Raw genomic sequence first — 45,953 nt, 5'->3', positions numbered from 1 at the left:
CCCCCCCCTCCCCCCGCCCCCCCCCCCCCCCCCCCCCCCCCCCCCCCCCCCCCCCCCCCCCCCCCCCCCCCCCCCCCCCCCCCCCCCCCCCCCCCCCCCCCCCCCCCCCCACTACAGGGCCTTCCCGCCAAGCCCCCGCAGGGCAGGGTTCAGTGTTACAGGAAGCCTTGCTCCGCTTCCCGTAAAATGGGCGCATGGATGTCTCCCACTTGCTCGACGGGCTGAACGCAGCCCAGCGCGAGGCCGTTTCCGCGCCTCTTGGTCACCACCTGATTCTTGCCGGCGCCGGTTCCGGCAAGACGCGCGTGCTTATCCATCGCATCGCCTGGCTCACCGAAGTCTGCGGCGTGCCTGCGCATGGCATTTTCGCGGTCACCTTCACCAACAAGGCGGCCGGCGAAATGCGCCACCGCATCGACCTGCAGCTGAGCAAGGGCAGCCGCGGCATGTGGATCGGCACCTTCCACGGTCTGGCCCATCGCCTGCTGCGCCTGCACTGGGGCGATGCGAAGTTGCCCGAAGCCTTCCAGGTGATGGATTCGGACGACCAGCTGCGCATGATCAAGCGCGTGGTGCAGCAGCTGGAGCTGGATGACAGCAAGTACCCGCCCAAGCAGGTGATGTGGTGGATCAACACGCAGAAGGATGAAGGCCGCCGCCCGCAGCACATCCAGCCCGAACCGCATGACCAGTGGGGCGAAACCCTGCGCCAGGCCTATGCGGCCTACCAGGAGCGCTGTGACCGTGCCGGTCTGGTCGACTTCGCCGAGCTGCTGCTGCGCGCGCACGAACTGCTGCGCGACAATCCGGCGCTGCTTTCGCATTACCGGGCCCGCTTCCGCGAGATCCTGGTTGACGAGTTCCAGGACACCAACGCCATCCAGTACGCCTTCGTGCGCGTGCTGGCCGGCGATAGCGCGCATGTATTCGTGGTCGGTGACGATGACCAGGCCATCTACGGCTGGCGCGGTGCCAAGGTCGAGAACGTGCAGCGCTTCCTCAAGGATTTCCCGGGCGCGCAGACCATCCGCCTGGAGCAGAACTACCGCTCCACCGCCAATATCCTCGGTGCCGCCAATGCGGTGATCGCGCACAACCCGGACCGCATCGGCAAGGAGTTGTGGACCGATAGCGGCGACGGCGATCCGATTGATCTGTTTGCCGCGTACAACGAAATGGACGAGGCGCGTTACCTGGTCGAGCGTGCGCGGCAGTGGGTGCGTGATGGCGGCAGCTATGGCGACGTCGCCGTGCTCTACCGCAGCAACGCGCAGTCGCGTGCCTTCGAAGAAGCCCTGCTCAGCGAGCAGGTGCCGTACCGCGTATACGGCGGCATGCGCTTCTTCGAACGTGCTGAAATCAAGGACGCGCTGGCCTACCTGCGTTTGATGACCAATCGTAATGACGATGCAGCATTCGAGCGCGCGGTGAATACGCCGACGCGTGGCATCGGCGAGCGTACCCTGGACGAAGTGCGGCGCATTGCGCGGCAGCAGGCCATCCCGTTGTGGGAAGCCTCGATGCTGGCCACGCAGGGCACCGATCTGACCTCGCGTGCAAAGAATGCATTGACCGGCTTCATCAATTTGGTGAGCCAGCTGACCGGCGAAACCGGCGAGATGGATCTGTCCGAGCGCATCGATCACGTGCTGTCGCGTTCGGCACTGCGCGAGCATTGGGGCAAGGAAAGCCGCAACGCGCTGGATTCGGAATCGCGCACCGACAACCTCGACGAATTGATCTCGGTGGCCTCACGCTTCGTGCGTCGCGAAGACGATATCGAAGAAGGCGCCGAGGATATGAGCGAGCTGGTCGCCTTCCTGTCCTACGCCTCGCTGGAGGCCGGCGAAGGCCAGGCACAGGCGGGAGAGGAGGGCGTGCAGCTGATGACGCTGCACTCGGCCAAGGGTCTGGAATTCCCGCTGGTATTTCTGGCCGGCATGGAAGAAGGCTTGTTCCCGAGCGCGCGTTCGCTGGAGGAAAGTGGTCGGCTGGAAGAGGAGCGTCGTCTGGCCTACGTTGGTATCACCCGTGCCCGCCAGAAGCTGGTGCTGGGCTATGCCGAATCGCGCCGCATCCATGGCCAGGACAACTACAGCCTGCCTTCACGCTTCCTGCGCGAGATCCCGCGCGAGCTGCTCAACGAAGTTCGCCCCAAGGTACAGGTCTCGCGCCCGGCCTCGCTTGGTGCCAGCCGGTCGATGGGTGGCCATGCCAACATCGAAAAGCCGCCGATCAAGCTCGGTGCATTGGTCAATCATCCGAAGTTCGGCGAAGGCATGGTCACCGATTACGAGGGCAACGGCCAACACGCGCGCGTGCAGGTCGAGTTCGCTGACGCAGGTAGCAAGTGGCTGGTGATGGCGTATGCGAATTTGACGGTGATTTGATTTCATGGTGATGCATGGATGCTCCGATTCAAGTTGCAGCTGAATCATGCAGGCACTCCATCTCATATGAGATGGAGCGCTTGCATAGAATAAGATGCTCAAGCCGAACCTGAGTGGGGATGCAGGGAATGCTTCAGATTGTCGAAGGAACGATCAGTGAATGCAGGCGCTACGATGAGACGCTTGATGTTTCCAGTGCGACCGGGCTAGAGCAATTGCGGCTGATTGCTGCCGCAGATGTGATGATCAGCTTGCAGAATCACGGCATGGCAGCAGCCCTGATCGGAAATGCAATGTCACTGCCGGATAAGGTTGATATCCATTATTGGACCTTCGAGCTTGATGGCCGCGCATTCCGGGCAGCCTTCGATCCTGCACCGGCGTTAGCCAGAAGAGTGCGTGTAATTTCCAGGTTGAGGGCTGATGGCGGTTGGGATGCCTTCGCTGTTCATCTACCGTCGGCACACTGCGTGCTTGTCAATTCCTTCAGTGCGCAGGGGATTGGTGTCGAGTTGGTTTCGATGCTGCGGATCATCCTGATTTTCTCTGCGCTGCCTACTGCGGTTGTCCTCGCGTTGATAATCTGGCCTGAGCCTGAAAACGTCATGTCCTGGTTGCCTGCTTCGGCTGGCTTCTTGGTCGTGGCTTTGCTGATGTCGATCATGCTGACGCTGCTCGCGTGCCGAAGGGAGTGGGGTGCCTTCAGGCTGAATACCGAAGTGTTGCGTACTCTGGGGTTCAAAAACCCGGCGTTCACGTCTCTCGAGAAGGGAATGGTTGCTTGGTTTCGGGTGCGTGGGCGTGCTCGTCCAAAGCTGGATGGTTGTTACTTCAATGATCAGCTGTAGCAGGCCACCAGCAGTAAGCGAACGAGACGAGGTGTGTTTGCTGCTCGGGTGATAGCTCTCGACTGAGTGATGAATTGTTCTGAGTCCATCTGGAGCCGAACTCCTTTGCTCGCTGCGTTTGCGTTGGTCGCCCAGTTTTTTGCGAAGATCTGCCGAGCATGGCTCGGCACTACAGGAAAGGCGGGCTTTTGGTCTGAAAAATTACGGTGCACTCGGAGGGTGCTCTGTGCATTGGCCTTTGTGCGAAAGGCTGCCGAGCATGGCTCGGCACTACAGTTGGGTTGCGTGATTCCTCAGCTGTTCCCAGTCCAGATCGAACTTGGCGAGATACTTGCGCAGGCGATCGGCGTCGTTGGTACTGGCGCGTTGCGTGCGGGATACCGCGAACAATTCGCGGCCGGCGGCTGACAGGGTTTTTGAACGCAGGCAGACGCGCACGACTTCTTCAAGTTGCACGCGGTCGAAACGGTCAAGCTGGTTTGCTGCATCGCCCAGCAATGCCAGCAAGGGCGATGCGTCATTGCCACCGTGCCATTGCGTGCGCAGCCGATTGATTTCCTCATCGACGCCGTCGGTCTGGATGCGGCCGGCATTGGCCAGCGTCGCCATTCGAACCACGCTGGCGCCGAGGTCGCGGAAGTTGCCGCGCCATGCCGCCTCGGTGCTGGTGGCAAAGCTCAGGTAGCGACTGCGTGCCTCGGCGTTGAAGCGCACGCGTTCGTGCTGTTCGCGTGACCAGCGCTCCAGTTCGAATTCCAGGTTGGGTTCGATGTCTTCGCTGCGCTCGGCCAGGCCGGGCAGTTGGTAGGTCCACAGGTTCAGGCGCGCTAGCAGGTCTTCGCGGAAGCGGCCCTGGCGGACGTCGTGCTGCAGATCGCGGTTGGTGCCGGCGATCAGCTGGAAATCACTTTCCACTTCGCGGTCACTGCCGACCGGCAGGAAGCGCTTCTCTTCCAGTGCGCGCAGCAGCATCGCCTGTTCGTCGGCGCCCAGTTCGCCGATCTCATCGAGGAACAGCAGGCCTTGGTGGGCCGAACGCAGCAGGCCGGCACGGTCGCTGCTGGCGCCGGTATACGCCCCCTTGGTGTGGCCGAACAAGGTACTCATCGCGCCATCGCCGCGCAGGGTGGCGCAGTTCACTTCGACGAAACGACCCGGCAGCTGGTGTTTGAGCTTCTTCAGCTCGAATACGCGCTTGGCCAGCTGGCTCTTGCCTGCGCCGGTGGGGCCGGTCAGCAGCATTGGCGCGCGTGAGCGCGTCGCGACTTTCTCGATCTGCTCGATCATTCGGTTGAAGGCCGGGTTGCGGGTGGCGATGCCGCTCTTGAGCAGGTCGCGGTCATGCAGCTGTTGCTGGGCGAAGCGCTGGGCGATGTGGTCGTAGCGCGACAGATCCAGATCGATCACCGCATGGCTACCCGGGTCGCCATTGGCCTGCTTGCGCGGTGGCGAGGTCTGCAGCAGGCGGCCAGGGAAGTGGCGGCTCTCGGTCAGCAGGAACCAGCAGATCTGGGTGACGTGGGTGCCGGTGGTGATGTGGACGTAGTAGTCCTCTTCGTCCGGCTGGAAAGGGTAGGCCGCCAGGAAGTCATGCATGCGGGCGTACACGCCCTCGAACTCCCAAGGATCGATCAGGTAGGTGTCATGCAGGCGCACTTCGGTGGCTGGCGATACCAATGCCAGGTCTTCCTGTACCTGCGTGGCCAGCCGGCTGAAACGGCGCCGGTCCAGCATCAGCTCGATGCGATCGGGCTGGAAGTCCTCGTGCATGCCCAAGGCGACGGTGGGCCGCCATTTCTCCCAGCGACCGGGGCCGCTGCCCAGGTCGAGTTGGGTGCCGAGCATGCCGAAGACTACCTGTCGCTTGGACATATCAATTCCTATAAATAGCGCGCTGAAAGTATACGTAATGTCTAATATTGGGTGCGCGACACTTCCTGTGAAATTGTAAAATATCGTTATTAATCAATAAATTGACTTTATTCTCGAAAAGTTGGCACGGCCATTGCGTTGTATAGGGCCAAGAGAGAGGCGGGCAGTTCCCGCCGAGGAGTACGAAATGGCCAACGCAAACCTGTTCGCATCTTTCCGTGGCGCCCTGCTGCCGAAGGCGACGGTGCGCAACGAAGCAGGTGGATCGGCCTATGCCCGTGACCCGCGTGCGGCCTTGGCCCTGTTCGCTGCCACCGGTTGCTTGAACAGCACCTTCTACGCCAGCGCCGATGGACAGCTGGAGCAGGTGCAGGCGCTGTGCAACGAGGTCGATGCCGGCTTCATCGCCCGCACTGCTGCTTATGCCCACGGCGTGGCGCATATGAAGGACGTGCCGGCGCTGCTGTTGGCGATGCTGAGCGTGCGTGATGGCGAGGCATTTGCCGCTGCCTTCCCGCATGTGATCGACAACGGCCGCATGCTGCGCACCTTCGTGCAGATCATGCGCAGCGGTCGGGTGGGTCGCCGTTCGCTGGGCTCGTTGCCGAAGCGCCTGCTGCGGCAGTGGCTGGAGCAGGCTTCGCCGAAAGCGATCATCCGTGCGGCGATCGGCAACCAGCCCTCGCTGGCCGATGTGATCCGCATGGTCCACCCCAAGCCGCAGGATGCCGCGCGTGAGGCGCTGTATGCCTGGGTGATCGGGCGGCCGTACGACGAGGCGCTGTTGCCGGCAGAACTGCGTGCCTATGAGGCATTCAAGCGCGATCCGCGCGGAATGCTGCCGGACCTGCCATTCCAGTACTACAGCGCGCTGGCATTGGATGCCGCGCAGTGGTCGGTACTGGCACGCAACTCGTCCTGGCAGCAGCTGCGGATGAACTTGAACACCTTTGCCCGTCATGGTGTGTTCGAGGACGAATCCATGGTTGCCGAAGTGGCAGCGAAGCTGCGTGATCCGCAGCAGATCGCCCGTTCGCGGGTGCTGCCTTACCAGTTGCTGATGGCATACCACGCCGGCGCGGCACTGCCGCGTCCGATCCTGGACGCGCTGCAGGACGCGATGGAAGTGGCGACCGCTTCGGTGCCGGCATTGCAGGGCAAGGTGGTGGTTGCGGTGGATGTGTCCGGTTCGATGCAGTGGCCGGTGACCGGTTATCGCAAGGGAGCAAGCTCGGCGGCGCGTTGCGTCGACGTGGCGGCCTTGATCGCGGCCTGCGTGTTGCGCGGTCACCCGCAGGCGCAGGTGTTGCCGTTCGATACCGAGGTGCATCCGCAGCAGTTGAACCCGCGTGACAGCGTGATGACTTTGGCGCGGCAGCTGGCGATCAATGGTGGCGGCACCTCGGTAAGTGCCCCGCTGGCTTACCTCAACAGCAAGCGGGCACAGGTGGATCTGCTGGTGTTGGTGTCCGACAACGAAAGCTGGCGTGACACCCGCGGCAACCGTGAGACCGCAACCATGCGTGAGTGGGCCGCGCTGAAGGCGCGTTGCCCGCAGGCGCAGCTGGCCTGCATCGACCTGCAGCCGGTGTCCAGCAGCCAGACGGTTGAGCGCGAAGACGTGCTGCATATAGGCGGCTTCAGCGACGCGGTGTTCGAGCTGCTGGCCAATGCCAGCCTGCCGCCGGCACAGCGTCCGCGTTGGGTGGAGCGGATTGCGGCAATGGAACTGTAAGGGCGATACGGATATCGCCGATGTGATGCCTGGCCGGCAATGGGGCCGGCCGGGCCTGGAGAATTGTTTTCATGGGAGAAGGCGGATGCCGGCCTGACTACATTGGTTGTTCACTCCGGTTCGAATCCGGAGGGTCAGTCCAACCCTTGCCGTTTGCTCCCACCTCTTATGTCGGCGTGTACGAATGCCGATGGAACTACAGCCTTTCACGCTCCAGGTCGCGGGTTCGATCCCCGCTCGATGCCGCAATGCATCGGTAGCTCAGTGGTTAGAGCAGGATCGCCGCCTTGCCCTCGTGGCAAAGCGGTGAAACGTTCCATCATCCTTGTCGTATAAGCCGGCACCCTATTCGCATTACTTCGTGCTTCGGCATGAAAAAGTTTCAACGTCGGCACGCACGAATGCCGAAGGAACTACAGCCCCTTAAGCTCCGGGTCGCGGGTTCGAATCCCGCCCGCTGTGGAGACGCAGCGGTAGCTCAGTCAGGTAGAGCAGGATGTTCCTTCAAACCTCGTCGTGCAGGCCGACACCTTTTTTAGATGTTTCATGCGGTGAATGCAGGTGGAACTACAAAGGCAGCCCTGCGGGGTCGGGTTCGACTCCCGGCCGCAACGCCAGACAAGGATTTGGCGTCGCGGTCAGTTCCACCACCCTTTGTCACCGCACCTTTAGATTTGAAGATGACAGGAAAGCCATCAATGAACGACACCAATTACAACGTGATCCAGGAGCCGGGTGCGGCACCGATCAAGCTGTGGACGCGCGGCGTGCCACTGGAAGACGAAGCCCGCGAGCAGTTGAAGAACATCGCGCGTCTGCCCTTCATCCATCAATGGGTGGCGGTGATGCCCGACGTGCACCTGGGCAAGGGGGCAACCGTGGGTTCGGTAGTACCAACCATCGGCGCCATCATTCCTGCTGCGGTCGGTGTGGATATCGGCTGCGGTATGATTGCCACCCGTACCACGCTGACCGCCAGCGACCTGCCGGACAATCTGTCCGCCCTGCGCAGCGCGATTGAACGCGCAGTGCCACACGGCCGCAGCGTGACCCGTGGCAGCCGTGACAAGGGCAGCTGGGATACGCCGCCGGAGCTGGCGGTGGAAGGCTGGTCGCAGCTTGCGGCCGACTTCGCCTTGATCTGCGAGCGTCATCCAAAGCTGAAGAACACCAACAACCTCAAGCATCTGGGAACGCTGGGTACCGGCAACCACTTCGTCGAGGTGTGTCTGGATGAAGCGCAGCGCGTGTGGTTCATGCTGCACTCCGGTTCGCGTGGCGTCGGCAACGCCATCGGCACCTACTTCATCGAGCTGGCCAAGCAGGAAATGCGTCGTTGGATGATCAACCTGCCGGACCAGGATCTTGCGTATCTGCCGGAGGGCAGCGCGCACTACGGTGACTACGTGTTCGCGGTGGACTGGGCACAGCGTTTCGCCCGTATCAACCGAGAGGTGATGATGCGCAATGTGGTTGCGGCTGCGCGTACGGTGATCAGCAAGCCGTTCGAGGCCCAGACCGAGGCGGTCAACTGTCACCACAACTACGTCAACCGCGAGCACCACTTCGGCAAGGATGTGCTGGTGACGCGCAAGGGTGCCGTGAGTGCGCGCAAGGGCGAGATGGGCATCATCCCGGGCAGCATGGGCGCCAAGAGCTTCATCGTGCGCGGGCTGGGCAACGAGGACAGCTTCCACAGCTGCAGCCACGGTGCCGGCCGTGTAATGAGCCGCACCAAGGCGCGCAAGCTGATCAGCGTGGATGACCACATCAAGGCCACCGCGCACGTGGAATGCCGCAAGGACGCTGAGGTGGTGGATGAGTCACCGGCCGCCTACAAGTCGATTGAGGCGGTGATGGAGGCGCAGCGCGATCTGGTTGAGATCATGCATACCCTGCGTCAGGTGGTATGTGTGAAGGGATAGGGCAACATGGCGCTCCACTGCGGTGGGGCGCCAAAGGTAGGCAAGACAATGGAAATGATTGAGATAGATGGAACCCAGGGCGGCGGGCAACTGCTGCGCTCTGCGCTGAGCTTGAGCCTGTGCACCGGGATTGGCTTTGCCATGCAGGACATTCGCGCCAGGCGTTCACGGCCGGGACTGATGCGTCAGCATCTGACCGCGGTCAACGCCGCGGCGCGGATCAGCAGTGCTCAAGTAGAGGGCGCAGCCCTGGGCGCGACCACGCTGCGCTTCGTGCCGGGTGCTGTGCAGGCCGGTGATTATCACTTCGCCATCGGCAGTGCAGGTTCGGCGACGCTGGTATTGCAGACGGTGCTGCCTGCTTTATGGCAGGCAGCAGCGCCGTCGCGTGTGCGGCTGGAAGGCGGGACGCATAATCCGATGGCGCCGAGCGCCGACTTCATCAGCAGCTGCTATCTACCGGCATTGGCGCGGATGGGCGTGCAGGCGGAGTTGCAGTTGCATACCCCGGGCTTTCATCCGGCCGGCGGCGGCGTGCTGGAGGCCACGGTGCAAGCCTGTCCGCAGCTGCAGGCACAGGAGTTCAGCGTGCGCGGGCCCTTGCAGGCGCTGGAGGCGCAGGTGCTGGTGTCGGGACTGCCCGCCGCCATCGGCCAGCGTGAGTTGGATGCACTGGCGCGGCGGTTTGGCGTGGACGCGCATCCGCGCCATGTACGGGTGGTGCGGCCGGCCTTGGGTCCGGGCAATGTCGCCTCGATGACGGTGCGGCATGGCAATCACGTCGAGCATTTGGACAGCCACGGCGAGCGCGGGCTGGCTGCGGAGGACGTGGCTGGGCGGTTGGCCGATACCGTACAGGCCTATCTGGATGGCGGTGCCTGCGTGGGCGAGCACCTGTCCGACCAGTTGCTGCTGCCGATGGCCTTGGCCGGTGGCGGAAGCTTCACCACCTCCGCGCTCAGCGACCACCTGCGCAGCAATGCTCGGCTGATCGAGAAGTTCCTGCCGGTGGAATTCGACTGGCAGCAGCGCGGGCCGCACTGGGAGGTGCGGATAAGCGCCTGAACGGGCCGGTTTGATCTTGCGCAAGGCATGGGGGCAACATCGGGTGTGCAATGGTGTCACCACCACCCTTTCCTGCAAGGAGAACTGCCATGTACAAGCGCATCCTGATCGCCACTGATGGTTCCGAGCTTTCCGCCAAGGGCCTGGCCAAGGGGCTGGAACTGGCCGCCCAGCTGGGCGCACATGCCGACATCGTCACCGTTTCCGAGCCGTGGGCGGTGGGCATGTACGACGCCATGGGCTGGAGTGCCGGCTACGAGGCCAGCCCGGAGTACAAGAAGGACCGCGAGGACGCCGCGCAGAAGATCCTGCAGCCGGCGCTGGAGGCGGCCCATGCGGCTGATGTGGCCGACGTGCAGACCCATCATGTGCTGGACCGCTACGCCGCCGACGGCATCATCGACACCGCCAAGGCCTGCAGCAGCGACCTGGTGGTGATGACCTCGCACGGCCGCCGTGGCGTCACCCGGGTACTGCTGGGCAGCCAGACCTCCGAAGTGCTGGCGCGCAGCACAGTCCCGGTGCTGGTGATCCGCTGAGGGCTTTGAGCCCCCTCCCTTTCGCGCAGCGAAGGGGAGGGCTGGGGAGGGGGGCTTCTCGCCGTGGCCCCAAAGAAACCAGAACCCAGAATCAACAAAGCCCTCGAATCGAGGGCTTTGTCTTACCGGGTGAACGGGCGTGTTGGCCTTCGGGCTTGGTCGCCAAAAGCACCCCTCCCCAACCCTCCCCTGCGCTTCGCGCAAGGGAGGGGGTAGAAGATCACCAGCTATACAGCTTCCAATACACTGGCTTGGTGCCGTCCTTGTCGCTGTCCATGCGGCCGTCGCCATCGCGGTCGTACATGTAGAACGGGGCGCCACGGGCCGGGGTCACCTTGACCATGCGCAGGGTGCCGCCGACGCGGTATTCCTCGATGGTGTCACCGTTGTCCATCGCCTTGCGGGTGACATCCGCGCCTTTGACATCTACCGGTGGCGAGCCATCGCCGAGGGTGGCGCAGCCGGCCAGGGCCAGCAGGGGGATCAGCAGCAAGGATTTCATGGTGGTGCTTCCTTCGGTGGGAATGGTCCGATTATGCCTGTCCACATGCGACAACGGCCCGCCGCGTAGAATCAGCGCATGAGCAGATTAGTCCTTATAGACGGTTCCAGTTACCTGTACCGCGCGTTCCACGCGCTCCCGCCACTGACCAACGCCAATGGCGAGCCGACCGGCGCGCTGTTTGGCGTGGTCAACATGCTGCGTTCCACGCTGAAAGAGAAGCCGGAGTACGTCGCCTTCGTGGTCGATGCGCCGGGCAAGACCTTCCGCGACGACATGTATGCCGAGTACAAGGCCAACCGTCCGCCGATGCCCGATGACCTGCGTTCGCAGGTGCAGCCGATGTGCGACATCGTGCAGGCGCTGGGTATCGATATCCTGCGCGTCGATGGCGTGGAAGCCGATGACGTGATCGGCACGCTGGCGCTGGCCGCCGCTGCGGACGGGCTGGATGTCACCATCTCCACCGGCGACAAGGATTTTGCCCAGTTGGTGCGTCCGGGCGTGGCGCTGGTCAATACCATGACTGGCAGCCGCACCGATTCGGACGCGGCGGTGATGGAAAAGTTCGGCGTGCATGCCGAGCAGATCGTCGACTACCTGGCCTTGATGGGCGACACCGTCGACAACGTGCCAGGCGTGGAGAAGTGCGGCCCCAAGACCGCCGCCAAGTGGCTGGCCGAGTACAACGATCTGGATGGCGTGATCGCCGCCGCCCCCACCATGAAGGGCAAGATCGGCGAAAACCTGCGCGCCGCACTGCCGCGCCTGCCCTTGAACCGCGATCTGGTCACCATCCGTACCGACGTGCCGCTGGAACAGGGGCCACGCGACCTGCAACTGCGCGAGCAGGACGTGGAGTCGCTGCGCGGCCTGTACGCGCGTTACGGCTTCACCCAGGCGCTGCGTGAGTTGGGTGGGGTTGCCGCACCGGATGTTGCCAGCGAGACCAAGCCCAGCCTGCGCGGCACCGCTGCCGGCTATGCCAAGGCGGTCGATAGTGAGCCGGTAACCGGCCTTGATCCGGCGATGGCGGAAAAGGGTGAATACGAAACGGTATTCACCGGCGAACAATTGCAGGCCTGGGTGGAACGTCTGCAGGCCGCCGACGAATTTGCCTTCGACACCGAAACCGATGCGCTGGATGCGATGCGTGCCAACCTGGTCGGCATCAGCCTGGCGGTAGAGGTCGGCAAGGGCGCGTATATCCCGGTCGGCCATATCTATCCGGGTGCGCCTGCACAGTTGCCGATGCAGCAGGTGCTGGATGCGCTCAAGCCGCTGCTGGAAGACGCCGGCAAGAAGAAGCTCGGCCAGCACGGCAAGTACGATATCCATGTGCTGCGCCGCCACGGCGTCGACGTGCAGGGCTATGCCGACGACACCATGCTGGAGAGCTTCGTGCTCAATTCCACCGCCACCCGCCACGACATGGACTCGCTGGCGCAGCGTTACCTCGGCTACACCACCACCAAGTTCGAGGAAGTGGCGGGCAAGGGTGCGAAGCAGATTTCGTTCGCCCAGGTCGGCATCGACGAGGCCGGCGCCTACGCCGCCGAAGACGCCGACATCACCCTGCGCCTGCACCGCGTGCTGGGCCCGCAGCTGGCGGCGGTGCCGTCGTTGCAGAGCGTGTATCGCGATATCGAAATGCCGCTGGTGCCGGTGCTTGCGCGCATCGAAGCCAACGGTGTACGCATCGATGCGGCCGAACTGAAGCGGCAGAGCAGTGATCTGTCCGCACGCATGCTGGCCGCACAGCAGAAGGCCACCGAACTGGCCGGGCACACCTTCAATCTCGACTCGCCCAAGCAGCTGCAGGCGGTATTGTTCGACGAGCTGGGCTTGCCGGCGCTGGTGAAGACCCCCAAGGGCCAGCCCAGCACCAACGAAGAGGCGCTGGAGGCGATTGCCGAGCAGCATGAGCTGCCGCGGATAATCCTGGAGTACCGCGGGCTGGCCAAGCTGCGCAGCACCTATACCGACAAGCTGCCGGAGATGGTCAACCCGGACACCGGCCGCGTGCACACCAGCTATCACCAGTCAGGTGCGGCGACCGGGCGCTTGTCCTCGTCCGATCCCAACCTGCAGAACATCCCGGTGCGCACCGACGATGGCCGGCGCATCCGCCAAGCCTTTGTCGCACCGCCGGGGCGCAAGCTGATGGCCTGCGATTACTCGCAGATCGAGCTGCGGATCATGGCGCACCTGTCCGAAGATCCGGGTCTGGTGCGTGCGTTCGAGCAAGGCGCCGACGTGCATCGCGCCACTGCCGCCGAAGTGTTTGGTCGCGCGCTGGACGAAGTGACGCCGAACGAGCGCCGCGCGGCCAAGGCGATCAACTTCGGCCTGATGTACGGCATGAGTGCGTTTGGCCTGGCCAAGAACCTCGGTATCGACCGTGGCCAGGCGCAGGATTATGTGGCGCTGTATTTCAGCCGCTATCCGGCAGTGCGCGATTTCATGGAGCGCATGCGCGTGCAGGCACGTGAGCAGGGCTATGTGGAGACCCTGTTTGGTCGCCGCCTGTACTTGAACGACATCAACGCCCGCAACCAGGGCCTGCGTGCCGGCGCCGAGCGTGCCGCAATCAATGCACCGATGCAGGGCACCGCGGCGGACATCATCAAGCGCGCGATGGTCAGCGTGGACGGCTGGCTGCAGGGGCACAGCGACAAGGCCAAGATGATCCTGCAGGTGCACGATGAACTGGTGTTCGAGGCGGATATCGCATTCATCGATACCTTGCGTGCGGAAGTTGAGCAACGCATGGCAGCTGCCGCGAGCCTGCGTGTGCCCTTGGTGGTTGATACCGGAATCGGGGAAAATTGGGACGAAGCTCATTGATTTTCTAGTTTCTTAACTAGAAAGTTTTAGTAAATGAAACAATGCGTCGCGTTACATCGCATTTATTAAATGCCAGCGTTATTTGGCAGATGAATCTGTCCTTAATTCTTTTGAAACGGCGACAGAATCTTCACGATCCATCAAGGTTGGGAATGCTCATATAGTCCGCGACAGACGCAACGTCTGTCGCGGATCTCTCCCATCCCCTGGAGCAGATCTCGGAGCGGGGATTCCTCCCCAAATGCCCGCTCCCCGGCCCCGTCGACCCCCCCCTGGTCGGCGGGGCTTCTTTTTTGCGGCAAATGAAACTGTCCCGGCAGGCGTTGCCGCCGCCAGGTTTCTCGCAGCATATTTATCCGCGATGGCCGAAGATGGCGTCATCGAGTGATGGAGGGGAATCATGTCTGACCTGTTCGCACTGGCGATGCCGTGGTGGGAATTCATCCTGCGCGCGGTGATTGTCTATGTCGTGGTGCTGGTGATGGTACGGATGGCGGGCAAGCGCACGCTGGGCCAGTTCACCCCGTTCGACATGTTGTTGCTGGTGTTGTTGGGCAATGCCGTGCAGAACGCCTTGCTCGGGCCGGACACGTCATTGGGTGGCGGCCTGTTGCTGGCGCTGACGCTGATTACCTTGAACTATTTCGTGGGTTGGATAACCACGCGTAGCCCGGCTGTGGAGCGGGTGATCGAAGGCGAACCGGTGGTACTGGCGCGGCATGGCCATGTACTGCAAAAAGTGTTGCAGCGCGAACTGGTGAGCAAGGCTGATTTCGCAAAGGCGATGCGCGACGCAGGTTGCGATGAAGTGGATGAAGTAGACCTGGCGCTGCTGGAAACCAACGGCCACATCACCATCATCCTCAAGAAGGACAGGTAGTGCCGAGCCATGCTCGGCATGAGGCTTTACCCGGAATTCAGACTTGTAGGAGCGGCGTCAGCCTCGAAGCTCGTAGTCGATCCGATTGCAGGCATTGCTGCAATTTCATTGCTGTTGGCTTCGCGGCTGACGCCGCTCCCACAATTGTGAGGTTATTGGTAAAGCCCCTGCCGAGCATGGCTCGGCACTACAGGTCAGGCGTCCAGCCAATCTCTTGGGACCAGGTATTCGGCCAGGCGTGCTTCGTCACTTCCGGTGTCGGGCGTGTAGCCGTATTCCCAGCGCACGCGCGGTGGCAGGCTCATCAGGATGCTCTCGCTGCGGCCGCCACTCTGCAGGCCGAACAAGGTGCCGCGGTCGTAAACCAGATTGAACTCGACGTAGCGACCACGACGGTATAGCTGGAACTCGCGCTCGCGTTCGCCATACGGCGTGTCCTTGCGGCGTTCGACGATGGGCAGGTAGGCATCGAGAAAGCCGTCGCCCACTGCCTGCATGTAACTGAAGTCGGTTTCGAAATCGCCATGCAGGTCGTCGAAGAACAGGCCACCAACACCGCGCGTTTCATTGCGGTGCTTGAGGAAGAAATACTCATCGCACCAGCGCTTGTGCGCGGCATAGCGGTCAGCGCCGTAAGGCGCGCACAGATCGCGTGCGACGCCGTGCCACTGCTGCACGTCTTCATCGAAGGGATAGAACGGGGTCAGGTCGAAACCACCGCCGAACCAGGCCGCCACCGTCTTGCCATCCAGTTCGGCCTGGAAGTAGCGCACGTTGGCGTGGGTGGTGGGCAGGTAGGGGTTGCTGGGGTGGAACACCAGCGACACGCCACAAGCGCGCCAGGAGGCTCCTGCGAGCTCCGGGCGATTTGCTGAGGCGGAAGGGGGCAGGCGGGTGCCGGCGACGTCGGAGAAGCCGATGCCGGCCTGCTCGAACACCGCGCCATCGCGCAGGATGCGGGTGCGGCCGCCGCCGCCTTCGGCGCGCTGCCAGCGGTCCTCGTTGAAACGGGCCTGGCCGTCGGCCTGCTCGATGGCGGCGCAGATGCGGTCCTGCAGGCCGGTCAGATAGTCGCGTACGCGGTCGAATTCGTTCATGTGCGTACTGTAGCGCAGGCCGCTGCTGCGGCCTGCGCCCTTTGCCTTACTTGCGTAGCGATTTGCCCTTGCTGGGTGCTGGCGGTGCTTCGGCTTCTTCTTCGTTGTCGAGGTCTTCGGCGGCACGCATCAGCTGTGCGCCCAGGCCCAGCATTGCCCAGTTGCTGGTCTCGTAGACATCGCAGGCCACATGCGTGCCCTTGCCGTCGCGCTTGCAGATCGACAGCAGCTTGCCGGGGATGTCTTCATCACCGGTGTTCTCGTAGACGGTGCGCAGGTTCTCGCAGCCAACGCGAACGCCGGCCTGGCACAGCTTCTGGTAAGCGGGCGCGGCGGCCTGCCAGTCGCCGGCCAGTGAATGGCGGTGGCCGAGGGCGTTGCAGCCCTGCAGCTTGCCGCTGTCGCAGCAGGCTTGTGGGTCATTGCCCAGCGGGCAATCCTGCGGCAGCGGCAGTTCGACGAATACCTTGGGCGCGCTGCATTGCTTGCTGCCACCGGTGCGCTGGTAGACGGCGTAGCGGTTCCATTCGTCGATGCCGAGCAGGCCGCCATTGCGCAGCGGCTTGAACACGAAGTCGCCGCCCTTGTCGTGGCGGATGTGGATGCGGCCATCCTGCAGACGTGCGCGCATTTCACTGCCCATACCTGCAGAGACCAGGCCATCATCACCAAAGCCAAGTTCGTCCATCAGGCCGGTGCTGGCCTTGTAGTCGCCGCAGGGCAGGCTATTGGCGGGGTCGGCATCGATGTCGGCAGGGCTCAGCGCGGCCAGGCTTTGCGCCCGTTTGCAGGTCATCTCGTCGGCGCCAGCCTTGCAGGCCAGCTGCAGGGCTTCGCGTGCAGGCAGATAGCGCTCGGCGTCCCAATGCGCGTCGGCGACCTTGCCGCAGAAGCCGGCGTCCGGGTGACTGCGGCATAGCTGCAACAACTCGTTCAAACGCGGCTCGGGCAGGACCACGGTGTTGCTGCTCAAGGCACCTGCCAGCGCCTTGGCCATGGCGATGCCCAGCACTTCCTTGGCCGCTGCCAGACAGGCCGCTTCGTTGTACTGCGGATTGTCTTCCTTGCAGACTGCAGGTTCTTCCAGATCCGGATCAGGTGCTGCTGCCTGTTGCGCGTCCTGGGCTTCAACGCGGTAGCTGGACAGCAGGCGCTCGCAGGCGAAGGGCAAGTCCTCTTGGCACCACTGGTTCAGCTGCTGCGGCGTTGCCGAGCTGGCGTTCTCGATGCAGCTGTCGATATCGGCACGGCAACTGTTCGCGGCTGGCGTGGGTGCTGTCTTGCAGCTGCTGCTTGAATCAAGCACGTAGTCGCCGAGGCTGCCGGTGATGCGCTTGCCGTCGCGGCTGAGGCTGTATTCGGTGCTGAAGCCATTGGATACGTCGGCGGCGTGCAGGGTGTTGCCCTGCTGGCGGATCACGTACTGGGTGGGGGCCAGGCCTTCATAGCGCATCGACGCCTGGCTGCTGCTTTCGATCACGAAGCGGGCCGAGCCCTCTTCGGCGGTATAGCTGCCACAGCTCAAGGTGGCAGCGGCAGCCGGCAGCGCGCTCAGTGCAAGCAGGGCGCTGGCGAGGGCGGATAGATAACGTGGGACGGACATGCAAACTCCGGGGGACTCAACGAAACAGGGCGCGAACGTCGGGGCGACGCAGCTTGATCACCAGCCAGGCATGCAGCACGGCCAATGCCACTGCTGCTGCACTGCCGGTGATCAGCGAAGTCCACAGGCCGACGCGCAGTTGCACGCGCATTTCCAGGCCTTGTGGTGAATTGAGGAAGTCGGCAGGCACCATCGCCTGCATGCCTTCAAACATGCCGTGGATCAGCGGCAGGAAGGCGAAGTTGGCCAAGGCCACCAGCACCAGAAAGACGATGAAGCCGATCCGGCCCCATTCGCGGTGCTTGAGCAAGGCCCACGATACCGCGAGGAACGCGATCGACAACAGCAGGCCCAGTACGCTCAGCGAGAGCGCGTGTTCACCGAGCCAGAGCATGCCCGGCGTTACCGGCAGGCCTTCGTTCTGCATCACGCTGATGATGTCCAGGCGGCTGATCAGGGTCACCAGCAGCACCTGCAGCAGGCTCCAGACAATGGCCATTGCAGACATCAGCAGTGACAGTTTGGCGGTGACGGCAATGAACGAGGCCGCTGCGGAAGGCGGTGCCGGAGTGGGCGGGAGCTGGGGCGGATTCACGATGGCTCGCTACGGATGTGTGGGTGGGCCAATGCCGAACTCAATCGGCTTTCCCTGCGCGGGAAAGCGCGGCACGCGCTGCAGGCAGAACATGCAGCGCACTCAGTGGTGCCAGCTTCACGCCGTGCGGCGGCTGTAGCGGTATCCACGCCAGTTTGGCAATTTCAGCCTGCACCTGCGGTACGCCGCTGATGCTGACCAGGAAGGATTCGCCCTGCACACGGCGGCCAGGCTCGTTGACCGCGGCGTCCTCGAAGCTGCCCAGCGCTACTGCGGTGCTGCTGTCGATGTGCACGCCGAGTTCTTCGTGCAGCTCACGTGCCAGGGTCTGCAGTGCGTCCTCGCCGGGCTCGCGTTTGCCACCGGGCTGGATGAAGGTATCCGAGCCGTGTTTGCGCACGACCAGCACGCGTTGTTGCGGATCGAGGATGACGGCGGTGACGATGCGGATGGGGTTTTCGGCAGTGGACATGTGCTTCCAGCGGGTAGGGCTCCGTGTGGGAATGGTACTGGAGGCCAGGTTGATGGTGGGTGTTGCCTAGGCAGGAGCGGGATCAAAATCAAGAGCACCCCTCCCCAGCCCTCCCCTGCGCGTTGCGCAAGGGAGGGGGCCAAGCCGCACCCACAAACGACAAGGGCGCCTCGCGGCGCCCTTGTCGGTGCTTACTTCAGTTCCTGCTCGAACAACTTGAGGATGCGCTTGTACTGATCCAGCCAGGAATCGGCACGCGTATAGCTGTGACGTTCCAGCGGGTAGGGCGCGATCGACCAGTTGTCCTTGTGCAGCTCGATCAGCTTCTGACTCATGTTGATCGAGTCCTGGAAGAACACGTTGTCATCCATCATGCCGTGCGCGATCAGCAGATTGTCCTGCAGGCCTTCGGCATACTCGATCGGCGAGGAGATGCGGTAAGCCTCCGGATCGATGTCCGGGGTGTTGAGGATGTTTGCGGTGTAGGCGTGGTTGTACTGATGCCAATCACCGACCGGACGCAGCGCAGCACCGGCCTTGAAGGTGCCCGGCGAGCGGAACAGCGCCATATAGGTCATGAAGCCGCCGTAGGAACCGCCGTAGATGCCGGCATGGGCGCGGTCACCCTGCTTGGTTTCCACCAGCCAATCCAGGCCGTCCAGGTAATCATTCAGTTCCGGATGGCCCATGTTGCGGTAGATGGCGGTGCGCCAGTCGCGGCCATAGCCTTCGCTGCCGCGGTAATCCATGTCCAGCACGATGTAACCCTTCTGCACCAGCAGGTTGTGGAACATCTGCTCGCGGAAGTAGGTGGGATAACGCGCATGCACGTTCTGCAGGTAGCCAGCGCCGTGCACGAACATGGCGATCGGGTATTGCTTGCCCGGTTCGAGCTTTTCCGGGCCGTAGTACTTGGCCCAGACATGGCCGGCGCCGTGCTTGGACGGCACCTGCACCATCTGCGGCTGCACCCACTCGCGGGCCTTGAACTCGGCGCTGCGGGTGTCGGTAAGCTTGCGTGCTTCGCCACCGCTGACCGGCAGCACTGCGACCTGGGCCGGCAGATAGGCCGCGGAGTAGCGCACCAGCAGCTGCTGGCCATCCGGCGACAGGCTGAAATCTTCCACGCCATCCAGCGCGGTCACTTCACGTACGGCACCACCGTTGACGTTGACGTTGCAGACTTCATAGTCGCCCGGCCATTTCTGGTTGCAGACGAAGTAGAAGCTGTTGCCGTCGGCGCTGACCACCGGTGCCGAGGTTTCCCAGTTGCCCGAGGTGATCGCCTTGGGCTTGGCGCTGCCGCTCTGGGTGTACAGGTGCGAATAGCCGGATTCCTCGGACAACAACCACAGGGTGCGGCCGTCCGGCATCCAGCCGTAATCGTTGAAGCCCCAGTTGATCCAGCCGCCATCGGTCAGGCGGTGACGGCTTTCCAGGCGTGCGTTGCTGGCACTAGTGGTGGCGATCCAACGGTCCTTGTTGTCGTTGGCGCGCAGCATCAGCGCGGCCTGGCTGCCATCGGCGTTCCAGCGGATGCCGCCGCCCATGAAGTCGCTCATCAGTTCCAGCGGACGATTGCCCTTGAGCGCGTCCTTGCCGGCCTTGCGGCGCAGTTCGGCCAGCGGATCGGTGGCGATGCCGGGCAGGTTGTCCAGCGACAGCTGCTCGACCTTGCCGGTAGCCGCATCGGCCAGCCAGAACGTGTGTGGCTCGGGATTGTTGCGGCCAACGCGGGTGCGGGTGTCTTCGGCTTCTTCGTAACCGGACTCGGTCACGTACAGCGGCATCTTGCCGCCGCGGCCTTCGTCGTAGCCCTTGGGCTTGGTCACCACGATCAGGTGGCGTGCATCGGGCGACAGCGCGCTGTCGACGATCTCGACATCGGCGCCGAGGAAGATCGGTGCTGGTGCGCGGGTCGGGTCGGCCTGACGCCAACGTTCGCCCTGCTCACGCAGTTCCTCGCGCTGGGCGCGATCAGTACGCAGGGTGGACAGTGTGCGCATCTGTTGGTCGCGCAGCACGTCGGCCTTGGGCGCATCGGCCGGGTTCTTGTCGGCCTTGAGCTGGGCGACCTGGCTGGTGATGTTGTTGCGCGGATTCCAGTGGAACCAGTTGTTGCCCACTTCCCAGATCACGCCGCCATCGCTGGCGAAATTGACGCCACCGGCGCGCTCGTTGCTGCGGGTCAGCTGGGTCAGGGTGCCGTTGCGCAGGTCGCGCACAAACACATCGCCATTGCGGACGAAGGCCATGCGCTGGCGGCTGCTGTCATAGACGCGGTCGGCGGCATCGAGGGTGCCGCGCTGGTCGTCGGCTACCTGCTGGGCGACGCCGCCGGCCAGCGGCAGGCGGAAGCTGTCGCGCACCGCGCTGCCCTGGCGCTTGAGGGTGTATTCGACCTGCTGGCCATTCCACGACCACCAGGCCGATTCCACCGGCGGCCCGATCCAGTCCGGGTTGGCCATGGCCTGCTCGATGGTGATCGGCGTGGGCGCGGCATGGGCGTTGCCGAAAGCGGTCAACAACAGCAGGGACAGGGGCAGCAGCTTGGGCATCATTCGGCACCGGTGAAAGAGAACTGGGCAAGCGTAGCAGCAGGCCAACGCGGCGGGCTGGGCCACAGGTCATGGAGGCCGGGTTCGGCGGCTGAGCTGCCGGAATCGGCAATGTTTTGGCGGCGTGCGAAGTGCGCGGGTGGGCTGATTTGCTCCCTCCCTTGCGCCATAGGCGCAGGGGAGGGTTGGGGAGGGGTGCCTTGGGTTTTGCTTTTTGCGTTTTGAGCTGGTGCTGTAGAGCCAAAGGCAAAAGCGTACCCCTCCCCAACCCTCCCCTTGGCCTTCGGCCAAAGGGAGGGAGCTACAGCCGCTGCGACTTTTTGACGCACTGCGACATCCGGTCACATCCGTTCTTAACCAATACAGGACCAGAATCGCCCCAATTAAAGAAATCGCGGAGAAGCGCCCGTGGAAGCGCTGCTGTTGTCCCGGATCCAATTCGGATTCGTCGTCAGTTTTCATGTGCTGTTCCCGGCCTTCACCATCGGCACGGCCAGCTGGTTGGCCTTCGTCGAATGGCGCTGGCTGCGCACCCGCAATCCGGTCTGGCGTGAGCTGTTTTTCTTCTGGCAGAAGATCTTCGCGGTGTCCTTCGGCATGGGCGTGGTCAGCGGCATCGTCATGGCGTTCCAGTTCGGCACCAACTGGCCGCGCCTGAGTGAAGTCGCTGGCACCGTGATCGGCCCATTGCTGACCTACGAGGTGTTGACCGCGTTCTTCCTGGAAGCCAGTTTCCTTGGCGTGATGCTGTTCGGCTGGGAAAAAGTCTCGCCGCGCCTGCACTTCTTCTCCACCTGCATGGTGGCGCTGGGCACGCTGTTCTCGACGTTCTGGATTCTGTCTTCCAACAGCTGGTTGCACACTCCGGCCGGCTACACGCTGGTCGATGGCATCGTGCATCCGCAGGATTGGTGGCAGATCGTGTTCAACCCGTCGTTCCCGTATCGCTTGGCGCATATGGCGCTGGGTTCGTTCATCACCACGTGCTTTGTCATCGGTGGTGTCGGTGCCTGGTATCTGCGCCGTGGCGTGCATGTGGAGGCCGGTCGCAAGATGTTGGTCGCTGCGGTCGCGTTTGCGGCGTTGACGGTGCCGGTGCAGATCTTCGTCGGCGACATGCACGGCTTGAATACGCTGGAACACCAGCCGATGAAGATCGCGGCGATGGAGGCGCACTGGCATGAAAGCAAGCCCGGCGAAGGCGTGCCGCTGGTGGTGTTCGCGGTGCCCAATGAAAAGGAAGAGCGCAACGATTACGAGATCGCCATTCCAAAGCTCGGCAGCGTGATCCTGACCCACAGCACGGATGGCACGTTCGCGCCGCTGACCTCGGTGCCGGCCAGCGAGCGGCCGCCGGTGGTGCCGGTGTTCTACGCGTTCCGCATCATGGTCGGGATCGGTTCGTTGATGCTGTTGGTTGCGTGGATCTCGGCCTTCCAGCTGTGGCGTGGACGCCTGCTGCAGTCGAAGTGGCTGCTGCGCGGCTGGAACTGGATGTTGCCCAGCGGTTTCGTCGCGCTGGTCGCGGGTTGGTTCGTCACCGAAATGGGCCGGCAACCTTGGGTGGTTTATGGCGTGCTGCGTACCGCTGATGCAGTCGGTACGCAGAGTGTGTGGATGACGGTGTTGTCGTTGGTGGTGTACGTGATCGGCTATCTGTTCGTGTTTGGCTGGGGCATCTGGTACCTGGTCAAGATCATGCGCAGTGGGCCCAAGCCGCATGATCTGCCGCCGCGCGATGACGGCATGCATACCCCGGCGCGGCCGCTGTCCGGCGTCAACGAACCACTGGAGGAGCGCTGACATGGAGATGACAACCTGGCTGCCGGTGGCATGGTTCGCAGTGATTGGTTTCGGTGTGCTGATGTACGTGGTGCTGGATGGCTTCGTGCTTGGCATCGGAATCCTGGCGCCGTTTGCCGAGGACGAGCAGCAGCTCGACGTGATGATGAATACCGCCGCGCCGATCTGGGACGGCAATGAAACCTGGCTGGTGCTTGGCGGCGCTGGCCTGATGGCGGCGTTCCCCAAGGCCTATGCGGTGCTGCTGTCGGGCCTGTATCTGCCGGTACTGTTGCTGGTGATGGGCCTGGTATTCCGCGGCGTGGCCTTCGAGTTCCGTTTCAAGGCGCACCGTTCGCGCGCGCTGTGGAGTGTGTCGTTCGCGATGGGCTCGTTGCTGGCGGCGTTCGCGCAGGGCGTGATCCTGGGCGCCCTGGTGCAGGGCCTGCCGATGCAGGACGGGCATTACAGCGGCGGTGCCTTCGGCTGGTTTAGTCCGTTTTCGATGCTGACCGGCGTGGCGGTGGTCACCGGCTATGCGCTGCTCGGCAGCACCTGGTTGATCCTCAAGACCGAGGGCCGCGAACAGGCCTTGGCGCGCTCGCTGACGCGGCCGTTGATGGTGGCGGTGATCGTGTTCATGGGCCTGGTCAGCACCTGGCTGCCGTTCCTGCAGTCGCGGGTGATGGAGCGCTGGTTCAGCGACGGCAACTTCTGGTGGCTGTCGCCGGTGCCGTTGCTCACGCTGGCCGTGGCGGTGGCGCTGTGGCGCAGCGCCATGCACCCGCGTCGCGATCTGCCGCCGTTCCTGCTGACCCTGGCGCTGTTCGTGCTCGGCTTCGTCGGCCTGGTGCTGGGCATGTGGCCCTACCTGCTGCCGCCGCACCTGACCCTGTGGCAGGCCGCTGCGCCAGCGTCGTCACTGGGTTTCAGCATGGTCGGGCTGGTACTGCTGTTGCCGGTGATCCTCGGCTATACGGTGTGGTCGTACCGCGTGTTCCGCGGCAAGGTGACGGCCGAAACCGGCTATCACTGAACCCGAGGACGTGGCCCGGCTTGCCAGCCGGGCCTTGCAGGGCCAAGCTGGCCGCCCTGTTGTGGCTGGCGTCGCGATGGGTCATCCATCGAACGAGGTCGTGGTCGTCGCATGTCGGTTGTTTCCGAGCAGTTGTCATCTCCATCCCGTCATCCGCTGGCCAATGGTGAGCTGCAGCGCTTGTTGGCGGTCGGCCCAGGTCAGTTGATCGACCTGCGGACCTTCTTCGAGCATGTGCGGGCAATGGCGGCGCTGTTGCCGGTCGGTCAGCATGCGGTCAACCTGTGTGAAGACCGGTATCGCTTTCTGGTTGCGTTCTGCGCGGTGGCGCTGCGCGGCCAGGTGAACCTGCTGCCATCGTCGCGTGCGCATGCGGTAGTGGCTGATGTACAGCAGCGTTATCCGCAGACCTATTGCCTGAGTGACGATGCCCTGCAGCCGTTGCCAGCTGGCAGTTTTGTGCTGCCCGCCGAACTGCCGCGCCTGGATGGCGAGATTCCGCAACTGGCGGCCGATCAGCTGGTGGCGATCGGTTTCACTTCTGGCAGCACCGGCACGCCCAGCGCCAACAACAAGACCTGGGGCTCGTTCCTGAGCAGTACCGCGCAGAACCTGCAGGCCCTGCAGAGCTTGTGGGGTGATGCCCAGCCTGCGCTGGTGGCGACGGTGCCGTCGCAGCACATGTACGGCATGGAGATGGCGGTGTTGCTGCCCTTGCTGGCCCCGGCAACGCTGCAGGCCGGGCGCCCGTTCTTTCCGCAGGACGTGGTGCTGGCGCTGCAGCAGGTGCAGGCACCGCGGCTGCTGATCACCACCCCGGTACACCTGAAGGCCTTGGTGGAGTCGGGTGTGAGCCTGCCGCCGCTGGCAGGTATTGTCACTGCCACCGCGCCACTGTCGCAGGAACTGGCGGCGGCTGCCGAACAGGTATTTGCCACCGAGGTGCGGGAGATGTTCGGCTCCACCGAGACCTGCATCTTCGCGCGCCGCCGCACGGCCAGGGAGACCGCCTGGAGCTTGCTGCCGGGCGTGCGCCTGGAGCCCCAGCCCGACGGCACGCGGGTGCATGCGGCGCATCTGCCCACATCGGTAAATCTGGCGGATCTGGTGGAACTGCTGCCAAATGACCGCTTCGTGCTGCGTGGCCGCCGTGCCGACCTGCTGGAAATCGCCGGCAAGCGTGCCTCGCTGGGCGATCTCACCCGCAAGCTGCAGGCGGTGCCCGGCGTGGTGGATGCGGTAGTGGTGCAGCTGGCGCCCGAGCCCGGCCATGCGGTGGGCCGCATCGCCGCGTTGGTGGTGGCGCCTGAGCGTGAGGAGGCTGACATCCTGCGCGAACTACGCGAGTTCATGGACCCGCTGTTCCTGCCGCGCCCGCTGCGCAAGGTAGCGGTGTTGCCGCGCAACGACACCGGCAAGCTGCCGCGTGACGCGGTACTGGCGCTGTTGGGGCACTGAGGCGGCGTTGTAGGACTGCAGCTGGCAAATCTGCAGCGAGCGCGGCTGTCACAGGCGCGCTTGTCGAAGCTGCTTGATCAGGCGTCGTGGATGCCGTCGATCTCTACCCGCAAGTCGCGTCGGCATACCACCGCATGCAACATGATGTAAGGCACCTGGGGTGGCAGATGCGCGGCCAAGGCTGCGCGCACGGCGTCGATTTCAGCGGCGTCGCGCACGTAGACCTTGAGCCGGCTGCCGTCGCCGAACTGCGCCGGCAAACCCGGCCGGTGCGCGCGGGCTGCGCCGATCAGCGCTTCGAAATTGGCGAAGGTTTCCTGTAATTGGCGCTCGGTGCAGTCGCCATGCAGGGTGGCATGGCCAACCACGCTGGCGGTGCCTGACAGCAGCAATGGCAAGCGACTACCGCTTGCCGCCAGCATCGCGCGGGCGAAGCTCGGCGATTGCCGGCCGTACTGGCGCGGATAGCGGTAGGCACTGACCTGGCGTGGGTTTTCCAGCGGCGTGCCGGCCTCGCGCGCGGCCAGCCAGTAGACCTGCAGCACGCGCACACCGTCGACCCGACCGATGGCGGTGGCGGCGGGCAGGGTGGTGGTGTCGATGGCACCGATGCCACGTGCGCGGCCAACGCAGAATTCGCGGTAGCGCTCGCTGTCACCTTCGCCGTCGGTGATCGCGTCCAGGTAGTTCCAGATCCGCAGCAGGTGCGGATAGGCATGCGCAGGCAGGGCTTCCAGCATGCATGCATAGGCATGCTCGGAGGCGCCAAGGATGCCGCCATGCTGGCTTTCGTCGACCTGCAGCGCACCGAACATCAGCGCGCCGTCGCTGGCCCAGGCCACACCGTTGGCATCGCGACCACAGCTGACCGGCTTGTCGCTGCGCCACACTTCCAACTGGGCCACACCGTCCGGCTGCAGGCCTACCTGCAGATAGCGTGGGTCATCGCTGGCGGCGGCGCCGTCCCCGGCCTGGAAACCGAAGATCGCCAGCACCTGCGGATCGGCCAGCAGGGTCGGCAGCTGTACGGGATCGGCATAGTCGATCTGCAGCGCGGCGGCAGCCGCCGGAGACGTCTGGGCATTCATCTCAGCCCCCCGTGACATTGGCGGAAAGGCAGTTGGCGCGCAGCTGGAATTGGCGGCGGGAGTGGAGCGGAAACGTCATTGCACGGCGTATCGGGCATTGCAGAGACGGCAATGATACCCCGCGTGCTGTAGCTGTCATGCTTGCGCAACAGTCGGCGATGCCGGATCGTTGCGGGTCTGATTTGCAGTGGGTGTGGAAATGTCGCAACAAAATGAAGCCGAGCGCGAGCTGGCAGGGCTGCTGGTCGAAAGCCTGAACCTGGAAGATCAGGACCCGGCCCAGATCGACCCGGAAGCAGCGCTGTTCAACGACGGTCTGGGCCTGGATTCGATCGACGCGCTGGAGCTGGCCTTGGCCATCAGCAAGCGTTATGGCTTCCAGCTGCGCTCGGACAACGAAGACAACCGCCGCATTTTCGGCTCGTTGCGTGCCCTGTCGGCACATATCCAAGCCAACAAGACGGTCTGAACGGCGTGACCGCCGCCAGCCATGAGCCCGGCCACGGACCGGTGGCGCTGGCGCTGCGGGTGATCCTGCTGCTGGCCTACCCGGTGCTGTCGCATGTGGCCAGCCTGCGCAATGAAGGCATGTGGGCAGCGGCTGCGCTGGCCGGACTGGTCCTGCTATGCCTGCTGGAACCGCTTGCGCGGCGCCAGCCATGGGCGTGGGGCTTGTTGCTGACGTGCTGTGCGCTGCTGTGGTGGCTGGGTGGTTCGGTCTGGGCGTGGATGCTGCTGCTGGCACCGCCAGTGGTGTTCCCGCTGCTGGTGGCCTGGGGCTTCGCACGTTCGTTGCTGCCCGGGCAGGTCCCACTGATCACCCGCATCGTGCAGGCGCTGTACGCGCGCGCCGGCATGCCGGTGACCGCTGAGCTGGCGCGCTATACGCGGCGGCTGAGCGGCGCCTGGGCGCTGGTGCTGGTGCTGCTGGCGCTGGTCAATCTGGGCTTGGCGATGAGCGCGGTGCCCGACGGCCTGCTGGCCGCATTCGGCGTGCAGCCATGGTGGCCGGTGACCCATGAACAATGGTCGTGGTGCGCGAACATCGCCGATTGGGGGCTGATCGGCGGTTTCTTCGCGTTGGAATACGCGCTGCGCTCGCAGTTGTTCCCACAGCGGCCTTACCGCAATGCCTGGGATTTCATGCGCCAGATGGGCCAGCTCGGCCCGGCGTTCTGGCGCGACCTGCTGCGCTGAACCGGGACGCTGCCGGTATCCTGTCTGCCAACATAGCGGGTACAGAGCGCCATGCACTTCAGCATTCCCTCCGATCATCCCTGCCTGCCCGGGCATTTTCCGGGCCGGCCGCTGGTGCCCGGAGTGGTTGTGCTGGAGCAGGTGCTGTTGGCAGTGGCCGCGGCGAGCGGGCATGCGATAGGCGCGTTGCGTCTGCCGCAGGTGAAGTTCATGGCGCCGCTGTTGCCGGACCAGCAGGCCCGGATTGAGCTGGAAGGGCAGGCGCTGCGTTGGAAGTTCCGCGTGCTGCGTGAAGACCAGTTGCTGGTGCGCGGTGAACTGGTGCTGGTCGAAAGCGACGCCCGCGGATGAACGAACTGGACTGGAAGCATCGTCCGGAAGGCGGCGGGCGTTTCGCCATCCGTTTGATCGGCGGCATCGCCCGTCATGGTGGGCGCGGCATCGCGCGTGCCTGCCTGTATCCCATCACTCTGTATTTTTACTGTGTGCGCGGCGCCGAACGGCGAGCCTCCGCCGATTACCTGCAACGCCTGCGTGCTCGTCCGGCGCGGGCGCTGGAAGTGGCCCGGCATATCCATACCTTTGCCGCCACCATTCTTGATCGGGTATTCCTGCTGGCGGGCCGTACCGGCCTGTTTGATATCCGCAGCAGTGGCACCGAACCCTTGCTGCAGATGCTGGACCAAGGTCGAGGGGTGCTGGTGTTCGGCTCCCACCTGGGCAGTTTCGATGCGTTGCGGGTGCTGGCCAGAATGCGTCCGGAGCTGAAGCTGCGGGTGCTGATGGATCGTGCGCACAACGCCGCCATTACCGAGTTGCTGGCCGAACTCGACCCCAAGCTTGCCGACTGCATCATCGACGCCGGGCAGGAGGGGACCGCGATCGTGCTGGCCATCCAGCAGGCATTGCAGGACGGTGCGATGGTGGCGCTGCTGGTGGATCGGGCGCGACCCGATGAGCCGTCCGTCGCTGCACCGCTGCTGGGCAGTACCGCAGCATTCCCGGCTGCACCGTGGTTGATCGCCAATGCATTGAAGGCGCCGATCGTGCTGGCGTTCGGCCTGTACCTTGGCGGTAACCGCTATGACCTGCGCTTCGAGTCATTTGCCGAGATTGTGGATATCCCGCGCCGCGGCCGGGCAGAGGCGCTATCCACGCTTATCAACCGTTATGCCGGCAGGCTGGAGCATCACCTGCGCGACGCCCCTTACAACTGGTTCAATTTCTATGATTTCTGGCATTCCCAAGACCGTGCGACTGCTGCTGACCCTGCTGACAGGCCTGCTGCTCACTAGCCCTGCGCTGGCCGATGGCATTGATGCGGCGTGGATACTGCGGCAACTGGCACAGCCAGCGCCGAGCCAGACCAACTTCGTCGAACTGCGTGGCTCGGCACTGTTGAAGGAGCCGCTGCGGGTCGAAGGACAATACCGTCGCCCCGATGCCGGCACCCTGGTCCGCGAGGTACGCGCGCCGTATGCCGAGACCACCACCATTGCCAATGGCCAGGTCAGCATCGCCCGCGCCGGCAAGCCGCCGCGCGTGTTCGCATTGCAGCGCGTGCCCGAGCTTGCCGATCTGCAGGCCAGCTTTGGTGCGATGCTGGCTGGCAATCTGGCCGCGTTGGAGCAGAACTACCGCTTGCAGGCCTCCGGCAGCGCACAGCGCTGGCAGTTGCAGCTCACACCCAAGGCTGAGGCGCTGGCCCGGCGTGTGCGTGCGGTGACCCTGCATGGCCAGAACACGGAACTACGCTGCATTGAAACCCAGCCGGCCAAGGGCGATGTGCAGCGCACCTTGCTCGGAGGTGCCGCCAATGCCGCTGCCAACGTGCGCCAGGCCGCTGCGTTGAACGGTCTGTGTGATGCGAGTGCCGCGCGTTGAAGCTGACGTCTACCCACAGGATTGGTTTGGCCATCATCTGGTTGCTGCTGCTTGGCGTGCTGGGCATGTGGATCAGCAGCCGCATCCAGGTCAGTGGCGATCTGCGCAAGTTCATGCCTGATGCACGCACGCCCGCACAGAAGCTGTTGTTGGATGAGCTGGGCGAGGGGCCGGGTGCGCGGCTGTTGCTGGTCGCACTGTCCGGCGCCAAGCCCGAGCAGCTGGCACAGCAGTCGCGCGCGTTGCGTGAGTCGCTGGCCGCCGATGCGCAGTTCGAGCTGGTTGCCAATGGCGAGCAGGCCGGCCTGGAAGCATTTCCGCAGCGCCTGCTGCCCTATCGTTATCTGATTGATGCACTGCCGGCGGATGCATTTTCCAGCGCCAAGCTGAGCGAGGAACTGCAGGCACGCCTGCAGGATCTGGGCTCGCCCGCTGGCAGCTTGATCGAACCCTTGCTGCCGTCCGATCCCACCTTGCAGGTGTTGCGGGTGGCCGAGACCTTGCAGCCAGCCAATGCACCACAGCGCATCGATGATGTCTGGTTCGACCGCGCCGGCAAGCAGGCCTTGCTGCTGGTACAGACACACGCCGCCGGCTTCGATCCCGGCGCACAGCAACTGGCGGTAGATACGATCAATAACCAGTTCGCCGCGATCGCCGCCGGCAGCGGCAGCCGCATCGAGCTGAGCGGGCCGGGCGCGTTCTCGGTGAAGATCGGCAACCGCACCGCCAGCGAAGCCGGCATGATCGGCACGCTGGATACCATCGGCATGATCCTGCTGCTGTGGTTTGCTTACCGCAGTTGGAAAATGCCGATACTCGGCTTTCTGCCGCTGGCCAGCGCCGGGCTTGCTGGCCTGTGTGCGGTGGCGCTGGGCTTTGATGGCGTGCATGGCATCACCATTGCGTTCGGCTTCACCCTGATCGGCGTGGTACAGGATTATCCCATCCACTTTTTCAGCCATCAGCGGCCGGGCCGCTCGGCCTGGGACAACGTGCGCGCGCTGTGGCCGACCTTGGGTACCGGCGTGATCGCCACCTGCATTGCCTATCTGACCTTCCTGTTCTCGGGCGTGGACGGGCTGAAGCAGTTGTCGGTATTCACCATCACCGCGCTGGCGACGGCGGCGCTGGCCACGCGTTATCTGCTGCCAGCGTTGGTCGATCCGGCGACATGTGACTTTGCCGACTCCGCACGCTTGGCGCGCCTGTGGCGGCACACCCAGCATTTGCCGCGGCCGCGTTGGTCGCTGGCCATGCTTGCCTTGCTGGCCGTGGCGGTAATGGCCTTGGCGCCTGGTGCGTTCTGGCAGAACGACCTGGGCCGGCTGACGCCGGTGGATCCGCAGGATCTGCTGCGCGACGCGCAGCTGCGCAGTGAACTTGGCGCACCGGATGTGCGCTACCTGATCACCGTGCGCGGCAACGATGCGCAGGCTGCGCTGATGGCCAGCGAGCGCCTGCGGCCTGCTTTGGATGCCTTGGTTAGAAATGGCGAGCTGGAGCGCTACGACATGGCGGCGCGCTATCTGCCCAGCGCCAGCACCCAGCGCCAGCGCCAGCAGCAGTTGCCTGACGAGGCCGCGTTGCGTGCTGCACTGACCGCAGCGGTTGCCGGCACCCCTTTCATCGACGGCGCCTTCGAGCCCTTCGTCGCGGATGTGATGCAGGCGCGTCATGCGTCAGCGCTGCAACCTGACGATCTGCTGGGTACGCCATTGGCGACAGCGGTGGATGGCCTGCTGGTGCGGGGTGAGGGTCATGCAATCGCGCTGGTCTCGCTCAGTGGCCTGCATGACGTGGCGGCAGTGGCCAGCACGGCACAGCTGCACGGTGCCGAGTTGCTGGATATGAAACAGGCTTCCGAATCGCTGGTGGCCGACTATCGCGGACGCGTCCTGGTGGCGCTTGCGGTTGCCGTGCTGTTGCTGGCGTTGACCGTAGGTTTGGCATTGCGTTCGTCGCGGCGTGTGCTGCGGGTGCTGTTGCCGATGCTGTTGACCACCTTGCTGGTGCTGGCGGTGCTGCGCGGCCTGGGCGTCGAGTTGAATCTGTTCCACCTGATCGGGCTGATCCTCGCCGCCGGTCTTGGCCTGGATTACGGCCTGTTCTTCGAACACGCCGGTGACAGCCACGCCGACCAGCTGCGGACGCTGCATGGCCTGCTGGTATGCAGCGTGATGACGCTGCTGGTGTTCAGCCTGCTTGGGCTGTCATCGATCCCGGTGCTGCGTGCGATAGGCAGTACCGTGGCGTTGGGAGTGGTGTGCAATTTCGTGCTGGCCTTGTTGATTTCCCGGCATCCACTGCAGGAGGCTGGCAATGCTTCGGCGTGACGAAATCCTGCAGCTGGTTCCACATCAGGGCGGCATGTGCCTGTGGGACGAAGTGGTGAGCTGGTCAGCGCAGGACATCGCGCTGCGTGCCTTCAATCACCGTGCTGCCACGCATCCGCTGCGCAGCGGTGATCAACTGCGCGCGATTCATCTGTGCGAGTACGGTGCGCAGGCGATGGCGGTGCATGGCGGTCTGCGCGGACGCGAGCGCGGCGGTGCGGTAGTGCCGGGCGTGTTGGTGGCGCTGCGTGATGTGCAGCTGCATGTGGTGCGGATTGATGATCTTCCCGATGCACTGCAGGCCACGGCACAGGTGCTGGCGGAGGGCGAGGGCAGCCAGCAATACAGCTTCCGCATCCATCATCGCGGCCAGTTGCTGGCCGAAGGCCGCGCGGCAGTGATGCTGCAGCTGCCATGAACATTCAATGAGACGTAGCGGAGCGAAGCCATCATGAGCATACAACGACGTGCGCTGGTAACCGGCGGCAGTGGTGACCTGGGTGGCGCGATCTGCCGTCGGCTGGCCGCCGATGGCGCGCATGTGATCGTGCATGCCAACGCCAACCTGGCACGTGCTGAAGCGGTGGTGGCACAGATTGTCGCTGACGGCGGCAGCGCGCAGGCGCTGGCCTTCGATGTCGCCGATGGCGAGGCGGTAAGCGCCGCGCTCGAGGCGCTGCTGAGCGATGGCCCGATCCAGATCGTGGTCAACAATGCCGGCATCCATGATGACGCGCCGATGGCTGGCATGGACGCGCAGCGTTGGCAGCGGGTGATCGATGTCAGTCTCAACGGTTTCTTCAACGTCACCCAGCCTTTGCTGCTGCCGATGGCGCGCACCCGCTGGGGCCGCATCGTCAGTGTGTCGTCGGTGGCTGCGGTGCTGGGCAACCGCGGCCAGACCAACTACGCCGCGGCCAAGGCTGGCCTGCATGGTGCGAGCAAGTCATTGGCGCGGGAAATGGCCAGTCGCGGGATCAGCGTCAACGTGGTTGCGCCGGGGGTGATCGAGGGGCAGATGGCGGCTGATGCGTTTCCGCCTGAGCTGATCAAACAGACCGTGCCAGCCGCGCGTGCAGGCAAGCCGGAAGAAGTAGCAGCGCTGGTGGCCTTCCTGTGCAGCGATGCAGCGGGCTACATCAATGGCCAGGTGATCGGCATCAACGGCGGCATGGGCTGAGCGCGGCGGCTCAGCTGTCGGCGTCGGTGCTGTCGATGATCGGTGGATTTCTGCGGATGGTGCGGTAGACGCGCCAGACGTGACCATGGCGCAAGGCCAGCAACACGATATGGCTGGTGATGCGGTACAGATCCTGCAGCGGCTTGAAGTGGCTGGGACGGAACTGCTCGTCGCTGTCGGCGCAGCGGTAGCGCGACTCGATCGGCACCGAGACGCAGCGCGTGCCGAGCTGGCGTGCCGCCGAAATGACTACCTGCGCTTCGAACACGAAGCCTTCGGCGGAGATGTCGCGCAGGGCGATCACGTCGGCCGGGTAGAAGCGCTGCCCGCTCTGGCTGTCAGCCACCTGGTAGTGCGTGCCCCAGGCAATGCCCCAGTCACCGAACTCATTGGCCAGGCGGCGATACAAGGGCTGCGAGGCGCGTTTGCGCAGGCGTGCACCGATGATGATGCTGCCCGGATGGCGATTGGCACTGGCAAGTAGGCGCGGCAGATCGACAGCGACATGCTGGCCATCGCCATCCAGGGTAAGCACACCGCGCAGGCCGCGTCGGCTGGCTTCGGCAAAGCCGCTGCGCAGCGCTTGACCCTTGCCCATGCGCTGCGGATGGCGCAGCACGGTGATCGGTAGATCAGTGATGCAGTCGGCGGTGCGGTCGCTGGAACCGTCGTCGATCACGATCACGTTCGGGAAGTACTGCAGTGCGTCTGCGACGACCTGGCGGATGCGCAGCTCTTCGTTCAGTGCCGGAATCACCACGGCAACGTTGTCGGTAGACAGCTGGTGCAGATCACTCATGGCGGATGCCGACCTCCAACCATTGGCCGGTGCCTGCACGCATCCACAGCGTGTCCTGATCCATCGCCAATGCTTCCAGCAGCGGTAGCGCAGGGTGCATTGCGTTATCGCCGAACAGCTGCAGCAGTGGGCCTTGCTGGTTGTCTTGTGGAATCGCCAGCGGTGCCTTGTCGTGGAGCTTGAGGTGCAGGCTGGGTAGCCCGATACATGCGCCACGTGACAGCACAAAGGCTGCGCCGAGCAGGCCGGTGCTTGGTGACACCTCGGCTGCCGGGCCGCTGGCGTTGCCGTCGTAGGCAACCAGCAGCACTGCTTCTTCGCCGGCATGCAGCTGCACCATGGCTTCCAGAAGGCCCTGCGCGAAGCTGTAGTGGCCGGCGCTGATTGCGGTGGCCGCAACATGAGCACCGGCACCGATGGTCCAGTAACCGGCGGCAGCGTTGTGCACCGAGTTGTGGAACTTTGTGGGCGAGATGGCGGCGGGATCCGTGGCCAGCGTGGCGCACATGTAATCGGTGATGGTCAGCTCGCCGTGGGTGGAAGTGAATACCGACGGCAGTGTTGCCGGTGCACGGTCTGCCGCTTCACACGCGGCCAACGCGGCTTCGAGTGCGACCGCCACGGTGCCGGGCGCGCGCCGTCGCTCGTTGGCGGCCAGCAGCTGCGGCGATGGGCGCGCAGGCGGGTCGAGCGGGCGTTCGCCCTTGCGCATCCAGGCGCAGGCGCTGTCCCAGTCGGGCAGGCCCGTGCCCCAGAATCCTACGCCTTCCAAAGTAGCTTCCAGCATCTGTCTCATCCTGCCTTGCCGAACACCAGCGAGCAGTTGTTGCCGCCGAAGCCGAAGGAATTGTTCATCGCGTAGTTGATGTCGGCCTGGGCATTCTCGAAGCGGATCTGCGGGCCGCACGCCGGATCGGGAATCTCGCTGTTCAGCGTGCCCGGCAATAGTCCGTCGCTCAGCGCCAACAGTGCGAATACCGACTCGACGATGCCGGCGGCACCCAGGGTGTGGCCGGTCCAACCTTTGGTCGAGCTGGCGTGCAGGGTTGGCGGGAACAGCGCAGCAACTGCTGCGGCTTCGATGCTGTCGTTGGCTGGTGTCGAGGTACCGTGCAGGTTGAGGTAACCCACGTCGTTCGCGTCGATGCCGGCGCGCTGCAGCGCAGCCTGCATGGCCAGGCGCGCACCCAGTCCCTCCGGGTGCGGGGCGGACATATGGTGAGCATCGCTGGATTCGCCATAGCCGCGCAGTTGCAAGGACGTGGCCGGGCCTGCGCCGGAGCGCTCAAGTACCGCGTAGCCGCCGGCTTCGCCCAGCGACAGGCCGACCCGGCGCGCGTCAAACGGCTGGCATGGCGTCGGTGCGACCAGCTGCAACGAGTTGAAACCGTACAGCACGCTGCCGCACAGGGTATCCACGCCGCCGACCAGCGCGGCGTCGGCCAAGCCTGCATTGATCAGGCGTGCGGCTTGGGCGAAGACCTTGGCGCTGGATGAGCAGGCAGTGGCGACGGTCACACAGGGGCCGCTCAAGCCGGTCGCTGCCTGTACGAAATCGCCCAGTGAATGCGGGGTATGAATGCGCGGGCGTTGCAGGTCCTGCGGAAAATGCAGGCTGCCGTCGGCGGCCGTTTCCAGCCGGGCATAGGCTTCTTCGGTAGCGCCGATACTGGAGGTGGAGGTCCCCATCACCACCGCGATGCGCGAGGCTCCGTGTCGTTGGCGGACCTGTTGCAAGGCGGGCAGAACCTCGTCCTGCTGCAGCGCAAGCCAGGCCAGCAGGTTGTTCCGGCAGGAGAATCCGGCAAGGTCGGCGGGCAGGGACAAGTGCTCCAGACCATTTACCCGGCCAATCCAGCAGGGCAGCGGATCGGCGCCGAAATCGTTGCGGCGCAAACCACTGTGGCGTCCGCGCAGGCCTTGTTGTTGCGCAGCCAAGCCCGCGCCCAGGGCCGTTGTCGCGGTATGGGCAAGGATGTTCAGCGGCGGCAGACGCGGCGGTGATGCAGGCGGCACGTTGTCTTCCAGGGATTCGACGGGGCGCGAGTATATCGGCAGGTGGCCTCCAGTCGACCTGTCAAGCTGCGGGTGCACCGCCATCTCAACAGAATCTTGATGTAGATGAATGTATAAGACCGTGGCGAATCCAGCTGCGTATTGGCTCGCCGCCTTTCAACAGCGCCAGATTTCCGACACAATCTCTGACTCTCAATGCAGGGCAAAGCCCGCTGGCATGCAAGCTTACGTCTATAAAAGCCAACGCAAGCAGGACACCTACGTGTACCTCGCCAAGCGTGATGATTTCGAAGTGATCCCGGCCGTGCTGGGCAACACCTTGGCCCCTTATACCTTCGTATTGGAGGTAGCGCTGACCCCCGAACGTCGCCTGGCCCAGGCCGATGTCGCGCTGGTGCGCGCCAACCTGGCTGAACGCGGGTTCCACCTGCAGGCACCGCCGCTGCCGTTGGCACCGGTGAAGATCGCCCGCATCGACGGTCGCGATGACTGAAGCATTACGTAGCCGCGTTGTTGCTGCCGCGCTGGGTCTGGGGGTGTTGCTGACCCTGGCTACGGCGTTCGGCGGCGTAACTGCGGCTGTGTGTGGTGTGCTGGCCCAGCCCGCGTTCGCGTTGGCAGTGTCATGGTGGCGGCGCACCCGCACCGTGACCCCGTCGTTGGCCGTATTCAAACGCGAACTGCCCGGCCTGTTGGGGCTGTGGGCCGGTGGTGCGGCGGTGGTTGCGGTATTGGTGTCCTGGCCGTTGGCGGCGCTGCATGACAGCGGCAGCCTGGCGGCGGTGTTGGCACTGAGCATTGCGGTCAGCGTGGCGTTGTTGGCGCTCTGGCGCACCTGGCCGCTATGGCAGGCAATGGAACGCGAGGACAGCTCGCTGCGCACGCAATGGCAGGCATTGAGCGGGCGAAATCTTGATTCCTGGCATGGTCTGGGTGCGGCAGCGGTGGTGTTGCTGTTGTGCGCGGCCATCGTCGCTGCGGCCTGGCCGGGACTGGTTGGCGGCGGCCTGCGTTGGCCGTTGGCCATTGCCACCGCGATCGCCGCTCCCTTGTTGCATCACCTGCTGCAGTCGATGCGCAGCGCGCCGGTTGCTGGCGCTGGCAAGGCTGGCGACGTACAACAACCCGCGTTCGACCCGTTTGCCGAGGCACTGGCCGAACCGGCACCGCTGGAGCCCATCGCCCAGCACGAGCTGGTGCCGCAGCTGTATGACGCTGCACGCGGTGGTCGCATCGATCGCGCCCTGCAGCTGTTGGATGCCGGCGCCGATCCGCATGCGCCGGCGCCGGCCGAGTCGCGCGACCAGCGCAGCTTGGCGGTGCTGGCAGCAGTGCTGCCCGACCTGCGCCTGCTGCGTGCCCTGATCAGCCGTGGCGTGGACGTCAACCAGGCCCACAAAGGCATGACCCCGCTGCTGGCGGCGACCCGTGACAGCTGGCACGGGCGCCCGGAAGCGGTGATGACCTTGTTGGCCAATGGTGCCGATCCGCGCACGCCCGATGCCGACGGCAACACACCGCTGCATCACGCCGCACGTAGTTCAGACCCGGGCGTTGCAGCACTACTGCGCGATGCCGCTGCCGAGATCGACGCCCTCAACAACGATGGCCACAGCCCGCTGGCGGTGGCCTGCCAGGCCGGCAACTGGCGGCTGGGCAAGTTCCTGCTGGAGCGCGGTGCCAAGGTCGAGCCGGCCGACGGCGTACCGGTGCTGGTGCAGGCCGCCGCCACCGATGACGATGATCCGGCCGGCGTGCAGCTGCTGCTCAAGCACAAGGCACGACTGGATGCGCGCGACCGTCAGCGCCGCAGCGCCTTGCACGAAGCCGCCTTGGCCGGTCACGTGGATATCGTTGAAACCCTGCTCAATGCCGGCGCCAATGTCGAGCCGCGTGATGCCGCCGGCCGCACGCCGTGGCTGGATGCCGCCTCGCAGGGCAATGCCGCGGTGCTGGAGCGCCTGTTGGCGCACAAGCCTGACGTGCACGCCGTCGATGGCGAAGGCAGCAATGCCTTGCTGCTGGCCAGCCGCGCCGAACATGTGTCGGCGGCACTGATCCGCCGTCTGCTGGATCTGGGTATTGCCGCCGATGTGGTCGGCAGCGACGGCCGTCGTGCCATCGAGCACGCCGCCTCGGCCGGGCGTTGGAGCATCGTCTCGCTGCTCGACCCGAGTTACCCGCTGCCAGCTGCGGTCAGTGATGCAGCCGCCAGCAATGCCGAGGGCGCTGATGGTGACGCGGTGCCGGTACTCAATGACCGCGCACCGCTGGCCTTGCTGCGCGAGGCACTGGTATTCGGCAACGTCGATGGCATGGCGCCCTTGGCCAAACTGTGTGCGGCCGATGAACTGGGCGGCTTGCTGCACGATCCTGAGCTGGCCTTGCAGCCGCGCGTGGTTGATTGGCTGCTGGCGCACGATGCCGCCCCGGAAGTGCTCGACGCCTGTGCTGATACGCCGATGTTTGCGCTGCTGTCGCGCGGCGTCGATGCAATCCCGACCCTGCAGGTATTGCTGCAGCGGGGCGTGTCGCCAGCCGGTCGCGGTGGCTTGACCCGCTTCCTTGCTGCCTGCGCCCAGCACGACCATGGCGCGCGCAGCACCGAACAATTCGCGTTGGAGCTGCTGGAGCGTGGTGCTGATCCGTTTGCTGCCTCGCCGGCCGGTGATCCGGCGCTATCGCTGGCGGTACGTCTTGGTTGGCTGAAGTTGCAGCAGCACCTGCTGCTCAATGGTGTCGACCGCGAGGCGCGCGACAGCCATGGCATGACCGCACTGCATCTGGCTACCGCCTTGGCCCGCGAGTCCGCGCTCAAGCAGCTGGTGCTGCAGGGCGCATCGCCGGATGCGCGCGCAGCCGATGGGCAGACGCCGTTGGGCGTTGCACTGTCCAGCGGTCGTCGTGATCTGGCCGACCTGCTGGACTGGCGCGGCTGGCAGCTGCCATTGCGCGCATTGCGCGATGCCGACGTTGCTGCTGCGGCGATGGCCGGCGATGCCGATGCGGTACGCCGCCTGCTCAATCTTGGTTTTGCCGTCGACGCCGTCGATGCGCAGGGCTGTACCGGCCTGCTGCGTGCAGCTGGTGGCGGTCACGCTGCGGTGGTGGACCTGCTGCTGTCGCGCAGCGCCGACCCGCAACACGCGGCGGCCAGTGGTGCCACGCCGTTGTCGGCGGCGGTGAGCATGCGCCAGACCACGATCGTGGCCGCCCTGCTCAATGCCGGCGCCAAGCTCGAACATCGCCTGCCCGGCGGCGTCACCGTATTGATGTTGTCTGCCGCCTTGGGTCTGCCTGATATCGCCGCGCGCCTGCTCACTGCAGGCGCCGACGTGCATGCTGGCGATGACCAGCAGTTGGCACCGCTGCATTGCGCGGCGCTGTACGGTTTCACCTCGCGTGATCGCACCCGCTTGCTGGCCCTGCTGGACACCTTGCTGCTGGCCGGTGCCGAACCGGACCAGGCCTCGGCCGGTACGGTAACGCCGTTGCTGTTGTTGCTCGGTGCGCGTGCCGAACCGGGCACCGCCTGCGACGAGAGCGTGGTGCTGGCAGCGGTGGATCGCCTGCTCGACGAAGAGGTTTCGCTGGACGTACGCGACCCGCGTGGTTTCGGCCCGCTGCACCTGGCTGCATTGCACGGCCTGCCGCAGCTGGTTCAGCGCCTGCTGCGTGCCGGCGCCGATCCGGACATGCGTGATGCGATCAACCGCACCCCGCGCGACATCGCCATCATGCGTGGCTTCATCGACGTCGCTGGTGAGTTTGAACCGGCGGTACCGGGCGTTTCTTCGATGGCCCGTTTTCTGCGCGATCACAACTGATCGCAGCAGTGCTTGCAACAAGGGCGCCTACGGCGCCCTTGTTGCATCAAGACAACTGGAAAGACTTACCTGCCTGCGCCCGGCGGTACCCAGATCGCCACGCCGGCGGCGCGCTTCTGCTGGGTGGGGATGCCGACGCTGAGGCCGCCAGCGGTGTGGCGGCCATAGCTGCCTGCACCAACCGACATGCCAACCGGCGAGCCGCCGGAGCCCACGCCCATCAGGATCACGCCGTTGGCGCCGAGTGCGGCGGCCTCGCGCTTGAGCCGGGCAATGGCGGCATCGGTCTGGCCCTGGGTGCCAAAGCCGACCGCGCTGGAGGATTCGAGCTGGGCGATCTCAACCGAGCCGGCTGGCGGCGTGGAATAGATCTGCACGCTGGCCGGGTCCACTGGCGCGCGGGCCTGGCCCAGCATGACCTTGGAGGTACTGGCGCAGCCGCCCATGGCCAAGGCAACGCCAAGTGAAAGTGCGATAGCGAGCGGAAGTTTCATGGTTTCACTCCCCGGTGATCAGTAATTGCGGATGATCCATGGCGCCGGCTGAATCTGTCGAGAACTTCCGGCCAAGCTGAGGGCCTTTTGCTCCACAGCCGTTCCCGGCTATCTTGCAGGCTGTACCTGGTGGAGGAAAGTACATGGGGCTGATCAGCCTGATTTGGGGCATTGTTGCCTTGCTATGGATGATTTTGGCGTTTATTCCGCTGCTGGGCTGGGGTAATTGGTTCCTGATTCCGTTTGCGGCGGTGGGCGCGATCATCGCCGCCATCGGCCTGCTGTTCACCCATGCCAGCAAGCGCGGCCGGGCCAAGACCGGTTTGCTGCTCAATGCCATCGTCATTGTCGTCGGGGTGATCCGGCTGAGCATAGGCGGCGGCTTCATCTGATCTTGGGGCGGTTCAGGTCGGCGGGGTACAGCCGGGGGGCGTAAAATAGCGGCGCTGGCCGGAAGCCTTCCGGCGCCGTTGGCCTGTTGCAGGCGTTTCCCGCTTCCTGATGATCATCCGCCCCCGTCCCACTGGCTGGCAGCTGCTGTACATCCTGCGCGGCTCCATCGTGCCGGCCATCGCCCCCAAGGTGCTGGCGATCGGCGTGCTGGCGGTGCTGGTTGCGGTATTCAGCCGTAGCTGGCACCCGCTGGGTGGCAGTGGTTTGTCGGTGGTGCCGTTCACCCTGTTGGGGCTAGTGCTGTCGATCTTCCTGAGCTTCCGCAACAACGCCTGCCACGACCGTTGGTGGGAAGGCCGCAAGTTGTGGGGGCAGCTGGTCATCGAATCGCGCAGCTTTGCCCGTGAGGCCGCTGCACTGCTGGCTGCCGAACCGCAGCTGCGCGAGCGCAGCACGCATCTGCTGATCGGCTTTGCCAGTGCCCTGGCTGCGCGCCTGCGTGGCCGCGATCAAGCCGCTGCCTGTGCAACGTGGTTGCAGCCGGACCAAGACGCGGTGCTGGCGCGGCGCAATGTTCCCGATGGCGTGCTGAACCAGCTGGCCAGCGAGCTGGCCGTGCCGCTGCGCGAAGGCCGTCTGCATCCGTATCTCTACGCCCAGTTCGAAGCGCGCCTGCATGCAATGGCCAGCGTGCAGGCCGGCTGCGAGCGCATCTCAGGAACACCGCTGCCGTTCGCCTACACCTTGCTGCTGCACCGCTGCGCATGGCTGTTCTGCGTGCTGCTGCCATTTGGCTTGGCCGGCGCGCTGGGCTGGGCCACGCCGGTGGTGTCGATGCTGCTGGCCTATGCCTTCTTCGGTCTGGACCAGCTCGGCGAGGAGATGGAAGACCCGTTCGGCACCGAACCCAACGACCTGCCGCTGGACGCCATGGTGCGTACCATCGAAATCGATCTGCTCGACGCCTTGGGCCAACGCCCGCTGCCCGAGCCGCTGCAGCCGCAGGGTTACCGGCTGCAGTAAGCCCCGTTTCCGGAATCAAGGAGTACCGCGATGATCCATCCCCAGTACCGCCCACGGCGCATGCGCCATGATGAGTTTTCGCGTCGCTTGATGCGCGAAAACACGCTGACCAGCAACGACCTGATCTGGCCGGTGTTCGTGCACGAGTTGGAAGGCCGCGCCGCTGTTGCATCGATGCCGGGTGTGGACCGCATGTCCATCGATGAGCTGTTGCGCGAAGCCGGGCAGGCGCTGGAGCTGGGCGTGCCGGTGATCGACCTGTTCCCGGTGATCGACCCGTCACGCAAGTCGCTGGACGCGGCCGAGGCCTGGAACCCGGACGGCCTGGCACAGCGTGCGGTACGCGCGCTGAAGCAGCGCTTCCCCGAGCTCGGCGTGATGACCGACGTGGCCTTGGACCCGTACACCACGCATGGCCAGGACGGCATCATCGACGACACCGGCTACGTGCTCAACGACATCACCGTCGATGCGCTGGTCAAGCAATCGCTGTCGCATGCCGAAGCCGGCGTGGACATCATTTCGCCATCGGACATGATGGACGGCCGCATCGGTGCCATCCGCACCGCATTGGACGATGCCCGTCATATCAACGCGCGCATCATGGCCTATTCGGCCAAGTACGCCTCGGCGTTCTACGGTCCGTTCCGCGATGCGGTGGGCAGCTCCGGCAGCCTGGGCAAAGCCGACAAGAAGACCTACCAGATGGACCCGGCCAACAGCGACGAGGCCATGCGCGAGATCGCACTGGACCTGGACGAAGGTGCGGACATGGTGATGGTCAAGCCGGGCATGCCCTACCTGGATATCGTGCGCCGGGTGAAGACCGAGTTCGGCGTGCCGACCTTCGCGTACCACGTCAGCGGCGAGTACGCGATGTTGAAGGCGGCCGCTGCCAATGGCTGGCTGGATGAGCGCAAGTGCGTGATGGAGACCATGATCGGCTTCAAGCGCGCCGGCGCTGATGGTGTGTTGACTTATTACGCGCCGCAGATCGCGCGCTGGCTGAAGGAGGCTTGAGATGAATGTTCCCGGTCTTGAAGGTTACAACTGGGCGGTATGGCTGATCGGCGTACTGCTGTTTGCGGTGGCGATCGGCGTGTTCATCGCCGCCATCGTGCGTGCCGGCAAGCGCCCGCCGCAGCAGCATTCGGCGGCCGAGCGGCTGCAGCGCGAGGCAGCGCAGGGTGGCGATGTGGACAACAGACTGCGTGCGCTGGAGCAGCGCAGGCAGGGTGGGCAGATCGGCGAGGCCGAATACGAAGCGATGCGTGCTGCGGTGTTGGCCGGAGCTAAAAGCTAAAAGCAGTAGAGCAGAAGCACCCCTCCCCAACCCTCCCCTTGGCCTGCGGCCAAAGGGAGGGAGACAAGCGGCAGCACTGCAATTTGCCAGCTCGCAGGATCAGCTCCCTCCCTTTCGCGTAGCGAAGGGGAGGGTTGGGGAGGGGTGAGCTATTGCCTTTGCCTTAGAGCCAAAACCTCACCGACAAGAATCATCCCCATCAACCAACGGCGCCTTCATCCGATACAGATCCATGCCGCCAGCCCGCGGCGAGCGCGCCTTGCCGCTCACCACCAGCTCTCCGGGCTTGTTGGCATCAATAACCGCGCCACGCGTATCGCCATCAGCGCTGTTGAACGACAAGCCCAGCAGCGTCGCCCCAGTCCATTGTCCTTGCCGACACTGCGACAGCCACAGCTGAGCGCCGTTACTCGCATTCGCGCGGGCAAATACCACCCCACGGCCGCCGCCCAGCCAACTCGCATCCAACTCGTCGGCAGCAGTATTGATGCCGACCAAGGCAGCCGGCGCGGCAAAGCCGTCACCTGCAGCGTGTGCACGCCACAAATCCCAGCCGCCGTTGCCGCCAGTGCGATTGCTCGAAAACAACAGCCGGCCATCGTCGGCCAGCGCAGGTGAGCGCTCATCCTGCCTGCCGTTCACCGACGGACCCAGATTCTGCGGCTGGCCCAGGCTGCCATCGGTCGCTACCGGCGCCCGATACAGGTCAAAGCCACCCTGGCCACCCTTGCGGTTGGAGGCAAAGTACAACCAGCGGCCATCTGCGCTGAGAAAGGGATCGATCTCGTCTGCGGCGCTGTTCAAGGCCAGCGGCTGCGGGTCCATCCAGCGCTTGTCCTGCAGGGTCGCCTGCCACAGGTCCCAGCCGCCTGCGCCGCCCGCGCGGTTGCTGGCCCAGATGATGCGCTGCCCATCCGCCGACAACGTGGCGCGGATTTCATCTGCACGGGTGGAAACTACCCCCATGCCTTCGATGCCGAATTCGGAAAGCGCCGAGGCAATGGGGCTAAAGGGTAAACTCAGGGGCAGCGCGAGCAGCAAATGACGGGTCCGCATACGGGTCCAGCAAGTAAAGTCGCGTCCAGTCTAGGTCATGCAGAGGATCACAATGAGCGCACCACGCTACGCAGTTTTCGGCCAGCCCATCGCCCATTCGCAGTCGCCGCGCATCCAGTCCGCGTTCGGCAAGGCGCATGGCATCGCCGTGGATTACCGCGCCATCGAGGCCTCACCGGAGGACTTCGTGGCCGCGTTGGAAGCCTTTGCTGCTGACGGCGGCGTGGGCGCCAACGTGACCCTTCCACACAAGGAAGCCGCGTTCGCGCTGTGCACCACCACCACCTCGCGCGCGCATCGCGCTGGTGCGGTCAACACGCTGCTGCGCAAGGGTGATCGCTGGCATGGCGACAATACCGACGGCATCGGCCTGGTGCGTGATCTCACCGGCCGTCACGGTCTGGATCTACGCGGTCGCCGCGTGCTGTTGCTGGGTGCCGGTGGCGCCGCGCGCGGCGTGGCGCCGGCACTGCTGGATGCAGGCATCCTCGAGCTGATCGTGGTCAACCGTTCGCCCGAACGCGCCGATGCGCTGGTCGATGCGATGAGCGAACCCGGCCGCGCCATCTCCGCCTATTGGGATGATCTGCGCGAACAGGGCGATTTCGAGTTGATCATCAATGCCACCTCGGCCGCACGCGGTGAGGGCAGTGGTTTCAACCTGCCGCTGTCGCTGGTCAACAGCATGACCACGGCGGTGGACCTGAATTACGGTGAGGCATCGATTCCGTTCCTGGCCTGGGCGCGCGCGGCAGGTTGCCGCAACAGCTTCGATGGCCTGGGCATGCTGGTCGAGCAGGCCGCCGAGAGCTTCCAGCAGTGGCATGGCATGCGCCCGGAGACCGATGCGATCTACGCCGAGCTGCGTGCCGGTGACGCGCTGCTGGTCACTGCGGACTGAGGCCGGCTATGCAACCCATGGAATTGTTGACTACCTTGCTGATCTCCATCGGCTACCGCCTGCCGATCCTGATCGGCTTGGGCGTTGCCCTGGTGATGCTGCTCGACACCCCGCGCGGCAAGGTGCGCAGCGTGGCCTTGTCGGCGCTGGGATTGCTGCTGGCCGTGACCATGATTGGTGGCGTGTTGAGCGCCGTGCCCCTGCTACTGATTGCAGGTGGCAACTACGCCAGCATGGGTTCGATGAATACGCTGCTGACCGTTGGCCATATCGTGCTGTCGCTGCTGGAAGCGGTGGGCTACGTCCTGCTGGCCTGGGCGCTGGTGCAGGCGCTGCGGCGGCCGCAGGCCCCCGGCAAAGCCTGAGCCCGCAACGCATTCGGTGAATGCGGGCGGGTATGGGAAAATGCCCGTCTTGATTGAGCTGCTGGCAGATTGGCGTGACGGAAAAAGTAGAAGCACCACGGGCGCTGACCGAGGACATCAAAACCGGCATCCGTGACGCTTACAGCAAGCTGCAGGCGAACACGCCGGGCTTCAGCACGCGCCGCTCGCAGAGCCAGATGATCGGCGTGGTGTCGCGCGCGCTGGGCACCGGCGGCGTTGGCGTGGTGGAAGCACCTACCGGCGTCGGCAAGAGCCTGGGCTATCTCACCGCTGGCGTGCCGATTGCGCTGGCCAGCAAGAAGAAGCTGGTCATCAGCACCGGCACCGTGGCCCTGCAGTCGCAGCTGGTCGAGCGCGACATCCCCAACTTCCTCAAGTCCACCGGCCTGCAGGCCACCGTTGCGCTGGCCAAGGGCCGCACCCGTTACCTGTGTACCCGCAACGCGGCCGAAGCGCAGGGCGAGGGCGTGCAGGAAGGCATGTTCGGCGACGACGTGCAGCTCTACGACCGTCCGTTGGCACCGATTGAAATGGACGTTGCCGAGAAGCTGACCAAGGCCTTCATCGAAGGTCGCTGGAACGGCGACCTGGACAACGCGCCGGAGAACGTCACTCCCACACTGCGCATGCGCATCACCACGCCGGCTTCGGCCTGCGCCGGGCGTCGCTGCGCGTATTCGGCGCAATGCCCGGTGCTGCGTGCCCGCACCGAAGTGCGTGATGCACAGATCATCGTCACCAACCACGCGCTGCTGTTGTCGGCGCTGTCCTTGGGCGACAGCGACAGCGGCCAGCCCTTGATCGCGCCGCCCGGCGAAATGCTGCTGGTGCTGGACGAAGGCCACCACATCGGAAACGTCGCCATC

At 64.5% G+C, this 45,953-nt stretch carries 41 protein-coding genes (1 of these 41 cut by a window edge); 28 read left to right on the top strand and 13 right to left on the bottom strand.

The genetic code is table 11. The features are described 5' to 3' along the window. Positions 1-194 precede the first annotated feature (194 nt). Together uvrD and ACVOMB_RS06585 are read left to right on the top strand one after the other, a co-directional pair. A complete protein-coding gene (uvrD, locus tag ACVOMB_RS06590) occupies positions 195-2,390 on the top strand; it encodes a DNA helicase II (RefSeq protein ID WP_481530452.1) in 2,196 nt (731 codons plus the stop codon). 128 nt (positions 2,391-2,518) lie between these two features. After that, positions 2,519-3,238: a hypothetical protein gene (locus tag ACVOMB_RS06585; RefSeq protein WP_481530451.1), complete on the top strand. Its 720-nt coding sequence runs from the start codon at positions 2,519-2,521 to the stop codon at positions 3,236-3,238. A gap of 270 nt (positions 3,239-3,508) precedes the next feature. On the opposite strand, the gene rtcR is transcribed toward ACVOMB_RS06585, so the two are convergent. Continuing rightward, a complete protein-coding gene (gene rtcR / locus ACVOMB_RS06580; RefSeq protein ID WP_481530450.1) occupies positions 3,509-5,110 on the bottom strand; it encodes an RNA repair transcriptional activator RtcR in 1,602 nt (533 codons plus the stop codon). A 187-nt stretch (positions 5,111-5,297) separates the two neighbouring features. Here rtcR and ACVOMB_RS06575 point away from each other — a divergent pair, with 187 nt between their 5' ends. The 4 genes from ACVOMB_RS06575 (at position 5,298) to ACVOMB_RS06560 (ending at position 10,374) form a co-directional block, all read left to right on the top strand. After that, positions 5,298-6,845 (top strand): vWA domain-containing protein, encoded by a 1,548-nt coding sequence (locus tag ACVOMB_RS06575; RefSeq protein ID WP_481530449.1) that lies wholly within the window; start codon positions 5,298-5,300, stop codon positions 6,843-6,845. 698 nt (positions 6,846-7,543) lie between these two features. Further along, positions 7,544-8,770, top strand: a complete 1,227-nt coding sequence (locus ACVOMB_RS06570; RefSeq protein ID WP_481530448.1) for an RtcB family protein — start codon at positions 7,544-7,546, stop codon at positions 8,768-8,770. 54 nt (positions 8,771-8,824) lie between these two features. Beyond that, the gene (gene rtcA, locus ACVOMB_RS06565; RefSeq protein WP_481530447.1) at positions 8,825-9,835 is read left to right on the top strand and encodes an RNA 3'-terminal phosphate cyclase; all 1,011 of its coding nucleotides are present in this window, start codon (positions 8,825-8,827) and stop codon (positions 9,833-9,835) included. 89 nt (positions 9,836-9,924) lie between these two features. Beyond that, on the top strand, positions 9,925-10,374 hold the full coding sequence (locus ACVOMB_RS06560; protein ID WP_481530446.1) for a universal stress protein: 450 nt from the start codon (positions 9,925-9,927) through the stop codon (positions 10,372-10,374). 220 nt (positions 10,375-10,594) lie between these two features. Here the strand turns inward: ACVOMB_RS06560 and ACVOMB_RS06555 are convergent, their stop codons facing one another. Beyond that, positions 10,595-10,876 carry a DUF2782 domain-containing protein gene (locus tag ACVOMB_RS06555; protein WP_481530445.1) on the bottom strand — a complete coding sequence of 94 codons (282 nt, stop codon included), beginning with the start codon at positions 10,874-10,876 and terminating at the stop codon, positions 10,595-10,597. 78 nt (positions 10,877-10,954) lie between these two features. Between ACVOMB_RS06555 and polA the strand changes: the two genes are divergently transcribed. Both polA and ACVOMB_RS06545 read left to right on the top strand, forming a co-directional pair. Beyond that, the gene (polA, locus tag ACVOMB_RS06550) at positions 10,955-13,723 is read left to right on the top strand and encodes a DNA polymerase I (protein WP_481530444.1); all 2,769 of its coding nucleotides are present in this window, start codon (positions 10,955-10,957) and stop codon (positions 13,721-13,723) included. A 400-nt stretch (positions 13,724-14,123) separates the two neighbouring features. After that, positions 14,124-14,603, top strand: coding sequence for a DUF421 domain-containing protein (locus ACVOMB_RS06545; protein WP_481530443.1), 480 nt, complete (start codon positions 14,124-14,126; stop codon positions 14,601-14,603). Positions 14,604-14,797: 194 nt separating this feature from the next. On the opposite strand, the gene hemF is transcribed toward ACVOMB_RS06545, so the two are convergent. From hemF to ACVOMB_RS06520, 5 genes are all read right to left on the bottom strand, one after another. Next, complete coding sequence (gene hemF, locus ACVOMB_RS06540; protein ID WP_481530442.1) at positions 14,798-15,700, bottom strand: oxygen-dependent coproporphyrinogen oxidase; 903 nt, start codon at positions 15,698-15,700, stop codon at positions 14,798-14,800. Positions 15,701-15,746: 46 nt separating this feature from the next. Beyond that, a complete protein-coding gene (locus ACVOMB_RS06535; protein WP_481530441.1) occupies positions 15,747-17,303 on the bottom strand; it encodes a hypothetical protein in 1,557 nt (518 codons plus the stop codon). Positions 17,304-17,319: 16 nt separating this feature from the next. Continuing rightward, on the bottom strand, positions 17,320-17,898 hold the full coding sequence (locus ACVOMB_RS06530) for a hypothetical protein (RefSeq protein ID WP_481530440.1): 579 nt from the start codon (positions 17,896-17,898) through the stop codon (positions 17,320-17,322). A 40-nt stretch (positions 17,899-17,938) separates the two neighbouring features. Further along, a complete protein-coding gene (locus ACVOMB_RS06525) occupies positions 17,939-18,370 on the bottom strand; it encodes an NUDIX hydrolase (protein WP_481530439.1) in 432 nt (143 codons plus the stop codon). Between the two features lie 191 nt (positions 18,371-18,561). After that, positions 18,562-20,928, bottom strand: coding sequence for a S9 family peptidase (locus ACVOMB_RS06520; RefSeq protein WP_481530438.1), 2,367 nt, complete (start codon positions 20,926-20,928; stop codon positions 18,562-18,564). Between the two features lie 408 nt (positions 20,929-21,336). Here ACVOMB_RS06520 and ACVOMB_RS06515 point away from each other — a divergent pair, with 408 nt between their 5' ends. From ACVOMB_RS06515 to ACVOMB_RS06505, 3 genes are all read left to right on the top strand, one after another. Continuing rightward, complete coding sequence (locus tag ACVOMB_RS06515) at positions 21,337-22,731, top strand: cytochrome ubiquinol oxidase subunit I (protein ID WP_481530437.1); 1,395 nt, start codon at positions 21,337-21,339, stop codon at positions 22,729-22,731. 1 nt (position 22,732) lies between these two features. Continuing rightward, positions 22,733-23,746 carry a cytochrome d ubiquinol oxidase subunit II gene (gene cydB, locus ACVOMB_RS06510; RefSeq protein WP_481509207.1) on the top strand — a complete coding sequence of 338 codons (1,014 nt, stop codon included), beginning with the start codon at positions 22,733-22,735 and terminating at the stop codon, positions 23,744-23,746. Positions 23,747-23,857: 111 nt separating this feature from the next. Continuing rightward, positions 23,858-25,204: an AMP-binding protein gene (locus tag ACVOMB_RS06505; RefSeq protein ID WP_481530436.1), complete on the top strand. Its 1,347-nt coding sequence runs from the start codon at positions 23,858-23,860 to the stop codon at positions 25,202-25,204. Positions 25,205-25,281: 77 nt separating this feature from the next. Here the strand turns inward: ACVOMB_RS06505 and ACVOMB_RS06500 are convergent, their stop codons facing one another. Then, positions 25,282-26,292: a chorismate transformation FkbO/Hyg5 family protein gene (locus ACVOMB_RS06500; RefSeq protein ID WP_481530435.1), complete on the bottom strand. Its 1,011-nt coding sequence runs from the start codon at positions 26,290-26,292 to the stop codon at positions 25,282-25,284. A gap of 199 nt (positions 26,293-26,491) precedes the next feature. Between ACVOMB_RS06500 and ACVOMB_RS06495 the strand changes: the two genes are divergently transcribed. From ACVOMB_RS06495 to fabG, 8 genes are all read left to right on the top strand, one after another. Further along, positions 26,492-26,761 (top strand): phosphopantetheine-binding protein, encoded by a 270-nt coding sequence (locus tag ACVOMB_RS06495; RefSeq protein WP_481513871.1) that lies wholly within the window; start codon positions 26,492-26,494, stop codon positions 26,759-26,761. A gap of 5 nt (positions 26,762-26,766) precedes the next feature. Then, entirely contained in the window at positions 26,767-27,489 is a 723-nt protein-coding gene (locus tag ACVOMB_RS06490) for a COG4648 family protein (protein ID WP_481530434.1), read from the top strand. A 51-nt stretch (positions 27,490-27,540) separates the two neighbouring features. Next, positions 27,541-27,840 (top strand): ApeI family dehydratase, encoded by a 300-nt coding sequence (locus ACVOMB_RS06485; RefSeq protein WP_481530433.1) that lies wholly within the window; start codon positions 27,541-27,543, stop codon positions 27,838-27,840. Then, positions 27,837-28,784, top strand: coding sequence for an LpxL/LpxP family acyltransferase (locus ACVOMB_RS06480; protein ID WP_481530432.1), 948 nt, complete (start codon positions 27,837-27,839; stop codon positions 28,782-28,784). Before ACVOMB_RS06485 ends, ACVOMB_RS06480 begins: the two co-directional genes overlap by 4 nt. Next, positions 28,717-29,373, top strand: a complete 657-nt coding sequence (locus ACVOMB_RS06475) for a LolA-related protein (RefSeq protein WP_481530431.1) — start codon at positions 28,717-28,719, stop codon at positions 29,371-29,373. The genes ACVOMB_RS06480 and ACVOMB_RS06475 overlap by 68 nt, the downstream gene beginning before the upstream one ends. 65 nt (positions 29,374-29,438) lie before the next feature. Then, entirely contained in the window at positions 29,439-31,709 is a 2,271-nt protein-coding gene (locus tag ACVOMB_RS06470; protein ID WP_481530455.1) for an MMPL family transporter, read from the top strand. Beyond that, a complete protein-coding gene (locus tag ACVOMB_RS06465) occupies positions 31,696-32,127 on the top strand; it encodes a hotdog family protein (RefSeq protein WP_481530430.1) in 432 nt (143 codons plus the stop codon). Before ACVOMB_RS06470 ends, ACVOMB_RS06465 begins: the two co-directional genes overlap by 14 nt. A gap of 30 nt (positions 32,128-32,157) precedes the next feature. After that, the gene (fabG, locus tag ACVOMB_RS06460; RefSeq protein ID WP_481530454.1) at positions 32,158-32,889 is read left to right on the top strand and encodes a 3-oxoacyl-ACP reductase FabG; all 732 of its coding nucleotides are present in this window, start codon (positions 32,158-32,160) and stop codon (positions 32,887-32,889) included. 10 nt (positions 32,890-32,899) lie between these two features. Here fabG and ACVOMB_RS06455 read toward each other — a convergent pair whose 3' ends face one another. The 3 genes from ACVOMB_RS06455 to ACVOMB_RS06445 are packed head-to-tail and all read right to left on the bottom strand — an operon-like array spanning position 32,900 to position 35,680. Then, positions 32,900-33,688, bottom strand: a complete 789-nt coding sequence (locus ACVOMB_RS06455; protein ID WP_481530429.1) for a glycosyltransferase family 2 protein — start codon at positions 33,686-33,688, stop codon at positions 32,900-32,902. Beyond that, entirely contained in the window at positions 33,681-34,475 is a 795-nt protein-coding gene (locus ACVOMB_RS06450) for a beta-ketoacyl synthase chain length factor (protein ID WP_481530428.1), read from the bottom strand. The genes ACVOMB_RS06455 and ACVOMB_RS06450 overlap by 8 nt, the downstream gene beginning before the upstream one ends. A gap of 5 nt (positions 34,476-34,480) precedes the next feature. After that, positions 34,481-35,680, bottom strand: a complete 1,200-nt coding sequence (locus ACVOMB_RS06445) for a beta-ketoacyl-[acyl-carrier-protein] synthase family protein (RefSeq protein ID WP_481530453.1) — start codon at positions 35,678-35,680, stop codon at positions 34,481-34,483. Between the two features lie 241 nt (positions 35,681-35,921). Between ACVOMB_RS06445 and ACVOMB_RS06440 the strand changes: the two genes are divergently transcribed. Together ACVOMB_RS06440 and ACVOMB_RS06435 are read left to right on the top strand one after the other, a co-directional pair. Further along, positions 35,922-36,197, top strand: a complete 276-nt coding sequence (locus ACVOMB_RS06440; RefSeq protein WP_481514940.1) for a YcgL domain-containing protein — start codon at positions 35,922-35,924, stop codon at positions 36,195-36,197. After that, positions 36,190-39,531, top strand: a complete 3,342-nt coding sequence (locus ACVOMB_RS06435; RefSeq protein ID WP_481530427.1) for an ankyrin repeat domain-containing protein — start codon at positions 36,190-36,192, stop codon at positions 39,529-39,531. Before ACVOMB_RS06440 ends, ACVOMB_RS06435 begins: the two co-directional genes overlap by 8 nt. 65 nt (positions 39,532-39,596) lie before the next feature. On the opposite strand, the gene ACVOMB_RS06430 is transcribed toward ACVOMB_RS06435, so the two are convergent. After that, complete coding sequence (locus tag ACVOMB_RS06430; protein ID WP_481530426.1) at positions 39,597-40,025, bottom strand: hypothetical protein; 429 nt, start codon at positions 40,023-40,025, stop codon at positions 39,597-39,599. A 143-nt stretch (positions 40,026-40,168) separates the two neighbouring features. Between ACVOMB_RS06430 and ACVOMB_RS06425 the strand changes: the two genes are divergently transcribed. The 4 genes from ACVOMB_RS06425 (at position 40,169) to ACVOMB_RS06410 (ending at position 42,744) form a co-directional block, all read left to right on the top strand. Beyond that, positions 40,169-40,417 (top strand): hypothetical protein, encoded by a 249-nt coding sequence (locus ACVOMB_RS06425; RefSeq protein ID WP_481530425.1) that lies wholly within the window; start codon positions 40,169-40,171, stop codon positions 40,415-40,417. A gap of 109 nt (positions 40,418-40,526) precedes the next feature. Beyond that, positions 40,527-41,441 (top strand): bestrophin family protein, encoded by a 915-nt coding sequence (locus ACVOMB_RS06420; protein WP_481530424.1) that lies wholly within the window; start codon positions 40,527-40,529, stop codon positions 41,439-41,441. 30 nt (positions 41,442-41,471) lie between these two features. Then, on the top strand, positions 41,472-42,461 hold the full coding sequence (gene hemB / locus ACVOMB_RS06415; protein WP_481530423.1) for a porphobilinogen synthase: 990 nt from the start codon (positions 41,472-41,474) through the stop codon (positions 42,459-42,461). 1 nt (position 42,462) lies between these two features. Beyond that, positions 42,463-42,744: an SHOCT domain-containing protein gene (locus ACVOMB_RS06410; RefSeq protein WP_481530422.1), complete on the top strand. Its 282-nt coding sequence runs from the start codon at positions 42,463-42,465 to the stop codon at positions 42,742-42,744. Positions 42,745-42,921: 177 nt separating this feature from the next. Here ACVOMB_RS06410 and ACVOMB_RS06405 read toward each other — a convergent pair whose 3' ends face one another. Further along, positions 42,922-43,800 (bottom strand): TolB family protein, encoded by an 879-nt coding sequence (locus tag ACVOMB_RS06405; protein ID WP_481530421.1) that lies wholly within the window; start codon positions 43,798-43,800, stop codon positions 42,922-42,924. A gap of 52 nt (positions 43,801-43,852) precedes the next feature. Between ACVOMB_RS06405 and aroE the strand changes: the two genes are divergently transcribed. The 3 genes from aroE to dinG form a co-directional block, all read left to right on the top strand. After that, the gene (gene aroE, locus ACVOMB_RS06400; protein WP_282269333.1) at positions 43,853-44,701 is read left to right on the top strand and encodes a shikimate dehydrogenase; all 849 of its coding nucleotides are present in this window, start codon (positions 43,853-43,855) and stop codon (positions 44,699-44,701) included. A 17-nt stretch (positions 44,702-44,718) separates the two neighbouring features. Next, the gene (locus ACVOMB_RS06395) at positions 44,719-45,066 is read left to right on the top strand and encodes a hypothetical protein (protein ID WP_481530420.1); all 348 of its coding nucleotides are present in this window, start codon (positions 44,719-44,721) and stop codon (positions 45,064-45,066) included. Between the two features lie 74 nt (positions 45,067-45,140). Next, positions 45,141-45,953 carry the 5' portion of an ATP-dependent DNA helicase DinG gene (gene dinG, locus ACVOMB_RS06390; protein ID WP_481530419.1) on the top strand. It continues 1,287 nt past the right edge of the window, so only the first 813 of its 2,100 coding nucleotides appear in the window; its start codon is at positions 45,141-45,143; its stop codon lies off the right edge, out of view.

The organism is Stenotrophomonas sp. STEN018, from assembly GCF_056760235.1.
This window is presented reverse-complemented; position numbering and strand designations above follow the sequence as displayed.

Bases quoted from the DNA above. Each gene is read 5' to 3' on its own strand.
- ACVOMB_RS06455 (WP_481530429.1), bottom strand. From the start codon at position 33,688: ATGAGTGATCTGCACCAGCTGTCTACCGACAACGTTGCCGTGGTGATT.
- uvrD (WP_481530452.1), top strand. From the start codon at position 195: ATGGATGTCTCCCACTTGCTCGACGGGCTGAACGCAGCCCAGCGCGAG.
- ACVOMB_RS06535 (WP_481530441.1), bottom strand. From the start codon at position 17,303: ATGTCCGTCCCACGTTATCTATCCGCCCTCGCCAGCGCCCTGCTTGCA.
- hemF (WP_481530442.1), bottom strand. From the start codon at position 15,700: ATGAACGAATTCGACCGCGTACGCGACTATCTGACCGGCCTGCAGGAC.
- ACVOMB_RS06570 (WP_481530448.1), top strand. From the start codon at position 7,544: ATGAACGACACCAATTACAACGTGATCCAGGAGCCGGGTGCGGCACCG.
- ACVOMB_RS06475 (WP_481530431.1), top strand. From the start codon at position 28,717: ATGATTTCTGGCATTCCCAAGACCGTGCGACTGCTGCTGACCCTGCTG.
- ACVOMB_RS06495 (WP_481513871.1), top strand. From the start codon at position 26,492: ATGTCGCAACAAAATGAAGCCGAGCGCGAGCTGGCAGGGCTGCTGGTC.
- ACVOMB_RS06450 (WP_481530428.1), bottom strand. From the start codon at position 34,475: ATGCTGGAAGCTACTTTGGAAGGCGTAGGATTCTGGGGCACGGGCCTG.
- ACVOMB_RS06430 (WP_481530426.1), bottom strand. From the start codon at position 40,025: ATGAAACTTCCGCTCGCTATCGCACTTTCACTTGGCGTTGCCTTGGCC.
- ACVOMB_RS06555 (WP_481530445.1), bottom strand. From the start codon at position 10,876: ATGAAATCCTTGCTGCTGATCCCCCTGCTGGCCCTGGCCGGCTGCGCC.
- cydB (WP_481509207.1), top strand. From the start codon at position 22,733: ATGGAGATGACAACCTGGCTGCCGGTGGCATGGTTCGCAGTGATTGGT.
- ACVOMB_RS06485 (WP_481530433.1), top strand. From the start codon at position 27,541: ATGCACTTCAGCATTCCCTCCGATCATCCCTGCCTGCCCGGGCATTTT.
- ACVOMB_RS06585 (WP_481530451.1), top strand. From the start codon at position 2,519: ATGCTTCAGATTGTCGAAGGAACGATCAGTGAATGCAGGCGCTACGAT.
- ACVOMB_RS06545 (WP_481530443.1), top strand. From the start codon at position 14,124: ATGTCTGACCTGTTCGCACTGGCGATGCCGTGGTGGGAATTCATCCTG.
- ACVOMB_RS06505 (WP_481530436.1), top strand. From the start codon at position 23,858: ATGTCGGTTGTTTCCGAGCAGTTGTCATCTCCATCCCGTCATCCGCTG.
- aroE (WP_282269333.1), top strand. From the start codon at position 43,853: ATGAGCGCACCACGCTACGCAGTTTTCGGCCAGCCCATCGCCCATTCG.
- ACVOMB_RS06440 (WP_481514940.1), top strand. From the start codon at position 35,922: ATGCAAGCTTACGTCTATAAAAGCCAACGCAAGCAGGACACCTACGTG.
- ACVOMB_RS06435 (WP_481530427.1), top strand. From the start codon at position 36,190: ATGACTGAAGCATTACGTAGCCGCGTTGTTGCTGCCGCGCTGGGTCTG.
- ACVOMB_RS06395 (WP_481530420.1), top strand. From the start codon at position 44,719: ATGGAATTGTTGACTACCTTGCTGATCTCCATCGGCTACCGCCTGCCG.
- polA (WP_481530444.1), top strand. From the start codon at position 10,955: ATGAGCAGATTAGTCCTTATAGACGGTTCCAGTTACCTGTACCGCGCG.
- rtcR (WP_481530450.1), bottom strand. From the start codon at position 5,110: ATGTCCAAGCGACAGGTAGTCTTCGGCATGCTCGGCACCCAACTCGAC.
- rtcA (WP_481530447.1), top strand. From the start codon at position 8,825: ATGATTGAGATAGATGGAACCCAGGGCGGCGGGCAACTGCTGCGCTCT.
- ACVOMB_RS06410 (WP_481530422.1), top strand. From the start codon at position 42,463: ATGAATGTTCCCGGTCTTGAAGGTTACAACTGGGCGGTATGGCTGATC.
- ACVOMB_RS06520 (WP_481530438.1), bottom strand. From the start codon at position 20,928: ATGCCCAAGCTGCTGCCCCTGTCCCTGCTGTTGTTGACCGCTTTCGGC.
- ACVOMB_RS06560 (WP_481530446.1), top strand. From the start codon at position 9,925: ATGTACAAGCGCATCCTGATCGCCACTGATGGTTCCGAGCTTTCCGCC.
- ACVOMB_RS06525 (WP_481530439.1), bottom strand. From the start codon at position 18,370: ATGTCCACTGCCGAAAACCCCATCCGCATCGTCACCGCCGTCATCCTC.
- ACVOMB_RS06405 (WP_481530421.1), bottom strand. From the start codon at position 43,800: ATGCGGACCCGTCATTTGCTGCTCGCGCTGCCCCTGAGTTTACCCTTT.
- hemB (WP_481530423.1), top strand. From the start codon at position 41,472: ATGATCCATCCCCAGTACCGCCCACGGCGCATGCGCCATGATGAGTTT.
- ACVOMB_RS06470 (WP_481530455.1), top strand. From the start codon at position 29,439: ATGTGGATCAGCAGCCGCATCCAGGTCAGTGGCGATCTGCGCAAGTTC.
- ACVOMB_RS06420 (WP_481530424.1), top strand. From the start codon at position 40,527: ATGATCATCCGCCCCCGTCCCACTGGCTGGCAGCTGCTGTACATCCTG.
- ACVOMB_RS06480 (WP_481530432.1), top strand. From the start codon at position 27,837: ATGAACGAACTGGACTGGAAGCATCGTCCGGAAGGCGGCGGGCGTTTC.
- ACVOMB_RS06575 (WP_481530449.1), top strand. From the start codon at position 5,298: ATGGCCAACGCAAACCTGTTCGCATCTTTCCGTGGCGCCCTGCTGCCG.
- ACVOMB_RS06425 (WP_481530425.1), top strand. From the start codon at position 40,169: ATGGGGCTGATCAGCCTGATTTGGGGCATTGTTGCCTTGCTATGGATG.
- ACVOMB_RS06465 (WP_481530430.1), top strand. From the start codon at position 31,696: ATGCTTCGGCGTGACGAAATCCTGCAGCTGGTTCCACATCAGGGCGGC.
- ACVOMB_RS06500 (WP_481530435.1), bottom strand. From the start codon at position 26,292: ATGAATGCCCAGACGTCTCCGGCGGCTGCCGCCGCGCTGCAGATCGAC.